The organism is Mycetocola tolaasinivorans, from assembly GCF_003667565.1.
Lineage (GTDB): Bacteria > Actinomycetota > Actinomycetes > Actinomycetales > Microbacteriaceae > Mycetocola > Mycetocola tolaasinivorans.
The window spans coordinates 342,230-399,900 of sequence record NZ_RCUX01000001.1 but is presented as its reverse complement, the minus strand read 5'-3'; the positions used below and the strand labels follow the sequence as shown (position 1 = coordinate 399,900).

Here is a 57,671-nt window from a genome sequence, read left to right as displayed (position 1 = left end):
TGTTCATCGCCCTCCACCTCGTGTTCCTGATTGTGCACAAGCACACTCAGTACCCTGGCCCGGGCCGCACCGAGCAGAACGTTGTCGGCTTCCCGATCCTCCCCGTTTACGCAGCGAAGGCCGGTGGATTCTTCTTCATCGTCTTCGGTGTGATCATGGCTACCGCGACGTTCTTCCAGATCAACCCGATCTGGAACTACGGACCGTATGACCCCTCGCCCGTGTCCGCGGGTACCCAGCCTGACTGGTACATCGGTTTCGCCGACGGTATGCTCCGTCTGGCCCCGCCGCACCTCGAGTTTGTCTGGCTGGATCGCACCTGGAGCTTCGGTATCCTGCTCCCGGTCATCATCCTGGGTCTGTTCATCGTCACCGTTCTGATCTACCCCTTCATTGAGGCGTGGGTCACCGGAGACAAGCGTGAGCACCACCTGCTGGACCGTCCGCGTAACGCCCCGACCCGTACCGCTATCGGTGCAGCCGGTGTGACCTTCTACGCCGTGATGTGGGCAGCAGCAAGCTCGGACCTCATCGCCACCCACTTCCGGGTGACCATGGAGGGTGTGATTCACACCCTGCAGGCCCTCCTCTTCCTCGGCCCGGTTATCGCGTACTTCGTCACGAAGCGCATCTGCCTCGGCCTGCAGAAGAAGGACCGCGAGATCGCGCTGCACGGATACGAGACCGGACGTATTGTCCGCCTCCCCGGTGGCGAGTACATCGAGGTTCACGAGCAGGTTTCGGACTACGAGCGTTGGGAACTGGTCAGCTACAAGGACCAGGCACCGATCATGCTCCGCCCGAACGCCCAGGGTAAGATCACCGGATCGATGCGCCTGCGCGCCGCGATGTCCCGCTGGTTCTTCGAGGACCGGATCGCTCCGGTCACGCAGACCGAGCTGGACAAGTCGCACGGAGACGACCACCACTAGGTCTCTCCCGCCGTCACACACGAGTGCCGGATCCTCTATTGAGGATCCGGCACTCGTCGTTTAACCGGGGGTGTGCGCTACCGTTCGGAACTGAGGTATTCACCGCGTCCGAGCGCGATGCGCGCGGTAAGCAGCGCGAGGAGAGCCCAGCCCAGCATGAGTGCCACTCCCCCAGCGTTCGGGGTGCGCATGGCCTCCACGAGGTAGCTGAGCGGGTTAGCGGCGGCGATCGACCCCCACCCCAGCGCAGGAAGCGCCTGGACGGCGATCTGCGGGCCAAACAGCAGCGCAGCGAGCCCCGAGTACCAAAATGGCCTGTGCGGCGTACAGGAGCACGCCAAACACCACCGTGCTGCCTAGGAAGGCCCTCACGCTGGTTCCCTGGAGCATGGCCAGCGCGAGCACGCCCCACTTTCGATCATTCGCGACGTCGGACATTGCCATGGTCCCCGCCCGAAACGTGAGTATCGCGAGTACCCCGACGAGCAGGAACAGCGGATAGTTCAGCCCGCTACGGGACAGCACGGCACCGGGCTCCCGCTGAGAAACCCGAGGTACACCAGGGGCTCGATGAAGCGCCCAATATGGTTGGCGCGCCAGTTCCACTGCGAGGCCAGGTGAATCCCCACGAGCACCCAGAGCCGCCTCATGCGGAGGCCCCGGCGAGGGTCTGGTATATCTCCCAGAGATCCGCGGCGCCGGGCAACCGGGCACGAAACACGTCGATGGGTTCATCGCACAGCACCCCTCCCCCACCGAGGGCGAGCACCCGGGTGCAGTGATCGGCAAACCTCGCTGTTTCGTGGGTGCTAATGAGCGAGGCACCGCCGGCGGCCGCGTGGCGGGCGAGCTCGGTGAAAACCACACCGATCCCCTCCGGATCAAGCTCCGTGGTGGGCTCGTCTAGCAGCATCAGCCGCGGGGATCCCACCATGGCACCCGCAATCTGCGTGCGGCGAAGCTGGCCTCCCGACTGGGTCTCGGCGGTGCGGTCGAGAAACACGGTCAGGCCGAGAATGGATGCCACGCGCTGGATCTCGGCTTCACGCTCCGCTCTGTGAGCTGGCGCACGCAGCCGGTAACCCAGGAGCACGTTCCGCCGAACCGTGTGCAACCAGTCGATAATCTCCCGCTGCGGGCACCAGGTCAGCTTGCCCGAGCCCACGGGAGTCGCAACGCGGCCCGAGGAGGGGTGGCCGAGACCGGCCAGGAGATCAAACAGCGTGGACTTACCCGCACCATTGTGCCCGATGACCGCGATCACCTCGCCCGGAAACGCACGGAACGTCAGTGGGGCGAGTGCGGGTCTCGGCTGGGAACCGGCTCCGGGCCCGGAAGTCGAGGACAACCCGGACCAATCACGACACACAAAAACGGGCACCGCGAACGGTGCCCGGAAACGACAAAGCGGGCCCGTCTCCCCGAGGGGAAACGGACCCGCCTGTTACAGCTGAACCTTAGTGTGCGAAACGACCGCGGTAGTACTCGTAGACCCAGCCCACGAGCGACACCACGACGAGCGGAACACCGAACCACGAGAGCCAGAAGTTGCCCTCCTGGCCGACGGCCAGACCGATGATGACCACCGAGGCGCCACCAACCAGTGCGAAGGGCCACCAGCTCCACGGGGAGAAGTGTCCAAGCTCGGGGTCAGCGTCGTCGATGTTCGCGGCGACGTTGTCCTCGGGGAGTTCCCCACCCTGCTTGCGGTACACCAGACGCAGGTAGAACGCGATGAAACCGGAGAGGATCGCCGACAGCACGAGTGCCACGGTACCCACCCACTCGACGCGGCCGTGAGCCTCGTCGACGATGTTCCAGAACGTGTAGACACCCGAGAGAACGAGGCAGAAGACGGCCAGGATCCAGAGGATCGAGATGTTTGACTTCATGGGTTACTTCGCCTCTCCTGCTCCGACGGCCTCGACAACCGGCACGACGGCCGGAGTGTCCTGACCGGTGTATTCGGCAGCCTCGGGGTGGTTCAGGTCGAATGCGGGACGCTCGGAGCGAATACGCGGGATCGACGTGAAGTTGTGACGCGGCGGCGGGCACGAGGTGGCCCACTCCAGCGATCCACCGTAACCCCAGGGGTCGTTCACGGTGACCTTCGGAGCCTTGCGCGCGGTGATGTACACGTTCAGGAAGAACGGAATCAGCGACAGCGCGAGGATGAAGGAGCCGATTGTGGAGAGCTGGTTCATCCAGGTGATGTTGTCGGCCGGCGAGTAGGTGTAGTACCGACGCGCGAAACCGAGAACACCGATCCAGTGCTGGATGAGGAAGGTGGTGTGGAAGCCGATGAACAGCAGCCAGAAGTGCCAGTAACCGAGCTTCTCGTTGAGCATCTTGCCGGTCCACTTCGGCCACCAGAAGTAGAATCCGGCGAACATAGCGAACACGACGGTACCGAAGACCACGTAGTGGAAGTGAGCAACCACGAAGTAGGTGTCCGACACGTGGAAGTCAAGCGGCGGCGATGCCAGGATCACACCGGTCAGACCACCGAACACGAAGGTGATGAGGAAGCCGAGCGACCAGATCATCGGGTTCTCGAAGGTGACCGAACCGCGCCACATGGTACCCACCCAGTTGAAGATCTTCACACCGGTCGGCACGGCGATGAGCATCGTCATCAGCGCGAAGAACGGAAGGAGGACCGAACCGGTCACGTACATGTGGTGGGCCCACACGGTCACCGACAGGGCGGCGATCGCGATGGTTGCGTAAACCAGGGTCTTGTAACCGAAGATCGGCTTGCGGCTGAACACCGGGAAGATCTCGGAAACGATACCGAAGAACGGCAGGGCGATGATGTACACCTCGGGGTGACCGAAGAACCAGAACATGTGCTGCCACAGCATCACGCCGCCGTTTTCGGCGTCGAAGATATGGGCACCAAAAATTCTGTCGGCCGCCAGGGCGAACAGGGCTGCGGCGAGGACCGGGAAGGCCATCAGCACGAGCAGCGAGGTCACCAGGGTGTTCCAGGTGAAGATGGGCATACGCCACATCGTCATACCCGGGGCACGCATCGTGATGATGGTGGTGATGAAGTTCACGGCACCGAGGATGGTACCGAAACCGGACATCGCGAGTCCGAGGACCCAGAGGTTAGATCCGATACCCGGTGAGAATGTCTGACTCGACAGTGGCGCATACGCGAACCAACCGAACGAGGCGGCACCCTGCGGGGTGAGGAATCCACCCACGGCGATGAAGCTACCGAAGACGTAGAGCCACAGAGCGAAGGCGTTCAGACGCGGGAAGGCCACGTCGGGAGCGCCGATCTGGAGCGGCATCAGGGCGTTTGCGAAACCCGAGAACAGCGGGGTTGCAAACATCAGCAGCATGATCGTGCCGTGCATGGTGAACAGCTGGTTGTACTGTTCCTTGGTCTCGATGATGGTGAGACCCGGCTCGAAGAGCTGTGCACGGATCAGCAGCGCCATAACGCCACCGATGCAGAAGAAGAGGAAGGACGAGATCAGGTACATGTACCCGATCGTCTTGTGGTCGGTGGAGGTGATCCACTTGACCAGAATGTTTCCCTTGCTCTCAACCTTGGAGCGGTTCAGGACACTCGCCTGACCGGCGGGAATGTTCAGTGGGCTGGACATCGTTTAGTGACCCTCTCCCTCGGAACGCTCCGACGGCGCGATAATGCCGGGGAGGTTCTGGTTGCGGTTGAAGTTGCTACCGAAGTCGCCCACGTTGCCCGCTGCCTTGAGCGAGGCGAGGTGTGCGTCGTACTCCGCCTGGGAGACAACCTTGACGTTGAAGAGCATCATCGAGTGATCCTGGCCACACAGCTCGGCACACTTACCCACAAACTCGCCTTCGCGCTGCGGGACGAACGACATGTAGTTGGTCTTACCCGGGAACATGTCCTTCTTGTAGAGGAAGTCGACAACCCAGAAGGAGTGGATGACATCGCGCGACTCGAGCGCGATCTTCACCGTCTTGCCTACCGGGAGGTAAAGCTCCGGAATGGTGGTGGGGTCGAGCTCGCCGGGCTTGCCGCCCTCGAGCTGACGCGCCTGTACGCCTGCGGTCCAGACGTCCTGCCCATCAACGGACTTGGGGTATACAAAGTCCCACGACCACTGCTTGGCGAACACCTCGATCTCGACGTCGGGGTGTTCGTACTGAGTTTCGATCGCAGCCTGATCGCGAGCGGTGAAGGCAAAGAAGCCCACCACCAGGATCAGCGGAATAACCGTGTACAGGATCTCAATGGGCATGTTGTACCGCATCTGTACGGGCAGGCCGGTCTGGCCCTTCCGACGACGGTAGGCAACGATAGCCCAGATGATCAGGCCCCACGTCAGAATACCGACGCAAAGCAGTACAATCCACGAGTTAGTCCAGAGGGCTGCAACCCTCTCGGTGTGGTTGGTAACGGGGGTCTCACCCTCGTTATTGAAGCCGGGGAGATAGCCGTGAAGCTCGGCCTGGGTACAACCGGCAAGCACCACGACAAGCGTGAGCGCTGCTGGCAGTGAAGCCCAGCGGAGTCTACGTTTCGAGCGCACCTGGGACCTTTCGCAAAGACACTATTGGTTCAGCGTCCAGTGTATCCCGAATGTGGGGCACGTTCGGGACCATTCGGGCCCAAAGCTCTACATAGGTACCGTCATTTTCCCAATAAAGACTGAAAAAACGCCGAATGGGGCCCAAATTGGGCCCCATCCGGTCGGAGTGTCGAAGTTATCTCGAATTATGCGAACGAGTCTCCACACGCGCAGCTGCTGCCCGCGTTGGGGTTGTCGATCGTGAAGCCCTGCTTCTGGATGGTGTCCTCAAAATCGATGGTGGCACCATCGAGGTAGGGAACGCTCATGCCATCAACGATGACCTCAACACCATCGAAATCGACGGTGACGTCGCCATCGAGGAATCGCTCGTCAAAGTACAGCTGGTAGATCAGACCCGAGCAGCCGCCGGGCTGGACGGCCACGCGCAGGCGGAGGTCATCGCGACCCTCCTGGTTCAGGAGGCTACGCACCTTATCCGCGGCGGTGTCGGTCAGGGCGACACCGTGTGCCGGTGCCTCGGTGAGGGTGGTTGCGTCGCTCATGCTTCTCCTTCGTGACGGGTTCCGTGCCACGCACGGTCTTCAACCAGGATAACCACGTTCGTCACGCGATGATTCCCGGAGGGTGAATAAATTATGCGCCGTGTCGGTTCAGGCGCGCAAGCAGCAGCGCCTCCGTCAGCGTCGCACGGTGGAAGACGCCGAGGTGCAGAGACTCGTTCGGGCTGTGCGCCCGCGAGTGCGGGTCCTCCACACCGGTGATCAGGATCGCCGCCGCGGGGAACTCGCGCACGAGATCGGCCACGAACGGAATCGATCCGCCGATGCCGAGCTCGACCGGCGCAACCTCCCAGGCATCGGCCATAGCCTGCTTCGCGGTGGCGACGATCGGATGCGTGGTGTCCACGAGGAACGGGCTGCCGGTGTCGGCGTCATCGATGCTCAGCTGGGCACCAAACGGAGCGTTTGCGTGCAGGTGCGTGGTGATCGCCTCGAGGGCCGCCTGCGGGTCCTGTCCCGGGGCGATACGTACGCTGACGCGCACGGTCACGGCCGGCACCAGGGTGTTCGAGGCGTTCTTCATGCTCGGCGCGTCGATACCGGTCACCGTGATCGCGGGCTTGTCCCAGATGCGCGACAGGATGGTGCCGTCGCCGATCGGCGACACGCCCTCGCTCAGGCCGGTCTCCAGACGCAGCTGCGCCTCGTCGTAGGCGGGGGTCTCGGCCTCGCGCACCAGCAGACCCGGTACGGCCACGGAGCCCGCGTCGTCCCACAGGGTGTTGAGCAGGCGGAAGGTCGCGAGCATCGCGTCGGGCACAGCGCCACCGAACATGCCCGAGTGCGAGGCGTGATCGAGGGTGCGCACGGTGAGGCGCAGGGTCACGTTACCGCGCAGGCCCACGGTGAGGGCCGGGGTCTCGGTGTCCCAGTTGGCGGAGTCGGCCACGATGATGGCGTCACCGGCGAGCTCGGTGCGGTGCTGGGCGAGGAAGTTCGCAAACGAACGCGATCCGAACTCCTCCTCCCCCTCAATGAAGAGGGTGATGCCGAGGTCAAAGTCGTCACCGGCGGCGGCGCGCAGCGCACGGATCGCACCGATGTGAGACATCACGCCGGCCTTGTCATCGGCCGAACCACGACCGTACAGGCGGTCGCCCACCACGGTGGGCTCATAGACCGGGGTGTTCCACTCGGCGTCGTCCCCGGGCGGCTGCACGTCGTGGTGGGCGTAGAGCACAACGGTGGGTGCGCCGTTGCGTGCGGCACGGGTGGCCAGCACGGCGGGCTGGCCGAGCTCCTCGGAACCCTCGATCGGCGCGCGCGAGATGGTGACGGAGTCAAAGACCCCGGTCCCCTCGGCCAGCGCGGCGATGGCTTCGGCGCTCGCGCGCACGTGATCATGGTCAAAACCATCCCACGCAACGCTCGGAATCCGCACCAGATCGCCGAGGTCGGACAGGGTGGCGGGCAGCTGATCGCGCACGCGGTCCCGGAGGGCAATCTCGATTGGTTCGTGCAGGTTTTGCGGGGTGGTGTGGTTCGAGGCGTTCATACGGGTAATCTTAGAGCGTATAGCCAACCCAAGGATCAATAGTGACTAAGCAGACAGACGGCACGCCGGCACAGCCGGACATCGAAACACCCGAACAGACCGCAGCGCGCCTGAACGCGCCCGCCGGTAAGGGGCGGCCCACGCCCACCCGCAAGGAGCGCGAGGCGCAGAACAAGCGTCCGCTCGTTCCCAACGACCGCAAGGAAGCGGCCAAGAACGCCCGCGCCCAGATGTCCGTTGAGCGCGAGAAGGCCCGCATTGGCCTCGCCAACGGTGAGGAGCGCTACCTGCCCATTCGCGACCGCGGCCCGCAGAAGAAGTTCGTTCGCGACTTCGTGGACGCCCGCTTCAGCGCCGGCGAGTGGCTGATGCCGCTGCTGCTGCTCGTGGTCATCGCCTCCTTCGTGCAGGACCCGACCGTGGCCGGCTACTCGCTGCTCGTGGTCTGGGGCCTGCTGATCATTGCGATTCTCGACTGCGTATTCCTCGGTATTCGCCTGCGCCGCAAGCTCACCGCGAAGTATGGCCACGCCGAGAAGGGCGTGCGCTGGTACGCCGCAATGCGCGCGCTGCAGATGCGCTTCCTGCGCCTGCCGAAGCCGCAGGTGCGTCGCCGCCAGTACCCGGAGTAAACGCTCCCCCGGTTTCATCAAAAATACCCGCCGAGATTTCTCTCGGCGGGTATTTTGTTGCGGCCACGGCCGCGCGGGAAAGCCTAGACCCGACGGGCGGCGCGGATCCCCGCGAGGCCGCGGTTCAGCTCGCGCCCCCACAGCGGCCCGCGGTAGATAAAGGCCGAGTAGCCCTGCACGAGGGTGGCCCCGGCCTCGAGGCGCTCGTTGAGCTCCTCGGCGGTCTCCACTCCCCCGGCCGAGATCACGCACAGCTCGGCGGGCACCGCGGCGCGGATGAGGCGCAGCACCTCGAGCGAGCGCGCCTTCAGCGGCGCCCCGGAGAGCCCGCCGGCCCCCATCGCCTCAACCTTCGCGGCCGGGGTCTCTAGGCCCTCACGCGAGATCGTGGTGTTGGTGGCGATGATGCCGTCGAGCCCGGTGGAGACCACCAGCTCGGCTATCTTCGCCACGGCGTCATCCTCGAGGTCCGGTGCAATCTTGAGCAGCAGCGGGGTGCGGCCGGCCGCCGCCTTGACCGCTACCAACAGCGGTTCGAGGCGATCCAGTTCCTGCAGGCCGCGCAGGCCGGGCGTGTTCGGGGAGCTCACGTTGATCACGAGGTAGTCGGCCACCGGGGCGAGGAGCTGGGCGCTCGCGAGGTAGTCCTCGATCGCGTTGTCGACGTCCACAACCCGGCTCTTGCCGATGTTGATGCCGATCACCGGGAGCTGCTTACCGCTCGCCCGCAGCACGCGAATGCGCTCGGCCGCGGCCTCGGCACCGTGGTTGTTAAATCCCATCCGGTTGATCAGCGCGCGATCGCTCGGCAGCCGATACAGCCGCGGCTGCGGGTTTCCAGGCTGCGCGTGAGCGGTCAGCGTACCCACCTCGATGTGGCCGAAGCCCAGCACGCCGAGCCCCTCCACCATGGTGGCGTCCTTATCGAAGCCCGCCGCGATACCGAACGGCGTCGGGAAGGTGATGCCGAGGGTGCGCACCGAGAGGTCGGCACCGCCATCGGTGAACTTCCGGGCGGCGCGGCCGAGCCCCACCCGGGGAATGGCCCGGATCGCGGTGGCCGCGAGGTGGTGGGCCTGCTCGGGCGAGAAGCGGGTCAGGATGGTTTTGAACAGAAACGGATACATGCGGGGGTCCAAGCTGGGCGGGGGCGAGCGGATGTCGGTGGCCGGGCGGCGGCTAGGCGGTGCCGGCGCGCAGGGCGGCGATCGCGGTTTCGAAGTCCTCCAGGGAGTCAAAACCCTGGTAGACGCTCGCGAAGCGCAGGTAGGCAACCTCGTCGAGTTCGCGGAGGGGCTGCAGGATGGCCAACCCGATCTCGTTGGCGTCGATCTGGCTGGTACCGGTCTGGCGGATGGCCTCCTCCACGGTCTGAGCGAGCATCGCGAGATCCGGATCGGTGACCGGCCGCCCCTGGCAGGCCTTACGCACGCCAGAGACAACCTTTTCGCGGCTGAAGGGCTCCACCACGCCCGAACGCTTGATGACGTTCAGGCTCGCGGTCTCGGAGGTGCTGAACCGCCCCCCACACTTCGGGCACTGGCGACGGCGCCGAATGGAGAGGCCGTCATCGCTCGTACGGGAGTCGATCACCCGGGAATCAGGGTGGCGGCAGAAGGGACAGTGCATGGGGTACCAGACTACTTAGCGGACGGGGTGAAACGGATCGCGACGGCGTCGCCGTGCGCGGGCAGGGCCTCGGCATCGGAGAGCGCGCGAATGCCCGCGGCAACCTCCTCCAGGCCGGTGGGGCCGTACTCGATGATCTGCTGCGGACGCAGGAACGTGGCGGCACCCAGCCCGGCCGAGAAGCGGCTCTGACCGCCGGTGGGCAGCACGTGGTTCGACCCGGCGAGGTAGTCGCCGAGGCTCACCGGGGAGTGCTCCCCCACGAAGATAGCACCGGCGCTGGTGATGTCGGCCAGGACCTCGGCGTTGCTCGCGGTCTGGATCTCCAGGTGCTCGGGGCCGTAGGCGTTGCTGAACCGCGCGGCGGCGGCCAGGTCCGCAACCAGCACGATCGCCGACTGCGGGCCGCCGAGGGCCTGCACGACCCGGGCGGAGTGCGTGGTGGTCTGCGATTGGCGTTCGAGCTCGGCGCGCACGCGCTCGGCGAACTCGGCCGAGTCGGTCACGAGCAGCGAGGCCGCGGCCTCATCGTGCTCGGCCTGGCTGATGAGGTCGGCGGCCACGTAGGTGGGGTTGGCGTGCTCATCGGCGATCACGAGAATCTCGGTGGTGCCGGCTTCAGAGTCGATACCAACCTGCCCCTTGACCAGGCGCTTGGCCGCCGCGACGTAGATGTTTCCCGGACCGGTCACGATGTCTACCGGCTCGAGGCCGATCTCCGGAATGCCGTAGGCGAGGGCACCAATCGCGCTCGCACCGCCGATGGCGTAAACCTCGGTGACGCCGAGCAGGCCGGCCGCTCCCAGAACGACCGGGTGCACGCTGCCGCCAAAGTCACGCTGCGCGGGCGAGGCCAGGGCGAGCGAGCCCACACCGGCCACCTGCGCGGGAATCACGTTCATAATCACGCTGGAGGGGTACACGGCCTTGCCGCCGGGCACGTAGAGGCCCACGCGGTCCACCGGCTGCCAGCGCTGCACAATCCGGGAGTCCGCCGTGAGCTCGGTTACCCGAGACTCGGGCACCTGAGCGGCGGAGGCGCGGCGCACGCGCTCAATCGCCACCTCGAGGGCCGCACGAACGGCGGGGTCGAGGGCCTCCACGGCCGCCTCGATGTCCTCGGCCGAAACGCGGACGCTCTCGGGCTCGCCACCATCGAAGCGGCGGGCATGCTCACGCAGGGCGGACTCGCCACCCGATCGCACCTCGTCGATGAGGTCCTTGGCCGCGGTCATCGCGACGGAGATGTCCACGGTGGGACGCGGCAGAAGGGCGGTGAGCTCGGCCGCACCGGGGCGGAGCTCGCGAAGATCAATCGTCTGAATCATGTCGACGCCCAGTTTAGCGCCTGCGCCCTTCCCCGGCCGCTCAACGAGCCGGGGAAGGGCGCGATTCCGCTGCACAGACGTCCAACTGCCTCGCCGACGCCGCGGAGTGCCCGGGGTTGCTACCCGCGGGTGAGGTTGCTCAGGTCGTACAGGATGCCGATCCGGCCATCATCCGCGCGCAGCACCAGCGAGTGTCCGCGATCCTCGACCGCGAGTACCCAGGCGGTCGGACCCATCTCGAAGAGCACGGCGGAACCATCCGGTGCGTAAACCGGGCGCGGGCTGAAGCTGTACACCCAGTACGGTGCCACGTGGGTCGGCGCGGGCGCTGCCGCGGCCGGAGCATACCCGGCGGGGTATGCGGTGCCCTCGGCGGGATGTGGGCCCCAGGCACCCTGCGGGCGCGGGCGTCGGGCGATCGGAATCACCGGACGAGCCGTGGGATCCGCGGGCACCTCCCCGCGCTCGGCAAACTCGGTGCGGTACAGCGGCAGGTAGGGCGCGAACGTGCTCGAGAACAGCATGAGCAGCGAGAACATCGCCGCGAATGGTAGCGTCCAGGTCAGCTGGCCCGGGGCGGTGAGGAGCGCATAGGAACCGATGAAGACGATGTAGCTCACCGAGGCGATCACCGCGGTGATCGACGCAAATTGATCCACCGAGAGCGTGCCCACCCGCCAGTTGATGCGCGGGACCAGCCGGCGCAGGAGCACGAGCAGCAGCGCGACCAGCGGAAGGATGCCCACCGCGATCGGCATCGGGACAAACTGCAGGTCCCAGAGCGTATAGCTCACCCGCACCTGGCGAATGGAAATCACCGGGGCAAACGAGAGCAGCACCACCGCGGCGCTGGTGATCAGGAACATCAGCTCTCGCAGCGTGAAGATCCCCACGGTGGGGATCCTGCGCACCGCAGAGGTACTCCCCGTGAAGACCCGGGGTTCCTCCCCGACGCTCGACGCGGGTTCACCCTGGGTCTGCGGGTGTTCCGCCGGGCTCCGCGGAGCCTCGGCGCTCACCGCGGGTGACGCCTCCGCGGCGCGCTCGAGGCGCTCCCACACGCCGGTCTCCGCCGAGTCCTGGGGCTGCGGCTGCGCGGGGTTCTCTGGTGTACTCATCGGTTCCTCTCGTGAACACGCATGATGCTGGGGGATTTCACTTTAGCCGAGGCAGTTGGGGCCGAGCAGAGATTTCAGCTCACCGAAGAGATCCGGGCTCACGCGCACCGGATAGTTCGGCACCTCGAAGACGCGGGCCACATCTCCGCGGGCGAGGCGAATGCGCAGCTCCCCCTCACCGCGGTGCCGTTCCAGCACCTCTCGGAGCTGCGTGATCACCGGCACCGTGGCGCGGGCATCGGGCATCGAGAGGTACAGCGGTGCCGAGGCGTCATCCTGCTCAAACTCGGGGGCAATCAGGCTGTAGGCGTGCAGGTTCATGCCGTCGTCGCGCATCGAGACGCGGCCGCGCACCACCACGATCGAGTCGGCGGTGAGCAGCGGACCAAACTCCTGGTAGCCCTTGCCCATGAACATCACGGTGATCTCACCGCTGAAGTCTTCAACCGTGATCATGCCGTACTGGTTGCCCGACTGCTTGGCCACGCGGTGCTGCACGCTCGTGACGAGGCCCGCGATGGTCACGGTATCGCCGTCCTGGGTGGACTCGGAGCCCATCAGGTCGAGGATCGTGGTCGTCGCGTGCTTCGCGAGCTGTAGCTCGAGCCCGGCCAGCGGGTGATCGGACACGTAGAGCCCGAGCATTTCGCGCTCAAACGCGAGCTTGTCGCGCTTCGCCCACTCGGGCCGATCGGGCACCTCGGAGTTGACCTCGTCGAGGTCAAAGATGCCGGCGAAGAGATCAACCTGGCCCTTCGCCTCGTTTCGCTTGAGCGACACCGCGGCCTCAACCGCGTCCTCGTGGATCTCGACGAGCGCGCGGCGGGTGTTACCCAGGGAGTCAAACGCCCCGGCCTTGACCAACGACTCCACGGTGCGCTTATTGGCGGCGTGAATCGGCACCTTCGCGAGGTAGTCGTGGAACGTCGTGTAGCGGCCCTTTTCCTCACGCGCCGCGCGAATGCCCTCCACCACGTTGTGCCCCACGTTACGGATCGCGCCGAGCCCGAAGCGAATGTCTTCGCCGACGGCGGCAAAGAATCCGATCGACTCGTTGACATCCGGCGGCAACACCTTGATACCCATCCGGCGACACTCGTTGAGGTAGATCGCGAGCTTGTCCTTGGAGTCGCCCACCGAGGTGAGGAGCGCCGCCATGTACTCGGCCGGGTAGTGGGCCTTCAGATAGGCGGTCCAGTAGGACACCAGACCGTACGCGGCGGTGTGTGCCTTGTTGAAGGCGTAGTCGGCGAACGACTCCAGCACCTTCCAGAGGGCGTCCATCGCCTCCTGCGAATAGCCGTTGCTCGCCATTCCCGCGAAGAAGTCGGCCTGCTGCTTATCCAGCTCGGACTTCTTCTTCTTACCCATCGCGCGGCGCAGCACGTCGGCCTGCCCAAGGCTAAAGCCTGCGAGCTTCTGGGCGGCACTCATCACCTGCTCCTGATACACGATCAGGCCGTAGGTTCCACCGAGGATCTCCTCGAGCGGTGCCTCGAGCTCCGGGTGAATCGGGGTGATCGCCTGCTGCTTGTTTTTACGCAGCGCGTAGTTTGTGTGAGAGTTCACACCCATGGGGCCCGGGCGATACAGCGCGAGCACCGCGGAAATGTCTTCGAAGTTGTCGGGCTTCATGAGGCGCAGCAGCGAGCGCATCGGGCCACCATCGAGCTGGAACACGCCCAGGGTGTCTCCGCGCGCCAGCAGCTCATAGGAGCCCACATCGCTGAGGTCGAGGTCTTCCAGGATCAGGGTTTCGCCACGGTTGGATCTGATGTTGTCGAGGGCGTCATCGATGATGGTGAGGTTTCGCAGCCCCAGGAAGTCCATCTTGATGAGGCCGAGGCTCTCGCAGGCCGGGTAGTCGAACTGGGTGACGATCTGGCCATCCTGCTCGCGCTTCATGATCGGGATGATGTCGATCAGCGGATCGGAGGACATGATCACACCGGCCGCGTGCACACCCCACTGGCGCTTCATGTTTTCCAGGCCCAGGGCGGTCTCGAAGACCTGCTTGGCCTCGGGGTCGGTCTCGACGACCGTGCGGACGTCCACGGCCTCCTTGTAGCGCGGGTGATCCTTATCGAAGATTCCGGTCAGCGGGATGTCCTTACCCATGATTGCCGGGGGCATCGCCTTGGTGAGCTTCTCGCCCATACCGAACGGGAAACCCAGCACGCGCGAGGAGTCCTTCAGCGCCTGCTTGGCCTTGATCGTGCCGTAGGTGACGATCTGGGCCACGCGCTCATCGCCGTACTTTGCGGTCACATACTGGATGACCTCCCCACGGCGACGGTCATCGAAGTCGACGTCGAAGTCGGGCATGGACACACGCTCGGGGTTCAGGAACCGCTCGAAGATGAGGCCGTGCTGGATCGGGTCGAGGTCGGTGATCTTCATCACGTAGGCGACCATCGAACCGGCACCCGAACCACGACCCGGGCCCACCCGGATGCCGTTCTTCTTCGACCAGTTGATGAAGTCGGCCACGACGAGGAAGTAGCCCGGGAAGCCCATCTGAATGATGACGCCCACCTCGTAGTTTGCGCGCTCACGCACATCGGCCGGGATACCGTTCGGGTACCGCTCGTGCAGACCCTTCTCGGTCTCCTTGATGAACCAGCTGTCCTCGGTCTCGCCCGCGGGCACCGGGAAGCGCGGCATGTAGTTGGCCTTGGTGTTGAACTCAACGTTGCAGCGCTCGGCGATGGCGAGGGTATTGTCGCAGGCCTCCTCATAGTCGCGGAAGAGGTGGCGCATCTCCTCGGCCGACTTGAGGTAGAACTCATCGGCGTCGAACTTGAAGCGGTTGGGGTCATCCAGGGTCGAGCCAGACTGCACGCACAGCAGAGCCGCGTGGGACTTGGCATCGTGGGCATGGGTGTAGTGCAGGTCGTTGGTGGCGACCAGCGGAATGCTGAGGTCCTTCGCGATCTTCAGCAGGTCACCCATGACCTGCTTCTCGATGCCGAGGCCGTGATCCATCAGCTCGCAGAAGAAATTTTCCTTGCCGAAGATGTCCTGGAACTCGGCGGCGGCCTTGATCGCCTCGTCGTACTGGCCGAGGCGCAGCCGGGTCTGGACCTCACCGGACGGGCACCCCGTGGTCGCGATCAGGCCCTTGCCGTAGGTCTGCAGCAGCTCGCGGTCCATGCGGGGCTTGAAGTAGTACCCCTCGATCGAGGCCAGCGAGTTCAGCCGGAACAGGTTGTGCATGCCCTCGGTGGTCTCCGACAGCAGCGTCATGTGGGTGTAAGAACCCGAACCCGAGACATCGTCTCGCGAACCGTCGCCCCAGCGCACCCGGGTGCGGTCGGTGCGGTGCGTGCGCGGGGTGAGGTACGCCTCGGTGCCGATGATCGGTTTGATTCCGGCATCGGTCGCGGTGCGCCAGAAGTCGAAGGCACCAAACACGTTTCCGTGGTCGGTCACGGCGACGGCGGGCATCCCCGATTCCTTGGCGGCTTCGATCAGCGGTTTGACCCGCGCTGCGCCGTCGAGCATCGAGTACTCACTGTGTACGTGCAGGTGCACAAACTGCTTATCCGAAGGGGTCAAAACTGCTCCGCTACTTCTCACGAGGATGAACCTCTAGGATACCCCGCCGGGCCCCGACGGGCACACGCAAAAACACCCCGCGAGCGGTCGCGGGGTGTTTTTGAGGGGTGATTCTCGGGGGAAACTAATCGTTTCTCAGGATCTCCAGGGCGTGTTCGAGATCGGCCGGATACGGTGCCTCAAACGAGACCCACTCACCGGTACCCGGGTGGGTGAACGCGAGCTTGTGCGCGTGCAGCCACTGCCGGGTCAGGCCCAGGCGCTCCGCCAACTGGGCGTCGCCGCCGTACAGCGGATCGCCCACGCAGGGGTGACGCTGCGCGGCCATGTGTACGCGAATCTGGTGCGTGCGGCCGGTCTCGAGGTGGATCTCGAGCAGGGCACCACGCAGGAACGCCTCGAGCGTTTCATAGTGGGTGATCGAGTGCTTGCCCTCGGTGGTGATCGCGAATTTCCAGTCGTGACGCGGGTGGCGTCCGATCGGAGCATCGATCGTGCCGGCGAGGGGATCCGGGTGGCCCTGAACCACCGCGTGATAGATCTTCTCCACCTCGCGGTCGTGGAACTGGCGCTTGAGCTCGGTATACGCGCGCTCGGACTTCGCCACGACCATGAGGCCGCTGGTACCCACGTCCAGCCGGTGCACGATGCCCGCCCGCTCGGCGGCGCCGGAGGTCGAGACCGTGTAGCCGGCACCCGCGAGGGCACCCAGCACGGTCGGGCCGCTCCACCCCTGCGAGGGATGCGCGGCCACGCCGGTGGGCTTGGCGATCACGATGATGTCCTCGTCGTCATAGACGACGTCGAGATCCTCGACCACCACGGGGATGATCGTGGGCTCGGCCTTCGGGGTCCAGGAGACCTCGAGCCAGTCCCCCGCCGACAGGCGGTCGGACTTCCCGAGGACGCGGCCACCGAGGCTCACGCCGCCGGCATCCGCCACCTCGGCTGCGAAGGTGCGGGAAAAACCGAGCAGCTTCGCGAGGCCGGCGTCCACCCGGGTTCCCTCGAGACCATCGGGAACGGGAAGGCTACGGCTTTGCATGGGGTTCCTCCTCGGAAACCGAAGGATCGGTGCTCTCGGCCACCGGGGCTCCGGCGGCCTTTCGGGCGGCGGCCTCCTCGGCATCCGCCTCGGCCAGCGTGGCGTCAATGGCTGCCCCCAGGGCGGCGCCATCACGCTCGGCGGCCTCCTGACGGCGACGCTCGGCACGACTCGGTGCGCGGGTGCCATCGAGGTTCACGCCCATGAACGAGAGGATCAGGAACAGACCCATCGCCGAGCAGATCAGGATGTCCGCAACGTTGTAAATCGCGGGCAGCATCCACGGGGTAAAGATGAAGTCGACCACGTGGCCGAGGCCGAACGAGGGCTCCCGGAACAGGCGATCGGTGAGGTTACCGAGCACGCCGCCGAGGAGCAGACCGATCATCACGGCCCAGGCTCGGGAGCGAATCTTGCCCCGGCGAGCAAACACGATGATCGCGACAACCACGGCGGAGGCCAGAATTGAGAAAATCCAGGTGCTACCGCTCGCAAGCGAGAACGCGGCACCCGGGTTTTTCACAAAGTGGAAAATGAGAAAGTCGCCAATAATCGGTACCGAGGTGCCCTCGGTCAGGTTATTGGTGACCAAATATTTGCTCGCCTGATCAGCGAGCAGTCCCGCTGCGGCGATAATCGCCAACAGCGGGACTGCCCACCGACCACTACGAGTCGAAGATTCCTGCGACAAGAACTTACTTCGAGCTGCCGGTGCCCGACTGCTCGTCGAGCTCCTTCAGCTGACCCTCGATGTAACCGCGCAGCTGCTTGCGGTAGTCACGCTCGAAGGTACGCAGCTCATCGATCTTGTTCTCGAGAACGCTCTTCTGCTTGTCGAGAATTTCGACCTGTGCGCGCTGCTTGGCTTCGGTCTCGGCGATCAGGCGAGCGGCGGTGGCGTGACCCTCGGCGATGAGCTCATCGCGCTTGTCGGTACCCTCCTTGACGTGCTCGTCGTGCAGACGACGGGCGAGCTGCAGCAGGCTCGAGGAGCTCTCTGCATCGTCGCCGGCCGGAGCGGCCGCGGCAGGAACCGCGGAAACCGGTGCGGGAACGGCGGCAACGGGTGCAGCTGCGACCGGAGCGACGGCTACCGGTGCGGCGGCCGGAGCCGGCTGACCGCTTTCGGCGGCCTTCAGGCGCTCGGTGAGCTCCTGGTTTTCCTGCACCAGACGACGCAGCTCGACCACTACCTCGTCGAGGAAGTCATCTACCTCGTCCTGGTCGTAGCCCTCGCGGAACTTCGTCTGCTGGAACTGCTTGTTGACTACATCTTCCGGAGTTAGCGCCATGGCTTTCCACCCTTACTTGTAACGACAGATTGCGGATCCGATGCCCACGAGGGTTCGTGGGATCAAAAACAATTGTGGTGACTTCGCCCCAAGACGAAAGTCGTGACACTTCACCCTACCGTGAAGCGCCTAAAGACGGAGGAAGTTGTTCACGAGTGTCATCGCAATGAGGACACAGAACATGGTGATGCTCCACCCGAAATCGAGCATAGCGCCACCGATTCGCACCGGAGGTAGGATCCGGCGGAAGAACCTGATCGGAGGATCGGTCAGCGTGAATACCAGTTCGGCCGCCACGAGAAGCGCCCGTTGCGGACGCCACCCGGGACGGATGGAGCGGTAGAGCTCCAACGCAAATCGAGCCCAGAGGATAATGAAGTACAGCAGGAGCAGGTTGCCAAGGACAAACCTGAGGACGCCGATGGCAAGTTCCACGACTACTGCTGAGCGAAGAAGGTGTTCTCGGCGTCCGCGGCATCGGCCGCGTCACCCAGAATTGCAACGTGCTGCGGCGAAAGCAGGAACACCTTGCTGGTGACCCGCTCGATCTTTCCGCCGAGACCCTGCGACAGACCGCTCGCGAAGTCGATCAGACGACGTGCGTCGCCATCACTCATCTGCGAGAGGTTGATGATGACCGGAACACCCTCGCGGAAGGTTTCGGCAATCACCTGTGCATCCTTGTACTGCTTGGGGTGCACGGTTAGGATCTCGTTCAGCTCGTTCGGAGCCGACTGGCGGGTCACGGCGGGGCGACGCAGCGGGGTTACCGCCGCACGCACGGGTGCCTGGACCGGAGCTACCGGCGACTCGGTGGGAGCACTGGCGACCGCGGGCTCGGCAGACTGAGCCTGCGCCTGGGCCTTCTGCTGAGCCTCCTGATACTCGAGGTCATCATCAGCCAGTCCCAAATAGACCATGGTCTTCTTGAGCGGGTTGGACATTGGTACCTCCGATTTCGCGCGGTTCTTAGATAAAGGTTAACGTGGTTACCGGCGATTACCGGTAATTGCAGATCCAATTCGAAGGTGTGTCGCACCCTCGGCGATGGCGTCGGCAAAGTCGTGTGACATTCCAGCGGAGATAAACCGCGCCGCGGGATCGAGCGTACGCACCGAGTCCGAGAGTTCGCGCAATTTCGCGAACGCCGCGCGCGCCTCTCCCTCCAGTGGAGCAACCGCCATGACGCCCTGCAGGGTGAGCGCAGGAGCCGCCAGCACACGCTCGGCAAGCGCCAGCACGTCGCTCGGCTGCACGCCGCCGCGGGCGGGATCCTCGGTCAGATTGACCTGGATAAACGCGGGCAGTGGCGGCGCGTCGGGAAGCTCGGGATCCGGCTGCGCGAGGGCGTCCACCACGCTCGCACGATCCAGCGAGTGCACGGAAAGGGCGTAGCGCCGCACCTGTCGGGCCTTCTTCGACTGCAACTGGCCAATGAAGTGCCAGCGCAGTCCCTCAAGGTCCGAGGTCTCCTCGGCCTTGTCCCGGGCCTCCTGATGGCGATTCTCCCCCACGTCACGAACCCCCAGCGCGTAGAGGTCGCGGACCAGATCGGCGGGGTGGAACTTCGTCACCACGATGGTGGTGAGTTCGGCGGGATCGCGGCCCGCATCACGCGCGGCCGAGGTGATCCGCTCGGTCATCTCGGCCAGCGCCTGCGCACGGGACGGGTCCGACAGAATTGGGGTGGAAGCCGCAGCGGCGGCGAGGGGGTTTCCCTCGCCGCCGGCGGGCACACTGAGTGACACCTGAGCTACTACTTCAGGAAGTCGGGGATGTCCAGCTCGCCCGAGTCCGCGAATGCGGGGTCTGCGGTGGCGGGCGGGGTGTCGAGGTTTTCGGCGGTGACGTTCCAGCCGGCGGCGGGCTCATCCACGATCATCTCGGTGGCGGCCACGGCCTCGGTCGAGGTCAGGACACCGCCCGCGGCGATCTTGGCATCCTTGAGCGCCTCAACGCTCTTGGCCGGCGGCTCGCCGCCATCAAAGCCCGCGGCGATGACGGTGACGCGCACCTCGTCGCCCAGGCTGTCGTCGATGACGGTACCGAAGATGATGTTGGCCTCGGGGTGCACGGCCTCCTGGACCAGACGCGCGGCGTCGTTGATCTCGAAGATACCGAGGTTTGAGCCACCCTGGATCGACAGCAGCACGCCGTGTGCGCCCTCGATGGATGCCTCCAGCAGCGGCGAGGCCACGGCCAGCTCGGCGGCCTTGATCGCGCGGTCAGCACCGCGCGAGGAACCGATACCCATAAGCGCGGAACCCGCGCCCTGCATGACCGACTTGACGTCGGCGAAGTCGAGGTTGATCAGACCGGGGGTCGTGATCAGGTCGGTGATGCCCTGGACACCGGCCAGGAGCACCTGGTCGGCGGTCGCGAAGGCCTCCACCATGGAGATGCCGCGGTCGCTGATCTCGAGCAGGCGGTCGTTCGGCACCACGATGAGGGTGTCGACTTCTTCCTTGAGCTTGGCAACGCCGAGCTCGGCCTGAGCCTGGCGGCGGCGACCCTCAAACCCGAAGGGCTTGGTCACGACACCGATGGTCAGTGCGCCGATCGACTTGGCGATGCGGGCAACAACGGGGGCGCCACCGGTTCCGGTGCCACCGCCCTCACCCGCGGTCACGAAGACCATATCGGCACCGGCGAGGGCGTTTTCGATTTCCTCCGCGTGATCCTCGGCTGCGCGGCGACCCACCTCGGGGTCGGCACCGGCACCCAGGCCGCGAGTGAGCTCGCGGCCCACGTCCAGCTTGACGTCGGCATCGCTCATCAGCAGTGCCTGTGCGTCGGTGTTGATGGCGATGAATTCCACGCCGCGGAGGCCAAGCTCGATCATGCGGTTCACGGCGTTTACGCCGCCACCGCCGATACCGACGACCTTGATCTCGGCGAGGTAGTTCTGGTTTGCTGTCACGTCGACCTCCGGTGAGAACTCTCAACCTTTACTTTAGGTTTAAAGTTATGCTCAGTATGCATTTCCTTTCCCTGACGGTATGCCCCGAACGGGGTCTCACGCCGCCGACACGCCCGCGTGTCCAGACATTCCGAGGAAAGAAGTGAATCCGGACCCTGATCAGGGTCCAAAACAGGGAAAAACTAGCCCACGACTCCGATTTCGGCCGAGGTCACGTTGATGCGTTTGGCTTCGGGTTGGGCCTTCATCAGCGCCTCGAGCAGCTTTGCCTTGATCACGCCGTCGGCCGCATCGCCCCAGAGCACCGTGGTCTCGGAGTCGGTCAGGCCGAACGTCACGTCGTCTCGAGTGGTCGCACCGATGCTCGACACCCTGGCCCGAAGCTCCTCGGGCATCGAGCGCAGCACCGCGGCGGCCGCCCGGAAGGCATCCATCGAGGCGGTGCGATCGGCGGTAATTTCGGGATAGCCCGCGGGCCGCTCCCCCGTGCGATCGATCACGACGCCCGCGGCATCCACCAGCTCATACCCCGCATTCGTCGCCACGACCCCCACCGGGGTGCGCTCGACGATGCGCACGATCAGGGTGCTGGGCGGGCTCGACTCGACCCGATACGACTCGATCAGGGGAAACTCAGTGAGTACGGCCTTGATCGCGCTCTGATCCACCAGCGGGAACGGTGTGCCAAGCTGGCTCGCGAGCTCGTGTTCGAGGGCCGAGCCGCTGAGGCGGTCGGTCCCGCGCACATCAATCTTGCGCACCGAGAGAATCGGCGTGTAGCTCAGCAATGTCGCGATCAGGGCGACACCCACGACGGAGCCCACCGCAATCAGCCACGCGCGGCGACGCCGCCGGGTGCGCACGGTGAAGCGGCGCACCTCCTGCCTCTCAAAGCGCTTACGCTCGCGCTTGGCCTCCCGGGCCACCCGGGCGGCGTTCTCAGGGTCGGGCTGCGCCGAAAAGGCCGCCTCGGATACGGCGGGGCCTACGGTTGCAGAATCGGCGGCGGAACCGGCGGCCGAACCCGTGACGGCGGAACGCGATGACGTCGAGGGTCCGGACGCTGCCGCGCTCCTCGACCGGGTGCCGATCTCCTCGGTCGCGGCGAGATCCGCCGAGAGGTCCTCGGTGGTCGTTTCGCCGGGGGCTGAGGTGGTCGAGCCAGCCTGGCGCGCACGCGCCACGGCCTGGGCAATCCAGTCCGAGGCGGTCGTTCCACCCCCGGTGTCGGCGTTCACTGCCGCGGGGGTCGTGTCGGCTTCCCGAGGAGTCTCGGGTTCCCGCTGCTCCTCGGGTTCGGCGGGCTTCGCGGCCGGCCGGGTCAGCCGCGGCACCGCCGGTGTCTCCGTCGCGTCCTCTGCGGGGCGGCGCGGCGAACCGCCCGCACCGTCCTCGGGACGGCGCGGGGTGGGGACGCCGGAGGGCCGCTTCATCGCTCGGTAGCGCCCGAGTTCAGAGCGTCCAACACCTGCGGGATGATCTTGTAGACGTCACCACAGCCCAGGGTGACCACGAAGTCCCCGGGGCGGGCCACGGTAGCCACGTAGTCCGCGGCGGCCTGCCAGTCGGCCTCGTAGTGCACGCGGGTCTTGTCCGCCCAGCGCTCGGAGACGATCTCACCGGTCACCCCGGGGATCGGGTCCTCACGGGCCGCACAGATGTCGAGCACGACCGTGTGGTCGGCAACGCGCTCAAGAACCTCGGCGAACTCGCCCGCCAGCGCCATGGTGCGGCTAAACAGGTGCGGCTGCTGGATCGCGATGATCCGGCCCTCACCCACCACGTCGCGCGCGGCGGTCAGGGCGGCATCCACCTCGGTCGGGTGGTGTGCGTAGTCATCGTAGACGCTCACACCGGCGGCCACGCCGTGCAGGTCGAAGCGGCGCTGGGTGCCACCAAACTCGGCCACCGCGGCCAGCGAGGCGGCGGGGTCGAAGCCCAGGCCGATCAGCACGGTGACGGCACCCGCGGCGTTCAGCGCGTTGTGGTGGCCGGGAACACGCAGGCTCGCGTGGTGATCGGTTCCGTCGTAGGTGAGGGTGAACGAGACGTTGCCCTCGGTCACGATGTTGTGCACGCGAACGGTGGCGTTCTCGGCCTCGCCGAAGCTCAGCACGCGGGTGTTATCGCCGAGCAGGGCGGTGATGCGCAGAGCACCGGGGTCATCCGAGGAGATGGCCACGAACTCGCGCGTCTTCGAGGCAAACTCAACAAACGCCTGGTCGAAGGCCTCGAGGCTGCCGTAGTGGTCCAGGTGATCGGTGTCGACATTGGTGATCAGTGCCACCGCGGTGTCGTACAGCAGGAACGAGCCGTCGGACTCATCGGCCTCGAGCACAAACAGCTCGCCGGTGCCGCCGTCGCTCGAGACACCAAAGGGCTCGATCACGCCGCCGTTAACAAAGCTCGGGCTCTCCTGGAGGCCGAGCAGACCGGTCACGAGCATGCCCGTCGAGGTGGTCTTGCCGTGCGCACCGGCGACGGCGACGAGGCGCTTACCCCGGGTCAGGCCGGCGAGGGCCTGCGAGCGGTGCAGCACCGGAATACCGTTATCGATCGCGTAGCGGTACTCGGGGTTCTCGGGCCACAGGGCGCTGGTCACGACCAGGGTGTCGGCGCCCACAGCGTTGGCCGCATCGTGCCCCACCGAGGTGGTGGCACCGAGCTCGCGCAGGCTCGCGAGCTTCGGCGAATCCTCGCGGTCCGATCCCGAAACCTCGAATCCGGCCTGCAGATACATGCGGGCAATACCGCTCATACCCGAGCCGCCAATGCCCACAAAGTGGAGTCGTCCCAGGTTTTCGGGAATCTCAACCGAGAAGTCCGGCTTGATCACGTGTATTTCCTCCTTCGCGGGCGAACCGCGCAAAAAAATGTGTGGGTGCGGGGGTTAGCCCGCGGCGAGGGCGCCGTCGATCACGGCGAGCAGACGTTCGGTGCCGTCGAGGCTACCCATCAGACGAGACTGTACCGCCATATCCTGAACGCGCGTTTTGTCTTGCAGCAGCGGGATCAGGGTTTCGCGCACCCACTCCGGGGTAAAGGCGGCGTCGTCCACGAGCAGGGCACCGCCGGCGCGCACGGCATCGGCCGCGTTGAAGCGCTGCTCACCGTTACCCACCGGGTACGGAATGTAGGCGGCGGGTACGCCGAGGGCCGACATCTCACTCACGGTCGCGGCACCGGCGCGGGACACCGCGAAGTCCGCCACGGCGAGGGCGAGGTCCATCCGGTCGCAGTACTCGATCACGCGGTAGCCCGGGGCACCGGTGTCGCGCAGATCGGAGCGGCCACCCACGATGTGCAGGATCTGATAGCCCGCGGCCACGATCTCCTGCTGTGAGCTCGCGATGGTCTGGTTGAGTTTGCGGGCACCGGTGGAGCCACCGGTCACCAGGAGCGTGCGCGAGGCGGGATCCAGGCCGAAGAGCGCATAGCCCTCGGCGCGAGCGGTGTCACGCTCCAGGGTCACGATCTCGTGACGGAGCGGCATACCCACGTAGCTGCCACCACGCAGGCGGGTGCCGTGGAAGGCCACGCCGATGTGGTCGGTGTAGCGGGCACCCATCTTGTTGGCAAGACCCGGCTTGGCGTTTGCCTCGTGGATCACGAGCGGGGTCTTGGTGTTCTTGGCCGCACGATAGGCCGGGGCCGACGCGTAGCCGCCATAACCGACCACCACGTCGATCTGGCGCTCACGGATGATGCGGGCCACATCGGCTACCGCACGGCGATACTTTGCCGGGAAACGCAGCGCCGCGCCGTTCAGACGGCGCGGGAAGGGCAGACGCTCGATGGTGAGGAGCTCGTATCCGCGAGCGGGAACGAGGCGGGCCTCGAGGCCCTCCTTGGTACCAAGAACGTAGATTTTCGCCTGGGGATCCCGCGCGCGCAGGGCGTCGGCGGTGGCGAGCAGCGGGTTCACGTGCCCGGCGGTGCCACCTCCGGCAAGCAGGTAGTTGGTCATGGGTTACTCCGTTTTCTGGACGGAGACGACGGGCGTCTCTCGAATACTGTTTTGCGACTGCCCCCGGGCGAAGGATAGCACCACACCGATAGCGGCGAGTGAGGTGATCAGCGCGGTGCCACCCTGGGAGAGTAGCGGAAGTGGCACACCGAGCACCGGCAGCAGGCGCAGCACGACGGCGACGTTGACGAGGGCCTGACCGATAATCCAAACCATGATCGCGCCGGTGGTGATGCGCACCATCGGCTCGCTGGCCTGACGGATGACGCGGATGAAGCAGATCGCGAGCAGGGCAAACAGCGCGAGCACCACGATGGCGCCGATCAGGCCGAGCTCCTCCCCCACGATCGCAAAGATGTAGTCGTTGGAGGCCGCGGGCAGCCAGGAGAACTTCTCCCGGGAGTTTCCGAGACCGAGACCGAACACCCCGCCGTTGGCGAGAGCCCAGGTGCCGTGTAGGGGCTGCCAGCACAGACCGTTGTAGTCGGCGCAGCCCTCCTCAAGGAAGGAGCCGATGCGGTCCTTACGGTTGGAGCTGGTCATCACAAAGAAGATCACGCCCACGGCAGCCAGCGCGATGGGCACAAACAGATAGCGAAGCTTGACGTTGGCGAAGAACAGTCCACCAAACACCAGCACGGCCATGATCATCACGGTACCGAGGTCGTGGCCCAGCTGAACGAGGCCCAGGGCCACGATTGACACCGGTACCACCGGGATCACCACGTGACGCCAGTTATCCAGCAGGGTGTACTTTCGGCCGAGCACCACACCCAGCCAGATACACAGTGCGAGCTTCACGGCCTCCGAGGGCTGAGCCGTAAAGACACCGAGACTGATCCAGTTCCGGTTACCACCGTCCTCGATACCGAGCGGGGTGAACACCAGCAGCTGCAGCAGCATCGTGGCGATCAGCAGCGGCCAGGCCCACTTCTTCCAGAAGTCGAGGCTGAAGCGGCTGATGATCAGCATCAGCGGAATACCCACCACGGCGAACGTGGCCTGCTTCCAGAAGCCGCCGAAGAACCCCTTGTCGTCGAGCCAGGAGTCGACGCTCGAGGCCGACAGCACCATGACCAGGCCGATCAGCACCAGGAAGATCGTGGTGCCGAGCAGGAGGTAGTAGTTCGAGGACTCGGGCGCAAACAGCTTGCCCACGCTGACGCGGGCGGTGGTGTTAGCCTTCGACGTGCTCGCTGGGGAGTCCATTCGCCGGTCCTCCCCACTGATCGCGGACCGCGGTTGCAAAACGCTGCCCACGATCGGAATAACTCACAAACTGATCCATCGATGCCGCGGCGGGTGCCAGCAGGACGGTGTCGCCCTCGGTGGCAAACCCCGCGGCCAGTTCGACCGCGTGCGTCATCACATCACCAGTTTCCGTCGCGGTGACCTCAACCACCGCGACCTCGGGCGCGTGTCGCGCGAACGCGTCCCGCAACTCGCCGCGTTCGGCACCGATCAGCACCACTCCGCGCAGTCGCGGAGCGAACTCCACGATCAGGTCATCGAGGTGTGCACCCTTGAGGAGCCCGCCCACGATCCAGACCACCGAGGGGAACGCGCCGAGCGAGGCCCGGGCGGCGTGTGCGTTGGTGGCCTTGGAGTCATCCACCCAGTGGATGCCGCCGGCGGTGAGTACGCTCTCGACGCGGTGGGCGTCGGCGCGGAAGTTGGCCAGCGCCTCGGCGATCGACTCGGGGGTGATCCCCACCGAGCGCGCGAGGGCGCTGGCGGCCAGAATATCCTCGACGATGTGCGGGGCACCGAGGCCACGCTCGGCGAGGTCGGCAACGGTCGCGAGTTCGAGGGCCGAGTGGTGGCGGTCCTCGTGGAACGCGCGATCCACGAGGATCCCCTCCACGACACCCACGTCGCTCGGTCCGGGTACGCCGAGGTCAAAACCGATGGCGCGGGCACCGTCGCGGACATCCGCGGCGCGCACCATCTCCTCGGTCACGACGTCGGCCTTGTTGTACACGCAGGCGTTGCTGACGTTTTCGTAGACGAAACCCTTGGCGGCGATGTAGCCGGCGAGGCCACCGTGCCAGTCGAGGTGATCATCGGCGATGTTCAGGCACACCGAGGAGATCGGCGAGATCGGCGAGGAGCCGGTCTGAACGGCCAGGTAGTGCAGCTGGAAGCTCGAGAGCTCCACCACGAAGAAATCAAAGCCGCCCGGATCGCGCACCGCGTCGAGCACCGGCACACCGATGTTGCCGCAGGGGGCCACCCGCAGGCCCTGAGCTGCGATCATCGAGGCGGTGAGCTGCGTGGTCGTGGTCTTGCCGTTGGTGCCGGTCACGAGGATCCACTCGGCCGGGGTACCCGACTTATCGCGCACGCGCCAGGCGAGCTCGATGTCTCCCCAGACCGGAACGGCGTTCTCGGCTGCCCAGCGAACGAGCGGGTGATCCGGGCGGAAGCCCGGGGAAACCACCAGCACGTCGGCGTTGTGGGCCGTCAGCGCCTCGGGCACCACGCTCAGGTCACCGGTGTGCAGGCTCGCGCCAATCACCGGGACCAGGCGGGCGAGGTCGCCCTCGGCCGACTCGGCCAGAACCAGCACCTCGGCACCCAGCTCGGTCAGGGTATCGGCGACCGAAAAACCGGTCTTTCCGAGACCAAGAACGGCAACCCGAAGCCCCTTCCAGTCCGCGTACCAGCTGTTCAGGGAATCAAGCGATGAAGTCATACGTTCTTTCTTGGCCTAGCGGTAGAACCACTCGAGGTAAAACAGTCCAACACCGGCGGCGCAGAGCAGCCCGGCGATGATCCAGAAGCGAACCACCACGGTCACTTCGGCCCAACCCTTGAGCTCGAAGTGATGGTGGATCGGTGACATGAGGAAGATGCGCTTCCCATGGGTGATCTTGAAGTATGCGCGCTGAATGATGACCGAACCGGCCTCGATCACGTAGAGGCCACCGATCAGGATCAGCAGCAGCTCGGTGTGGGTCAGGATGGCCAGGGCCACCACCGCGCCACCGAGGGCGAGCGAACCGGTGTCGCCGAGGAAGATGTCGGCGGGCGAGGTGTTCCACCAGAGGAAGCCGATCAGGGCTCCGGCAATGGCGGCGGCGACGATCGCGAGATCCAGCGGGTCACGCACGCTGTAGCACTTGTGCGCCACCTCCTGGGTCAGGGCCGGGTTGAAGCAGGACTGGTTGAACTGCCAGAAGCCGATGATGACGTAGGAGCCGAGGGCGAGAATCGTGGCACCGGTGGCCAGGCCATCCAGGCCATCGGTGAGGTTGACACCGTTGGAGGTTCCCACCACGAGGAACGAGGTCCAGATCAGGTACAGCGCATAGCCCACGAAGGGGCCGGCGAAGATGAGGTCGAAGTTCAGATCCCGGGTGAAGGAGATCGCGGTACTCGCGGGCGTCAGGCCGTTGGAGTTTGCGAAGTTGATGGCCATGATGCCAAACGCCACCGCCACGACCAGCTGGCCGGCGATCTTCGACCACCCACCGAGCCCGAGGCTCTGCTGCTTGCGCACCTTGAGGAAGTCGTCGGTGAAACCGACCAGACCGAGGCCCACCATCATGAACAGCACGAGCATGCCCGAAACCGTGACGGAGTCGCCGGAAATCAGCTTGGCAACAAAGTAACCAAAGAGCGTTCCGAGGATGATGACGATGCCACCCATGGTGGCGGTGCCGCGCTTGGAGTGGTGCGACTGGGGCCCATCGCTGCGGATGAACTGGCCCCACTGAAGCTTATGGAACAGCTTGACAAACACCGGCGTCAGGGCCAGTGAGAAGACCGTGGAGAGAACAACGGCCAAGAGCAGAGCTAGCACGTGAAAAATTCTCCCAGTCGGTCGCCGAGTAGTCGCAGGCCCGCCGAGTTGGAGGACTTGACCAACACCGTGTCTCCGGGCCGGATCGCGGTGGACAGATACTCGAACGCCGCATCTGCCTCCTCACAATATACCGACTCGCCATCCCACGAGCCCTCATTGATCGCCGTGATGTGCAGGCGCCGAGCCTCGGCACCCACCACCACGAGCTGGGAAATGTTCAGACGCACCAGCTGCAGGGCGATGCGGTCGTACTCGTCTCCGGCGAGCTCACCGAGCTCGGTCATGACCCCGAGAACCGCCACGGTGCGCCGATCACGCGGGGTGATCTGGGCCAGGGTGCGGATCGCGGCGGCCATCGAATCGGGGCTCGCGTTGTACGCGTCGTTGATGATCGTGACGTCGTCACGGCCGCCAAGGACCTCCATCCGCCAGCGTTCGGCCCGCTCGAGCGTGCCGAGTGCGGCAATCGCGTCCGCGGTCGCAATCCCGAGCGCGTCGGCGGCGCTGAGCGCGGCCAGCGCGTTGTACACGTGGTGCTCCCCCAGGATGCGCAGGTGCACGGGGTGTTCGGCCCCGGCCGCGTCCACGAGGGTGAAGTCGGTGCCGGTGCGGGTGCTGCGCACATCGGCGGCGCGGAACGTGGCGTTGTCGCCATCCACCGCGAAGGTGCGGACGGCCGCGCGGGTCAGCTCGGCCATGCCGATCACGCGGTAGTCATCGGCGTTCAGGATCGCGACGTCATTCTCGGTGAGCGGGGTCACCATCTCGCTCTTCGCGAGTACAGTGCGCTCGACCCCGCCGAACTCGCCGGCGTGGGCCAGGCCCACCTTGAGCACGATGCCGATATCGGGCTTCGCGATCGACACGAGGCGCGCGATGTCACCCACGTGGCTCGCACCCATCTCGATGATGAGGAAGCGGGTGTCAAACGTGGTGCGCAGGATGGTGAGCGGTGCCCCGACGTGGTTGTTGAACGAGGCGCGGGGGGCAACGGTTTCGGCCTGGGCCGACAGAATTGCCGCGAGCATGTTCTTCGTCGTGGTTTTCCCGTTCGAGCCGGTGATTCCGATGACGCGGAGGTTTCCCTCGGCGCGCACCCGGGCTACCACGGCGCGGGCGAGGTCGGCGATGGCGACCACAACATCCGGCACAACGATCTGTGCGATGTCCTCCTCAACGGTGTGCTCGACGAGCGCCAGAACCGCACCGGCAGCGCGCGCGATGCCCACGAAGTTGTGTCCGTCGGTGTGTTCACCGGGCTTGGCGACGAAGATGTCGCCCGGGGTGATCTGCCGCGAATCGGTGTCCACGAGCCCCGAGACCGTGTCGGTCGCGGAGAGCGTGGTGGGTGTGCTGTGGAGTTCACCCCCGAGTATTTCGGTGATCTCGGTGAGGGTCAAAACAATCATGGTGTTTTACTGTCTTTCGTGCACACGGCCCTGGGTGATGACCGTGTTGAGGATGTCCCACACCCCCGTTTGCCTCGGGGTATGGGCGGCGCGTTTACTAGTAGGTGCCCTTCCAACCGGGTGCCTGGGTGGTCGACGGCGCAATGCCGTACTTCTTGATGACCTGGGCGACAATCTCCTTGAAAACCGGTGCGGCGGCTGCCGACGAACGGAAGGTGAGCGGGGACTTGAGGTGTACCGTAACCACGTACTGCGGGTCTTCAACCGGGAACATTCCCGCCATGGAAGCGACGAACGTGGTCTGCAGCTGGCCATCAACGAACTGCTCACCGGTACCGGACTTCGCCGCAACCCGGTAACCCGGGATGTGCAGCTGGTCGGCAAGGAATCCGTCGGTAACCACGGTCTCCATCATACCGATCGTTTCTTTGGCGGCGCTCGCGGAGAGAATCCGCTCCCCCTCGGACGGTGCGGGGGTGTCGGTGACGGTGCCGTCGGGGTAGGAGCAGCCCTCGACGAGCTCGAGTGGCTTCATCACGCCGTCGTTTGCGATTCCCTGGTAAACCTGGGCCATCTGCACGGCGGTGGTGGAGAGTCCCTGACCGAACATGGTCACGTACTTCGTCTGGTTGTCCCACTTGTCTACCGGGTGCAGCACACCCGAGGACTGTCCGGGGAATTTGATGTCGGTGGACTGGCCGATACCGAACTTCTTGAGGTACTCATAACGCTGATCATCGGGCATCTTCTCGCCGAGAATGCTCAGACCGGTGTTGGAAGACTGCTGCAGCACGCCGCTCATCGTCAGGCGCTCATCCTCGTGCGGAAGGGCGTCCTTGATGCTCGCACCGTTTTTCGGGTGATACCGATACGGGGCCACGACCTGGGTGTTGTGGTCGGCCAGGCCGGCATCGACGAGCATTGCGGCCGTCAGCGGCTTGAAGATCGAACCGGGCTCGAAGGGCACCTGGAAAGCGCGCGAGCCGCGGAACTCAGCCGGGGTGCCGTCAACATTGCCGGGGTCGACGCTCGGGGCCTCGGCGATGGCGCGAATCTTTCCGGTCTTGACCTCGGTGACCATCGCGATGCCGTACTCGGCCTTGGTATCGGCCACCTGGGAGGCCACCAGCTGCTGCAGGGTCCAGTTGAGGTCCTTGTCGAGGGTCAGCTTGAGCGTGCCGCCGGGCTTCGCATCGGTCACCGTTTCGGTGGTGCCGGGCAGCGGAACGCGGTCCTTTGACTGCTGGAACTGCTGCAGGCCGTTGGTGCCCTGCAGGCACTGCTGCGCACTCAGTTCCATGCCGGCCTGGCCCTCGTTATCCGAACCGACGAAGCCCACGATGTTTCCGGCGACCGCGCCGTTGGGATACACCCGGCCGAAGGTCTGGCGAATGTACAGCCACGGAATGTTCATCGCACGAATCTTCGCGAACTGCTCGTAGCCCACCTTCTCGGCCAGCAGTGCATAGGCGGCATCCTTGTTCTTGGCGAGGGCATCATCGATCTTTGCCTGCAGCGTGGCGGGATCAACACCCAGCACACCGGCCATGTCGGAGAGCGCCTCGGCTACCGGAACCTCGATGGTCTTCTTACCCTCACGACGCTTGATGGGCTTGACGTCCTTGGGCGAGGTGGTGATCTCGAACTGCGCGATACTCGAGGCGAGCACGGCACCGTTGGTATCAACGATGTCGCCGCGCGGGGCATAGATCGTGCTCGACCCGCCCATCTTTTCGAGCGAGTCGGCGACCAGGCTCTCGGCCCGGACCACCTGAATATCCACGAGCCTCGCGACGAAGCCGGCCAGGATCAGGGCCACAACTACCAGCACCGCAACGAGGCGACGCCGGGTGGACATTGCCGAAGTGGTCATGCAAACACCTGGAACATATTCTCCTCAGTTGCGTCCTCCGAGCGGAGGGCGAGGAAGGTGACACGGCGTCACCGCGGGGTTTCCCCCGCGGTGACGGGGTACGGGCGGGCCCGTCCGACAGCCTGGGCTATCGCCTGAAACTCAGTACTAGTGGGTCTTCGGAGCGGGAAGTCCCGCGTCCAACGATACGATGCCGGGGGTCACGGGAGCGTTTGCCGCGCCCGAGTTGATCACAACCTCGCCGCCGGTGGTGGCGATGGCCGCACCCTGCAGCATGCGGTTCTGCACGACGCTGGAGGGCGCCTGCTTGACCGAGCCGGGCTGGCCGGCAACCGCCGGGGTACCGAGGACCTCGCCGGTCTTGAGCGAGATGTAGGCCGGTGCGCCACCAAAGGTCATCCCCAGTGCCTCGGCGTTGGCGGCGATGTACTGCGGGGAGGAGATCGCGGCCAGGTCGGTGCCGATGGCCTGGCTCTGCCAGCCGAGTTCGCGGTGATCACGCTGAAGCGAGTTCAGCTCATAGGCGCCCTGGCTGAGACCAACGCTCAACAGGATCTGGGTGAGCACGATCGCACCGATGGCTCCCAGCGCGACAAACGCGTAGAGCAGCTTGGGCTTGGCGGCGGCCCGGGTCCCCGGGGCAACGACGCGAAGCGGACGTTCCCGCCCCCGCGACGGTGCCTCGGCCGGTGCGGCGGTGAGATCCCACGCGAAATCGTTGCGTGCCAGGTTTTCACTCATGATCAGCCCTCACGTACTCGTTCGGCCGCGCGAAGCCGGACGGGCTTTGCGCGGGGGTTTTCTTCGATTTCATCGTCCGAGGCGAGCTCGGCACCACGCACGAGGAGCCGGAACTTTGCCGCGTGCTCGGGCAGTTCCATCGGCAGGCCGGCCGGCGCGGTAGACGCCGTGGCCTTCGCGAACAGGCGCTTGATGATGCGGTCTTCGAGGGACTGATACGACAGCACCACGATGCGGCCGCCCACGTTCAGCGCATCCAGTGCGGCGGGGATCGCCGCGGCCAGAACACTCAGCTCGGTGTTGACCTCGATTCGCAGTGCCTGGAACACCCGCTTGGCGGGGTGCCCGTTGCGCGAGACCGCGGCCGGGGTGGCGTCCTGCAGGATTTGCACGAGCTGTCCGGAGCGGGTGATCGGGGCCTCGTTACGCGCGGCGATGATCGCCCGGGCGTAGCGGCCGGCGAGCTTTTCCTCACCGAAGTCTTCGAAGATGCGGCGCAGGTCGCCCTCGCGGTAGGTCGCGAGGATGATCTCGGCCGTGAGCTCGCTCGTGCCGTCCATCCGCATGTCCAGCGGGGCGTCCTGAGCGTAGGAGAATCCTCGTTCGGCACGGTCCAGCTGGAGGGAGGAGACGCCGAGGTCAAACAGGATGGCGTCCACCCCGTCGACGCCGACGGTCTCCAGCGCGCCCTCGATGCCGTCATAGACGGTGTGCACGAGGTGGGCACGGTCGGCTACCGCGGCGAGGCGGGTGCCGGCAATCTCGAGGGCCTGCGGGTCTCGGTCGAGCCCGATCAGGTTGAGACCGGGGTAGCGCGTCAGCATTGCGAGCGAGTGGCCGCCCATACCGAGGGTCGCGTCGATTGCCCAGGCCCCGGGCTGTGCCAGCGCGGGGTCGAGGAGCTCGAGGCAGCGCTCGAGGAGAACGGGAGTGTGAATCTTGTCGAGTTCCATAGTTTTTCTTCCGGTGCCCGGAGGGCGTGTCCCTGGGTCCTGATCCCCATCCGCTCGGTTCCGCCGCCAGGGAAGGGGCGTCGGTACGTGGATGAACGGCGGGGGGTCGGGGTGCAGGGACTAGAACAGTCCCGGAATCACCTCCTCGGCGGTGTCGGCGAACGCCGCTTCCTGCTCGGCCAGATAGGCCTCCCAGGCTTCGGTGTCCCAGATTTCGGCGCGGCTTCCCGCGCCGATGACGGTAAGCTCACGGCTCAGCCCGGCGTAGTTACGCAGGGCTGAGGGAACCGTGATGCGGTTCTGCTTGTCCGGAGTCTCGGCGCTTGCCCCCGAAAGGAACACGCGCAGATAGTCGCGGGCCTGCTTACTGGTTACCGGGGCCTGCCGGATCTTCGTGTGCATGTCCTCGAACTCTCGAGTACTGAACACGTAGATGCAGCGTTCCTGGCCGCGGGTCATTACCACCCCACCGGCGAGCTCCTCGCGGAACTTTGCCGGCAGGATCAGGCGGCCTTTTTCGTCCAGTTTTGGGGCATAGGTACCAAGAAACATGTGCCTAGCTCCTTCCCCCGATCGGACGACCACCACCGCTTGCCCCCACTTTACTCCACCCTCTACCACTTTCCTAGGAACTAAACCTAATTTCTCCGCTTAACGCGCCGGAAGCCCAGTAAATACGGGACCTGTGAAAGTGGAGGGAAATGGAGCGTTAAATCCGCTCCGCGCGTCAGAACCTCGTTTTACCCCCGAAAAATGGCACAAAAAACCCTCCTAGACGCGCGGTGGAGGAAGATGGAGGGCGTCGGGGGTGGATGTGGAGGGGCTCGGGGAGCGATGTGGGGGGGCACCGTCTTTCCCGCCGTCCACGCATCCAATTCGCGCGCGAGTATCCTCCCCGTTCCCCGATTGTGCAACCCCCTTATGCCCGGGCTTGCCCCGACCTAGGGTGAGGCCTACATCACCCGGTCCGATCACCGATGCGAATCATGTGAACGGCCGCCGCGCTGTCGCCCAGGGAGGCGAGCCCTCGGTGTCGCACTCCCCCACAGAAAGAACGTGCATGAACACTCCACTCACCGCCACCCTTGGCATCACCGACTCCGAAGTCCTGAACGCCCTGCCCTCCCCGGGTGACATCGCCGGTGCTCTCGCCCTGGCTCAGGATCTCGGAACCCGGCGAGCGTATCCCGGGGACGGAACCACCGGCGAGCAGTGGGGTCTTCTCGCCGCCATCGCGGCGCATGACCTCGGTATCGTGCGCGCCATCGAACCGCATCTGGATGCCGTCGCCATCCTCACGCAGGCGAACATCGATCCCCTCCCCGGTGCCTGGGGTGTGTTCGCCTCCGAGGGTGGATCAGACCCCGTCCGAGCCACCCGCGTGGGCGAGGGGTGGGCCCTCACCGGCACCAAGCGCTGGTGCTCCCTCGCCGCACGGTTGGATCATGCGCTGGTCACCGCGCAGACGCAGAGCGGAAACCCACGGCTCTTTGCCCTGGATCTGCGCGCCCCCGGCGTGACCATCCTCGATCCAAAGTGGGCAGCCCTCGGCCTGCGCGAGATTCCCAGCGGTCCCGTGCGCTGCGCCTCCGTACCCGCGGCCGGCGTGGGCGCGAGCGGGTGGTATTCGGCCCGCCCCGGCTTTGCCTGGGGAGGCGTCGGGGTTGCCGCCTGCTGGTTTGGGGGCGCGGTGGCCATCGCCCGGAGCGTTCGTGAGGCCGCGGCACGCGCACATAACCCGCACACTCTGGCCCACCTGGGGGCAATGGACACCCTCCTCCACGCCTGCCGGCTCGCCCTCAACGATGCGGCACGCCAGGCGGATAACCAGGAACCGGGCGGCAAGCTCACGGCCTGGCGGGTGCGTGGCCTGGTCGCCCGCGCCTGTGAGGACATCATCCACCGGGCCGGCCACTCCCTGGGCCCGGGCCCGCTCGCCCATGATGCCGAACACGCAAAGCGCGTATCCGACCTCTCCCTCTACATCCGACAGCATCACGGCGAGGCCGACGACGCCGCCCAGGGTGAGGCCGTCGCCGGGTTTGGGAGCACCCCGTGGTGATCTTTGATGCGGCACTCGCCGGAACCACGGTGGGTGAATGGACCGAAGATGACCGCTTCCATAACCGACCCACGCTCTCCCTCGACACCGTCAGCGAGCTGGTGGTGATCGCCGCCCACCCCGATGATGAAACCCTCGGCGCGGGCGGCCTGATCGCACAGTGTGAAGCCCTGGGGCTGCCAATCACGGTCATCTGTGTGACGGACGGTGCTGCCTCACATGCCGGAGATCCCACCCTGCCCTCCACCCGGGCCGCGGAGCTCGAGAGGGCCGTGTTTGAGCTCTCCCCACGCGCGAGTATCGAGCGTCTCGGGTTTCCCGATGGCGGCACGCGGGAACGATACTCTGCCCTGCGGGCGGAACTCGATGAGCGTATTCACCGGCTCCCCCGCAGCGCCCTCATCGCTGCCCCCTGGGCGGGCGATGGACACCGGGATCACCGCGTGGTTGGTGAGCTGATGCGCGACCTTGCGGGCGAGCGGGTCCTGCTGGAGTATCCGGTCTGGATGTGGCACTGGGCATCACCTGAGCACCCAGACACCCCGTGGCCCCGGATGAAAACCCTCCATATCGACGTGGTCAGTAAGATCCGCGCGCAGAATCACTATCGGTCTCAGCTCGGCGGCGACTCCCCCATTCTTCTCCCCGAATTCCTCGAACACTTTCGCCACGCACAGGAGTTCTATGTGGTGAGCGAGCGCCCACTGCGCTCCTCACATTTCGACGCGCTCTACGCGCGCTCGGACGATCCCTGGCACTTTCGCACCCGCTGGTATGAAAAGCGTAAGCGTGATCTCACCGTCGCGAGCCTACCCCGGGAAGGCTTTGAACACGCCCTGGAAATAGGCTGCTCGCTGGGTCTCCTGACCGGGATGCTCGCCGAGCGCTGCGATCACCTCGTTGCGGTGGACGTTTCCGCGGTGGCCGTCGCCCAGGCACGAGCCCACGTCGGATCGGATGCCCGTATCGAACGGCTCGATGTCCTGACCGATTTCCCCACGGGCAGCTACGACCTCATCGTCCTCTCCGAGGTGGGCTACTACTGGGATTCCGAGAGCCTCGACCGGGTCCTCGCAAACATTCGCTCATCGCTCGCCCCGAACGGCGTTCTCCTGGCCTGCCACTGGCGCCACCCCGTCGCCGCCTATCCCCTCACCGGTGACGGCGTGCACGATGCCGTCGCCGCCATGGGGCTGACACGACTATCCACACATTCGGAGGAGGATTTTCTCCTCGAGATCTTTTCCCTCGATCCCCGTTCCGTAGCTCGCATCGAAGGACTCTCATGATCACACACGTCGTTGTCACCATTCCCGCGCGCGATGAGGCTGCCAGAATCGACACCTGCCTCCGATCCGTCATCGTCTCGGCCGTGCGCTGTACGCTGCCGGTGACAATCATGTTGGTAGCCGATACCTGCCTGGACAACACGGCAGAGCGGGCCCGGCGGTATCCCCCGGTCAGCGTCCTCGAGGTGATCGGGACCAACGTGGGTGCGGCTCGGCGCGCGGGCATCGCCCACGCACTCGCCGCCCTCCCGGCACCATCCGAAACGGTGTGGCTCGCAAACACCGATGCCGACAGCGTGGTGCCGGCGAACTGGCTCGCCTCCCAGGTGGCTCTCGCCGATCACGGTGCGGATCTCATCATCGGCACCGTCCGCCCCCACCCATCCGAATATCCGCGAGCCGCTCAGCGCCAGTGGCGACTGGATCACGTGCGGGGAGAACCGAACGGCAGCATTCATGGCGCAAACCTGGGCGTGCGTGCTTCGGCCTATCTCGCCGTGGGCGGATTCACCCCGATTTCCGAGCATGAGGACGTTGATCTCGTACGCCGCCTGTCCGGTTACACCACGGTAGCCAGTGATGCCGGGGAGGTCACCACCTCGGCCCGGCTGGTCGGGCGCACGCCCGGCGGCTACGCGGGTTATCTCGCGGCACAGGCTCGAACGCCGGCGCAGGCCCCGCTCATCGGCGTGGGCGCCGATGAACCGGCGCGCTAAATCGCGGTGGTGAGCCTCAGCCCGTCGCTTCCGTTCGCGCCGGTCGACAGCGCTTCAAAGATGGACCGGTCCAGCGGGAAGTGCTCCTCACGCTCGAACACAAAGTGCAGGGGGATTGAGGGGTAGAGCCAAATGCTGTGGCTTTGCTGCCCCTCGGTTTCCGTCCAGGTCAGCATGAAGCCCTCCCCTCGACGCAGTTTCCCCACGATCACGGCCTTGAGGTGGCTCAGCAACCGGTCGTCAAAGGGAAATTCCTGCCCGCTGGATCCGTAGTGCAGGGTGCCCATGGCTACGCCCGATCTACGTTCTGACGGACGCGCTCGAGCACCCGAGCGGCGTCCTTCTCGGCGATGGGCTCCATGCCGTGGCCGGAGTTTGCAATCTCCCCCAGCGCATCCACCCACTCGCGGTTGAGGTGCGGGGGTTTACCTCCCGCGAATTGGAACTGCAGCCCCACGGATGGAGAGATCCAGAGGCTCACTCGGCCGCCGCCCTCGCTTTGGCGAAGTACCCAGTTGAGGTAAAAGCTCTCCTGCCGGCGCAGCTTTATTCCGATCGCGGCTTTGAGGTGCTCAAGCACCCGATCGTCAAAGTCGAATCTTGCCCCCGGACCATACACGAGTGTTCCCATTTGTTCATCCTGCCCCATCGGATAACTTCTGTCGCCCAAACGGAAAAATACTTTTGGTATACCGCACAAAAACGGGCGGGCCACCCCGAAGGATGGCCCGCCCGTAGACGATCTTGGGGAGAGGTGGGACTACTTGTCGCCACCGTCTCGACGCTCCCAGCGCTCGCCCATGCGATCCATGAACGAGGTGGACTGCGCGTTACCACCGGGCTGTGCGGCACCGGAGGTCTTGGAGGGCTGGGTGAAGAACTCACCCGGACGCGGCTCTTTTTCGGGTGCCGGCTTTTTGGACGGTGTAATCGCCACCAGAACCCCACCGAGCATCGCGACGAAACCGACGATGCCGATGATGGGTTGATGAAGGATTACCGCGACGATCAGCCCGGCAATACCCACGATTGCGAGCAGCGCGCCCAGCGCGATGCTGCGATAGCTCGGACGGCCACGCTTGTCTCCCGCGGTCGACACAAAATCTGCATCGTGACCGTAGAGACTACGCTCCATCTCGTCAAGAAGACGCTGCTCCTGCTCGGATAGCGGCATTCCGATCGCCTCCTCCATATTTTCTTGCGCACTTGCGCCCTCTCCACTCTAGCCGCCCAGGGAAAGCTAAGCTAGACGCGTGAACGAAACCGAGCACCTCCGTGACCAGCTCCAGCTCCGCATCGATCAGTTTCTGATCGAGCATGAAACCATTTTGGCGCGGATTGCCCCCGATCTTGCTACGTTCTCGACGTACTCCCAGTCTTTCCTTCGCGGCGGAAAGCGCTTCCGCGCGATCTTCGCGTACTGGGGCTGGCACGGGGTGCGTCAGACACTCCCGGGCGTGGCTCAGGATGACGCCAAGGCGCTGCACACCATCCTCGGTGTGGGAGCGGCCCTCGAGATCTTCCACGCGGCCGCCCTCGCGCACGATGACATTCTGGACAACTCCGATACCCGACGCGGTGAACCCGCGATCCACCGCCGCTTCGAGAAGCTCTCAGCCGACGCAGGCTGGCGCGGCGATCACGCCGCCTTCGGCGTGGGCTCGGCGATCCTGTTTGGCGACATGCTGCTGAGCTGGAGCGATGAGCTGATGTACACGACCCTCGCGGGCCTGCCCGAATCCGCGGCCGCCCCCGCACGGGCCGAGTACCAGCAGATGCGCACCGACGTGACCGCCGGGCAGTATCTCGACGTGCTTGAGGAGAGCGCGTGGTTCGGGCACTCCGACGAGGAGCTGATCGAGCGCGCACGGACGATTCTCACCTATAAGTCGGCGAAGTACAGCGTTGAGGTCCCGCTCGCGCTCGGTGCGAGCACCGCCGGCGCGACCCCCGCCCAGATCGAGGCGCTGCGCGAATACGGTCTCGCGGTCGGTACCGCGTTCCAGCTGCGGGACGACATCCTCGGTGTCTTCGGCGATGCCCGGGTCACCGGCAAGCCGAGCGGTGATGACCTGCGCGAGGGCAAGCGCACCCTGCTGGTTGCGCTGACCCGGCGCGAACTCCCCGAGCACGAGCGCCCCGCCTTCGACGCCCAGATTGGTAACCCCGACCTCGGTGAGGACGAAATTCTCGCGCTGCAGAAGCTCATGCACGATACCGGTGCCGTGGCGGAGACCGAGCGAATCATTGCCGAATCGGTGGCTGCCGGACGCGCCGCGCTGGCGGATTCCACCCTCGGTGCGGATGCCCGCGCGGCACTCGACGCACTCGCCGTGCACATGAGCGCCCGCAGCGCCTAGCCCACCCGCTGGCCGACGGGCCCGCCGCAACGTAAAACGCGCCGCTCCCCGAGGGGGACGGCGCGTTTTGCGTGGGTGCCGGTAAAACCGGCGCGTTACCTAGGCCAGGGCCTGAGTAATCCGGCGCACCTCGGTCTTGCGACCGGAGATCAGGGCGTCGATGGGTGCGGTGCCGAGGGTTTCCTCCTCGGTCAGCAGCCACTCCATGGCCTCATCGGTGCTGAAGCCGGCGTCTTCCAGAAGGAACAGGGTTCCGCGCAGGTGAACCAGGGGCTCACCAGCACGCAGGAAGTCCTTCGGGACGCTCAGTACGCCGCTGCGCTTGATCGCAAGCAGGTGCTTGTCTTCGATCAGGCGGCGGATCCGGCTCGGGGTCAGGTCAAGAATCTCTACCAGCTCGGGCATTGCGAGCCACTCACGCTGTGCATATACATCGGTCACGCGACAAGTCTTACACGCAGAGCCCCCGCGAGCCCACTTTGCGCGCGACACGCGGGCATTTTTCTTGTCAGCCGGCAGCGGACGGACCTTCGAACACGCCAAAACGTCATCCCCCGGGGTGATTTCCTGTGTGACACCTTCGGGCCGGGGTGTTGCGCGCCGCCCGAACGCGGCCCGCACCGTAAACTTGCATCGTGACGTCTAGCCCTCATTCCGATCCCCTGATCGGTCGTCTTATCGATGACCGCTACCAGGTGCGCTCGCGCATTGCTCGTGGCGGCATGGCAACCGTGTACCTCGCAACCGATCTGCGACTCGAACGCCGGGTCGCTCTGAAGGTTATGCACGGTCATTTGTCCGACGACACAAACTTTAAGAACCGCTTCATCCAGGAGGCCCGCTCGGCCGCCCGCCTCGCCGACCCCAACGTGGTGAGCGTGTTCGACCAGGGCCAGGATGCCGATATGGCGTACCTCGTGATGGAGTACCTGCCCGGCATCACGCTGCGCGATCTCCTGCGCGATCACGGCCGCCTCACCGCCCGCCAGGTGATCGACATCATGGATGCCGTCACCAGCGGCCTCGCCGCCGCGCATCGCAGCGGCATCGTGCACCGGGATCTCAAGCCCGAAAACGTGCTGCTTGCCGATGATGGTCGAATCAAGATCGGTGACTTTGGGCTCGCCCGGGCCGTGACGGCGCAGACCGGCAGCGGCCAGGCACTCCTTGGCACCATCGCCTATCTCTCCCCCGAACTCGTGACCCGTGGCGAGGCCGATGCCCGCAGCGACATCTATGCGCTCGGCATCATGATGTACGAGATGCTCACCGGTGAACAGCCTTATCAGGGCGAGCAGCCGATGCAGATCGCCTACCAGCACGCCAACGAATCGGTGCCGCGCCCGAGCGCGAAGGTGCCGCAGGTACCCGCCGACCTCGACGATCTCGTGCTGTGGTGCACCGAGCGTGAGCCCGAGGAGCGCCCGTCCGGCGCCGGTGAACTCCTGGAGCGCCTGCGCGAGGTGGAGCGTCAGCTCGGTCTCACCCAGCAGTCGACCCCGGCACCGGCACCGGTCACCACCACCGTGTTTCCCGCGCTACTGGGCAACACCGACGGCGCCGACGTGACCCGCGTGCTCACCTCGCCGAGCGTGCGTACCGGGCCCATCGATCCCCACGACCAGACCTCCGCACTGAGTGTGCGCAGTAACCGCCGCGCCAAGCTGGGCTGGTGGGCGCTGCTCCTGGTCGTGATTCTGGGTGTGGGATCGGGCACCGCCGGCTGGTACTTCGGGTTTGGTCCCGGCGGCATGATCGAGGTTCCAAGCGTCGTGGGTAAGCCCTCGGCCGAGGCATTCGAAACGCTGAAGGCTCAGGAGATTAAATCGACCCGGGCCGAGGAGTACTCACTCACGGTCCCGACCGATACCGTCATCTCGACCGACCCGGTTGGAGCCACGCGCATCGATAAGGATCGCGTTGTCACCGTCACTGTCTCGCTGGGTCTGAAGACGGTCTCGCTCGGCAGCCTGGCCGGTAAGCCGGTCGAGGAGGTGCGGGCGCTTCTCGCGGAAAACAACCTCACCGAGGGCACCGCGAGCAAGCGCTACTCCTCCCAGGTCGCCGCGGGAAACCTTCTGCAGGTCACCGCGGGCGATGCCGACATCACCGAAACCGGCGAGACCCAGTGGGGTCAAACCCTCAACTTCGTGGTCTCCGCGGGTCCGATTCCGCCGGTCAACGGCCTGACCGAGGACGCCGCGCGCAGCGCACTGACCGGCGTGGGTCTCGTTGTCGCCGGCACCAGCAAGACGGAGTTCAGCGACACCGTTGCCGCCGGGAACGTGCTCGGTGTGGTGGAGCTACACGGTGACAACGTACCCGAGGTGGGCGCCACCGTGACCCTGATCATCTCCAAGGGCCCCGACCTCGTCGAGGTACCGGATGTCTCCGGGAAGCCCGTCAAGGCGGCAAAGGCCACCCTCGAGGGCGCCGGGTTCACCGTCACTGTGAAGTCGGGTATCCCCACCGCGGTGGCAGACCTCCTCGGCGATGCCTTCACCGTGACCAGCACCAACCCCGCCGGTGGCGCGCAGGTCAAGCGCGGCGCGGCCGTCACGATCCAGGCGAACTTCTAAGCGCCTCCCACCGCCCCGCGCTGTCATACAGTGGCCGCAAGCGGTGCAGGACGGGAACCCGGCTGACACCACTGTGCCACTGACCCGCCTCGACGTCGATCGTGCGCAGCAGCCGCGTCGCGGTGCGGTGATACGTTCGGAGATCCTCATGCGTGATCGGGGTGCCCTGGCGGCCGTGCGCCGAGGATCGATGGGCCGCGCGCTGCGAAGCCCTGCGGAGGGCGCTCTGAGAGGTGGATACCCCCTGCCGAGGGTTCAGGATCCGTTGGAGTGGATTCGCCGGCGCCCGGATCCACTCCTCGGAGCCACCACGCTCAGGGTGCAGTCGATGTAGGTGCTAAAGCGCGGCTCGGAGGCGTGTAGACGAAGAAGTTTTGCGGCTTCTGCTTGCGCGATAAATTTCATACGATGTAAGCTACCGACAGAAACAAGGACAAGATCCCTTGTGCTACAAAGAACGTAACCCCCGCTCTCCTCGAGAGTGGGGGTCGTTTTCTTTATCGGGCCACACCCCGTACACACTGCACGACGAAACGGGGAAGGCCTGCGCTCCCGAGGGGAACGCAGGCCTTCAGCTGAGGCGGGTACTAGGCGTTGCGTGCGGCCAGTTCCTCGGCAACCAGGAACGCGAGCTCCAGGGACTGCTTGTGGTTCAGGCGCGGGTCGCACAGCGACTCGTAGCGGGTCGCGAGGTCTGCCTCGTCGATGTGCTCGGCACCACCGAGGCACTCGGTGACGTCGTCTCCGGTGAGTTCCACGTGGATACCCCCGGGGAACGTGCCCACCTGACGGTGTGCCTCGAAGAAGCCCTTGACCTCGTCAACCACATCGTCGAAACGACGGGTCTTGTAGCCGTTGGGGGTCGAGAAACCGTTGCCGTGCATCGGGTCGGTGACCCACAGCGGGGTGGCGTCGGAGTCCTTGATGGCCTCCAGCAGCGGGGGCAGCGCGTCGCGGATCTTGCCCGCGCCCATCCGGGTGATGAAGGTCAGGCGGCCGGGCTCACGGTTGGGGTCGAGCTTGTCCACGAGGCGCAGCATGTCATCCGTGCTGGTGGTGGGCCCAAGCTTCACACCGATCGGGTTGCGGACGCGCGACAGGAAGTCGACGTGTGCGCCATCGATCTCGCGGGTGCGCTCACCGATCCAGATGAAGTGCGAGGACGTGTTGTACGGGGTACCGGTGCGCGAATCGATCCGCGTCATCGGGCGCTCGTAATCCATCAGCAGACCCTCGTGGCCGGTGTAGAACTCCACACCGCGCAGCGAGTCAAAGTCGGCACCGGCGGACTCCATGAACCGGATCGCCCGGTCGATGTCCTTCGCCAGCTTCTCGTAGCGTGCGTTTGCCGGGTTCGCGGCAAAGCCCTGGTTCCAGCGGTGCACCTCACGCAGGTCGGCGAAGCCCCCCTGGGTGAAGGCACGCACGAGGTTGAGCGTGGACGCGGCCGTGTGGTAGCCCTGCACGAGACGCTCGGGGTTTGCGGTGCGCGACTCCGGGGTGAAGTCGTAGCCGTTGACGATGTCGCCGCGGTAGGCGGGCAGCGTCACGCCATCGCGGGTCTCGTCGTCGCTCGAACGGGGCTTGGCGAACTGGCCGGCCATACGGCCCATCTTGACCACGGGCATCGAGGCACCGTAGGTCAGGACAACGGCCATCTGCAGCAGCGTGCGGACGCGGTCGCGGATCTGGTCGGCAGTCGCACCGGCGAAGGTCTCGGCGCAGTCACCGCCCTGAAGCAGGAAAGCCTTTCCGCTCGCGGCGGCGGCCAGGCGATCACGCAGCACGTCTACCTCACCGGCAAACACCAGCGGCGGCAGGGTCGAAATGGTGGCCGAGGCGCGGGCGACGGCCTCCTTGTCCGGCCAGTTTGGCTGCTGCTTGATCGGAAGCTCGCGCCAATAGTCCAGCCCGGCAATCACAGCGTCATCTGCTTGCACAACCGGCTCTAATGGATTTCCCACGGCACTTCCTAAATCTGTTGTCTACGGTCTTTCCTGGCCGACCAATTGGGGGCCAGCGATACCCAGCCTAGCGGGTGTTAGGGGGTCTTGTTTTTCATGGTCGTTGCATAAACGTCCACGTATTCCTGCTTACTCAATCGCTGCATCTCGCTCATCAATTCATCCGTTACCGACCGCAACACAAACCGGTCGTTGGACATTCCCTCGAAGCGGCTGAAGTCGAGCGGCTCCCCGATGATGATGCCGAGGCGACGCGGCCGCGGGATCACGGTACCGATGGGCTGTGCCTTCTCGGTATCGATCATGGCCACCGGAATCACGGGTACCCCGGACTCCAGGACCATTCGGGCAACACCGGTGCGGCCACGATACATTCGGCCGTCCGGACTGCGGGTTCCCTCCGGGTAAATGCCCAGGAGGTCTCCCCCGCCGAGCACACGCAGGCCGGTGTTCAGTGCGGCCTCGGAGGCCTTACCGCCCGAGCGGTCGATCGGCAGCTGCCCGGTCGAGAGCATGAAGTGCTTGATCAGCCACCCCTTGAGCCCCCGTCCGGTGAAGTAGTCGCTCTTGGCGAGGAAGGTCACCCGGCGGCGCAGATACAGCGGCAGGAAGATCGAGTCGACCACCGAGAGGTGGTTGCTCGCGAGGATCGCGGCACCGTGAGTGGGCACGTTTTCGGCCCCCACGACCCAGACCCGAAACAGGGGCTTGAGTAGCGGGGCAATGATGAAGAGCTTCATGAACCGATAAAACATGGGGACCTTTTCTCGGATGCCGGATTGTTCGAGCATAGCGTGTGGACCTCAAAACAGACGTGCGCCCGGGAGCCAAAGCCCCCGGGCGCACATCGTCAGACGGTACGCGCTAGGCGGGGGTACCCTCGGCATATCGGCGAGCGATGTCCGCTGCGCCGACGACGCCGGCGTCGTTGACGAGCTCGGCGATGACGAAGGTGGCCTCGGGGTGATAGCCGTGGGCCGGGTGGTGCGCGCGATATGCCTCGCGGATCGGACCGAGCAGGTCTTCTCCGGCCTGGGCGACGCCGCCGCCAATGACGAACAGCTGCGGGTCCAGCACGGCACCCAGCGATGCGGCCGCGGTACCGATGTAGGTGCCGAGGATGCGCAGGGCCTCGAGGGCACCCGCGTCCTTGGCCTCGAGCAGGCCGGCGATCAGCGTGCCGTTCAGGCCGCCGTTTTCGGCGCGAACACGGGCCAGCTCGGCTCCAATGCCCTCGGCCTGGGTGTCCGCGATGTCCTCGCAGTAGCGCTGCAGTGCACGACCCGAACCGTAGGGCTCGAAGCAGCCCTTGACGCCGCAACCGCACTCGATGCCGTCCGGAATCAGGCGAATATGGCCGAGCTCGCCGCCCACACCAAACCCGCCGCGCAGCAGGCGGTCATTGAGGACAACCGCGCCACCGACACCGGTGCCGATGGTCAGCATGACCATGTCACTGGTGAGTGCGCCAGCACCGTGTACAAATTCCGCCCAGCCGGCGGCGTTGGCATCGTTTTCGATGATCGTGGGCACGTTGATGCGCGCCTGCAGCTTGTCCCGGAAGGGTTCGTTACGCCACGCGAGGTTCGGTGCGTAGTAGATTTCGGACTGCGCGGCATCGATAAAGCCCGCGGCGGCAACGCCCACGGCGCCCACCTCGAACTCGGTACGCAGGTCTTCAACCATTGCGACAACGGCGTCCTCAATGCTCTTCACGTCCGACGCGTCAGTGGGCACGCGACGGGCGGCAAGAATCTTGCCCTGCTCATCAACGACCGCACCCGCGATCTTCGTGCCACCAATGTCGATACCGACTGCATACATACTGCGCAGAACCTTTCCTCGGGTGTGTCTGGGTATTAACGCCCGGGTCGAGTTTAGTGCCCCTCGAGCCGCGCTTCATGACCACGCCGCGATTCGGCAAAACGTTCATGATTATGGCCGGGTCTCGGAAAGCCTTCTCCCGAACCCCTGTTTTGAGAACTAAGCTTGGGTGTACCCGATTCCAACAGGTACCAAAGGAGATACCGTGGCTCAGATCGAGATACCCGCCGTCGTCCCCGCAGATCCGGAAGCCAACACCTCAGATTTGCTGGTTGAACGAGTAAGACTCACCCCAGACCGTGCGCTCTTCGCCGTTCCCCGCGGTGAAAACGAGTGGGTGGACATAAGCGCCGCCGAATTCATGGACCGTGTAACGGCCCTCGCCAAGGGCCTCGTTGCCGCCGGGATCGAACCCGGCCAGAAGATCGGCCTGCTCGCCAAGACCCGCTATGAGTGGACCCTGATCGACTTTGCGACCTGGTTCGCGGGGGCCATCCTGGTTCCGATTTACGAGACCAGCTCCCCCAGCCAGATCCAGTGGATCCTCAGCGATTCGGGTGCCACCGCACTGATCCTCGAGAGCCCGGAACACTTCGCGAAGTTCGACGAGGTTCACCCGGACCTCCCCGAAATTGGCCCGGTCTGGCAGATGCACCTGGGCGCGCTGGAGAAGCTCATCGTGGCCGGTGCCGAGGTGCCGGATGAGGAGATCGAGCGTCGCCGTAACCTCGCCCGCGGTGAAGACATCGCAACCCTGATCTACACCTCCGGCTCCACCGGCCGCCCCAAGGGCTGCATCATCACCCACTCGAACTTCGTTGAGCTCTCGCGCAACGCCGCCGTCGGCCTCGCCGACGTCGTCAACACCCCCGGGGCCTCGACGCTGTTGTTCATCACCACGGCTCACGTGTTCGCGCGCTTCATCTCGATCCTGACCGTGCACTCGGGTGTCAAGACCGGCCACCAGCCGGACACGACGAAGCTCGTGGAGTCGCTCGGCTCGTTCCACCCGACCTTCCTCCTGGCCGTCCCGCGCGTGTTCGAGAAGGTTTACAACTCGGCCGAGCAGAAGGCCGAGGCCGGCGGAAAGGGCAAGATCTTCCGTAAGGCCGCCGATACCGCCGTCGAGTACTCGAAGGCACTCGAGGCCGGCAAGATTCCGTTTGGCCTGAAGGTGCGCTTCGCTCTCTTCGACCGTCTGGTGTTCAGCAAGCTGCGCGCGGCCATGGGTGGCCGAATCGAATACGCCGTCTCCGGATCGGCACCGCTCGGCCCGCGCCTCGGCCACTTCTTCCACGCACTCGGCATCACGATCCTCGAGGGCTACGGCCTCACCGAGACCACCGCCCCCGCGACCGTCAACCGCACCGACAGCGCCCGAATCGGCACCGTCGGCATCCCGCTGCCGGGTAACGCGATTCGCATCGCAGAGGACGGCGAGGTCGAGGTACAGGGCGTGTGCGTCTTCGGCGGCTACTGGAAGAATCCCGAGGCCACCGCGGACACCTTCAACGAGGGCTGGTTCCGTACCGGTGACCTCGGCACCCTCGATGCGGACGGCTACCTGCGCATCACCGGTCGCAAGAAGGAGATCATCGTGACCGCCGGCGGAAAGAACGTCGCCCCGGCCGCTCTCGAAGATCCCATCCGCGCAAACCCGCTGGTCAGCCAGGTCGTTGTTGTGGGCGATCAGCGCCCCTTCATCTCGGCCCTGGTCACGCTCGACCGCGACATGCTCCCGACCTGGCTCGGCAACAACGGGCAGGATGCCAGCATGGACATCGCCCAGGCCGCGACCAACCCGGCCGTACTGGCCGAGGTGCAGCGCGCGGTGGATGCCGCCAACACGCAGGTCTCGCGGGCGGAGTCGATCCGCAAGTTCGTGATCCTCGGTACCGAGTTCACCGAGGACGGCGGCCACCTGACCCCGAAGATGAGCATCAAGCGCGGCGAAATCCTGCACGACTTCGCCGGCGTTATCGACGGAATCTACGCGAAGACCCCGACCCAGAGCGTCTCGCTGCCGTAGCGGAACGCACAAAAAAACCGTGGCCAACCCGAATCGGGTTGGCCACGGTTTTTTGGTTTTCGCGGCTAGAACCAGGAGCTCTCGCGGACCTCACGCATCGCCGTGCGACGGTTTTCCTTGCTCAGGCGGTCGAGGTAGAGCATCCCGTTGAGGTGATCGGTCTCGTGCTGGAGCGCCTGCGCAAGCAGCCCCTCACCGGAGATCGTGATCGGGTTGCCGTCGAGGTCAATACCGGTCACCGTGGCACGCTCATAGCGCGGGGTGGGGAACCAGAGGTCGGGCACCGAGAGGCAGCCCTCCCCCACCTCGACCAACTCGCCGGCCAGTTCCACGATCTCGGGATTGATCACGTACCCGATCACGCCGTCCACGTTGTAGCTAAACGCACGCAGGTTGACGCCGATCTGGCACGCGGCAACGCCCGCCCGACCCGGCAGCTTCACCGAATCGACGAGGTCACGAATGAGTCCGCGGGCGCGCTCGTCAATGTCGACGATCGGGTCGGAGACGGTCTTGAGGACGGGATCACCGAAGATTCGGATCTCGCGTTCACTCAACGCCCGTTCTCCCGTCCTGCCGGCAGGCCCTCAACCACGGCCGCGGCGAGCTTGCGCGCGGCCAGACGGGTCTCGGGCAGCAGGTTAGCGAACGAGATCGCCGAGCCGGCGGCCAGCTGCGGGTCGTAGGGCAGGTGCACCAGGGCACGCACACGGGAGGCGAAGTGGCGATCGATCTCCTCGATCTTCACCAGGCGGCTGTTCGGCGTCGTGGCATTCACCACGACGATGGCATTGCGCACGAGCTCCTCGTGGCCGTTGACCTCGAGCCAGCTGAGGGTCTCCGAGGCGAGCTTTGCGTCATCGACGCTCCCGCCGGTGACCACGATGATCGAGTCCGCACGGCCCAGGGTGGCCTTCATCACCGAGTGCACGATGCCGGTGCCGCAGTCGGTCAGGATGAGCGAGTAGTACTGCGCCGCGAGGTCGGCAACGGCGGTGTAGTCCTCCTCGTTGAAGGCCTCGGACAGGTGCGGGTCGGTGTCGGATGCCAGAACGTCGAGGCGGGTTTCGTCGCGCGCTACGCGGTCCGAGAACTCGTTGTAACCCACGATGGCATCGGCATCACGCACGACGTCACGCACGGTGTAGCGGCTCTGGTGGGCGATGCGCTCGGCCAGGGTACCGCGGTCCGGGTTGGCGTCGATCGCGATCACACGGTCACTCCGCGAGTCGGCGAGGGCCATACCCAGCAGGGCGGTGACGGTGGTCTTGCCCACGCCGCCCTTACGGGTCAGTACCGGCACGAAGCGCGCCTCGCCCCCCAGGGTGCGACCAATCTTGGAGTCAAGGTCCTTGCGCTCACGCACGGCCTTGGCATCACCGACATTGATCAGGTGGCCGGATGCGTTGTACAGCAGCGACTGCCAGAAGCCCTCGGGGGCGCGGCGGGTCGACGGACGCGACTCGAGCAGGCGGTCGGCGGTGAGCAGCGATGCGGCCTCGGGGCCGGCGACCTTACCCTGCTGCTGAATGCCGCCCGGGCGGGCGGCGGAGACCACAGCGGAGGACACCGGGACGGGGATCTCCCCGGTCGGGCGTACCACGCTCTGTACACCGGTGGTGGTGATTCCTGCAGCGCTCTTCTTCTCGGCGGTGGTCGGGGCTGACTTTTCGGTCATTTCCTGGCTTTCGTCGTTGGGGTCCGCGGATTCCGCGGACGGGTTATCGACCGTATCGGCGGAGCCGCGGTCGGTCACGTATTCGGGGTCCGAGGAGGACTCTACGTCGGCGGACTCGTCGGTGCGCGGGGCGGCACCGGTTTCGGAGTCGGTCGTGTCGGAGTCGGTCGTGTCGGCGTCGGTCGATTCGGCGTCGATATCCGAGGCCTCGGTCGCGTCCTCGTCCTCGTCCGCGTCCTCAACGATGTCGGCGTCCTCGATGTCCTCTTCGGCCGCCACTTCCGCGGCTAAACGGGCGGCCTCGGCTGCACGTTCTTCCTCGGCCACACGAGCTTCCTCAGCCACGCGGGCTTCCTCGGCAGCACGTTCTTCCTCGGCCACGCGGGCTTCCTCGGCCACACGTTCGGCCTCGCGGAGAGCCTCTTCTGCCACGCGAGCTTCCTCAGCAAGACGCTCAGCCTCGGCCACACGTTCAGCCTCGGCGGCGCGAGCCGCGTCGAGGGTCTGCTGCTTCTGCTCCGCGATACGGGCGGCCTTCGCCTCCTTGGCGAGGCGCTTCTGCTCGAGCTTTGCCTCTCGGGCCAGCCGCTTTTCCTCGGCCACACGCGCCTGTTCGGCCTCGCGGGCCTGCTTCTTCTCCTCGGCGAGGCGGGCGGCCTCGGCGACGCGGGCCTCCTCGGCCAGGCGCGCTTCCTCCGCCAGACGTTCGGCCTCGGCGAGACGGGCCTCCTCGGCGATGCGAGCCTGCTCGGCCTCTTCGGCCAGGCGGGCCTCCTCGGCCACACGCTCGGCCTCGGCGATGCGAGCCTCCTCGGCCAGGCGTTCAGCCTCGGCTTCCGCAGCGATCCGCTGCTCCTCGGCGAGGCGTTCAGCCTCAGCCGCCGCACGCTCCTCGGCGGCGATACGCTCGGCCTCGGCCTGCTCGGCACGGGCTCGTTCGGCTTCCGCGGTCGCGCGCTCCTCCTCGGCCACGCGCTCGGCCTCCGCTTCCGCGGCAATTCGCTCCTCTTCGGCCACACGCTCAGCCTCAGCCTCAGCGGCAATTCGCTCGTCTTCGGCCACGCGCTCGGCCTCAGCCTGCGCAGCCGCGCGCTCCTCTTCGGCAATGCGCTCAGCTTCGGCCTGGGCGGCCGCGCGCTCCTCCTCGGCCACGCGCTCGGCCTCGGCCTCGTCGGCCAGGCGCTGTTCTTCGGCGAGGCGGTCGGCCTCGATCTGCTCGGCGAGGGCGATCTCCGCGGCGGCTTCGGCCGCGTGCAGGTCATCCACCGAGAGCGGGCTCGGGCGCTCCGCAGAGTCGGCGTCGAAGTCGCCGTCTCCGCTCACGAGGTCGTCCTCGAGGACGTCCTCATCAAAATCATCCTCGTCGGCGTACTGCGCGAGCGCCGCGCCGACGGGGATCGAAACCGTAGCCGGTGCCGCAACGCTGAGCGTTACGGCACCGGGATCGAGTTCATCGATCGGGGGTACGTCAATTTCGTGCTCGTCCATGGCAGCGCCATTATCGGCCTGTGGTGCCATTGTCCTTCGCCTCCAGCTCTGGGAGCACGAACCGGGTGGCTCGTGCCTAAGCGCTCGCGCTGATCACTACGATCAGGTCGCCGGCTTCCACCTGCTGGGTACCGGTAATTGCGAGACGCTCAATTTTGCCAGAAATCGATGCCGTGATTGCGGCTTCCATCTTCATCGCTTCAATCGAGGCAACCGGGGTGCCGGCGTCCACAACATCACCAATCTGACCCTTAAGAGTAACAACTCCGGAGAACGGCGCCGCAACGTGGGCGGGGTTGTTCGGATCTGCCTTCTCTGCGGCGACGGTTTCCACGGTGATCGACCGGTCCCGAATGAAGACCGGACGCAGCTGACCGTTGAGGATCGTCATGACCGTCCGCACACCCTTGGGGTCGGGTGCACCGATGGCCTCCAGGCCCGCGTACAGACGCACACCCTTCGAGAACTCAACGATGTGCTCCTCGCCGGCCTCCAGGCCGTAGAGGTAGTCCAGGGTCGCCAGGATCGACAGATCACCGTACTGCTCGCGGCTGCGCTCGTAGCTCGCGGTCGGGGCCGGGAACAGCAGGCGGTTCAGCGTGGAGCGACGCTCCTCGGAGGTACCGTCCAGCAGGGCGGCGTCCTCGGCCGAGACCTCGGCGATCGAGATGTCCACGTGACGACCGGCCAGCACCTTGGTGCGGAAGGGCTCGGGCCAGCCACCGGGCAGGTCGCCCAGTTCGCCGGCCATGAAGCCAACCACGGAGTCCGGGATGTCGTACTTCTCGGGGTTCTGCTCGAAGTCCGCCGGATCGGCCTTGACCGCCGCGAGGTGCAGCGCCAGGTCGCCCACAACCTTGGAAGACGGGGTGACCTTGGGCACGCGCCCCAGGATGCGGTTCGCCTCGGCGTAGAGGTCCTCGATCAGCTCGAAGTCGTCGGCGAGGCCGAGCGCGATGGCCTGCTGACGCAGGTTCGAGAGCTGACCACCCGGGATCTCGTGGCGGTACACGCGGCCGGTCGGGCCCGGCAGGCCGGATTCGAACGGCTTGTACACGTGGCGCACTGCTTCCCAGTAGGGCTCAAGGTCGCTGACCGCGGCCAGCGAGATGCCGGCGTCACGCTCGGTGTGGGCGAGCGCGGCTACGAGGGCCGAGATCGACGGCTGACTGGTGGTGCCCGACATCGGGGCGCTGGCCACGTCGACCGCGTCCGCACCGGCCTGAGAGGCCGCCAGGAGGGTCGCCAGCTGGCCGCCAGCGGTGTCGTGGGTGTGGACCACTACCGGCACATCAAAACGCTCACGCAGGGCGCTCACGAGCTTCGTGGCCGCCGCGGGGCGCAGCAGGCCCGCCATGTCCTTGATCGCGAGCTGGTGGGCACCGGCGTCGACGATCTGCTGGGCCAGGTTCAGGTAGTAATCGAGGGTGTAGAGATCCTCGTTGGGGTCCAGCAGGTCGCCGGTGTAGCACAGGGCAACCTGGGCCACGGCGGTCTTGGTCGCCAGGACCGCGTCGATCGCGGGACGCATCTGCTCGACGTCGTTCAGGGCGTCGAAGATGCGGAAGATGTCCACACCGCTCTCGGCAGCCTCACGCACGAAGGCGTCGGTGACCGAGGTGGGGTACGGCGTGTAACCCACGGTGTTGCGGCCGCGCAGCAGCATCTGGATCGCGACGTTCGGCAGGGCCTCGCGCAGCTTGACCAGACGCTCCCAGGGGTCTTCCCCGAGGAAGCGCAGCGCGACGTCGTAGGTCGCGCCACCCCAGGCCTCAACCGAGACCAGCTGCGGGGTCATCCGCGCCACGTAGGGTGCAACCGCGACCAGGTCACGGGTACGCACGCGGGTCGCGAGCAGCGACTGGTGAGCGTCGCGGAAGGTGGTGTCGGTCACGCCCAGGGCGGTCTGCGCGCGCAGCTCGGCCGAGAACTGAACCGGGCCCACCTCGAGCAGACGCTGACGCGAGCCGGCGGGTGCCGGGATGGTCAGGTCCAGCGCGGGCAGCTTCTCGGCCGGGTCGATGGTCGAGGGGCGAGGACCGTAGGGCTTGTTGACGGTGACGTCGGCGAGCCAGTTCAGGATCTTCGTTCCGCGGTCCTTCGACACGCGACCGGCCAGCAGCTGGGGGCGCTCGTCGATGAAGGAGGTGCTCAGGTCGCCGACCTCGAAGGACGGGTCATCCAGCACGGCCTGCAGGAACGGGATGTTCGTGGAGACACCGCGAATGCGGAACTCGGCGAGGGCGCGACGGGCGCGGATGACCGCGGCACCGAAGTCGCGGCCACGGCAGGTGAGCTTCGCGAGCATCGAGTCGAAGTGGGGGCTGATCTGCGCACCCGGGTTGATGGTTCCACCGTCGAGGCGGATACCGCCACCACCCGGGGAGCGGTAGGTGGTGATCTTGCCGGTGTCGGGACGGAAGCCCTGGGTGGGGTCCTCGGTGGTGATGCGGCACTGCAGGGCGGCACCGCGGATGACCAGGGTGTCCTGGTCGAGGCCGAGGTCGCTCAGGGTCTCTCCCGAGGCAATCCGCATCTGCGACTGCACGAGGTCCACGTCGGTGATTTCCTCGGTGACGGTGTGCTCAACCTGAATACGCGGGTTCATCTCGATGAACACGTGCTGGCCCGCGCGCGCCCCGGCGGTGTCCACCAGGAACTCCACGGTGCCGGCGTTGGCGTAGTTGATCGACTTGGCGAACGCCACGGCATCGCGGTAGAGGGCCTGACGCAGCTCCTCGGTGATGTTCGGGGCCGGTGCGATCTCGACAACCTTCTGGTTGCGGCGCTGCACCGAGCAGTCGCGCTCGAACAGGTGCATCACGTTGCCCTGCTCATCGGCGAGAATCTGAACCTCGATGTGACGCGGGCGCAGCACGGCCTGCTCGAGGAACATCGTCGGGTCACCAAACGCGCTGTCGGCCTCGTGCATGGCCTCCTCGAGCGCGGGACGCAGCTCGGCGAGGGTCTCGACGCGGCGCATACCGCGTCCACCACCACCGGCGACGGCCTTGGCGAAGAGCGGGAAGCCCACACCCTCGGCTCCGGCGAGGAGCTCCTCGATGTCGCGCGAGGCGGGGGTGGAAACCAGGACCGGAACGCCCGCCGCGATGGCGTGCTCCTTCGCGGTCACCTTGTTACCGGCCATCTCCAGCACGTTGTTGGCCGGACCGATGAACTTGATACCGTGAGCGGCGGCCTGGGCGGCGAGCTCGGGGTTCTCCGAGAGGAAGCCGTATCCGGGGTAAATGGCGTCCGCGCCACTCTCCAGTGCCACGCGAATAATTTCGGACACATCCAGGTAGGCGCGTACGGGGTGGCCCTTTTCGCCAATCTGGTACGCCTCATCGGCCTTGAGTCGGTGCATCGAGTTGCGGTCTTCGTAGGGGAATACGGCGACCGTCTGGGCACCCAACTCATACGCGGCGCGGAAGGCGCGGATCGCGATCTCTCCGCGGTTCGCCACGAGAATCTTCTGGAACATGTAACCCTTTCTGGCAGCGGGGCCTACCTGATCTTTCAGGCGAGTCTTAGGTGTTGACAGCTTAGTGAAGGTAATATCTATTTTCGTGCATGTACTTAGCGTTTCTAGCCTCAAGGGCGGCGTCGGGAAAACTACGGTTAGTCTCGGCCTCGCCTCCGCCGCCTTCGCTAAGGGCGTCCGGACACTGGTGGTTGATCTCGACCCCCAGTCCGACGTCTCAACGGGGATGGACATCGCGGTGGCCGGTCGACTCAATGTAGCGGATGTTTTGGCGTCCCCCAAAGAGAAGACCGTTCGCCAGGCGATCGCGCCCTCAGGTTGGACAAAAACCCACCCCGGAACCCTTGACGTGTTGATCGGCAGCCCGTCTGCCATCAACTTCGACGGCCCCCACCCCTCGATCCGAGACATCTGGAAGCTTGAGGAGGCCCTGGCCTACGTCGAGGATGACTACGACCTCGTGATCATCGACTGCGCCCCCTCGCTGAACGCGCTCACCCGCACGGCCTGGGCCGCGAGTGACCGCGTCTGCGTGGTGACCGAGCCCGGGCTGTTCTCCGTGGCCGCGGCCGACCGCGCGCTGCGCGCGATCGAGGAGATCCGTCGCGGTCTGAGCCCGCGCCTGCAGCCGCTCGGCATCATCGTCAACCGCGTGCGTTCGCAGTCGATGGAGCACCAGTTCCGCATCAAGGAGCTGCGCGACATGTTCGGCCCGCTGGTGCTCAGCCCGCAGCTGCCCGAGCGCACCTCGCTGCAGCAGGCCCAGGGTGCTGCGAAACCGCTCCACATCTGGCCCGGCGACTCCGCCCAGGAGATGGCAAAGCACTTCGATCAGCTGCTGGAGCGCGTGCTGCGCACCGGCCGCGTGGGCGAATACGCCGACCCGGCGCAGCCCTCGAACAGCCGCGCCGCGGCCATTCAGGCCGACTAAACCACCCTCACTCGATCGCGGGTCCGGGCCATCTGGCCCGGACCCGCGATCTGTTTTTCTGCGTCCGGGCACCCGGCTTCCACCGCGACACGCCGGGAAGCCCCCGCAGCCAGAAAACTCACGGAATCCCCCTTTCGGGGGCGCTGGCACGCGATTTAGGCTCATTTTCGCAAAAACGTGCATCGCTGTCGCGGCCCACGACACGCCGATACCTCGGGCCACAAACCACCCGAGAAAGACCGTCCGCTCGCCCGCTGACAAACAAATATCGCCCACACGGGGTGGGCGATACGGAGCGGCGGGAATCGCCGGCTTGAGGTGGTTCGACGAGCCTAGGACACCGAACGCTTGCGGCGACGCAGCGCGAGTTCATCCGAGGGCTCGTGCTCCTGGCGGTCGAACTCCACCAGGGTGGACTCCACCTCGCGCAGAACCTTGCCCACCGCGATGCCAAACACGCCCTGGCCGCGGCTCACGAGGTCAATAACCTCGTCGTTCGAGGTGCAGAGGTACACCGAGGCACCGTCGCTCATCAGGGTGGTCTGGGCCAGGTCGTGAACACCGGCCTCGCGCAGCTGCTCGACGGCGGTGCGGATCTGCTGCAGCGAAATACCCGTGTCGAGCAGACGCTTCACGAGCTTCAAAACCAGGATGTCACGGAAGCCATAGAGGCGCTGGGTACCGGAACCGGCAGCGCCGCGCACGGTGGGCTCTACCAGTGCCGTGCGGGCCCAGTAGTCAAGCTGACGATAGGTGATCCCGGCCGCGCGTGCGGCGACCGTTCCACGGTAACCGGCGTTCGCGTCGAGCTCCGGAAGACCATCGGTAAACAGCGGGTCAAGGTCGTAGCGCGGGCCAGTGCCCGAACCCGGTTCGTTCATGTGCCCGCTCCCTTCTGCTGACGTTGGCGGGTGACATAACCCACGCTACCGGCAGGCGCGGCCAACTCGGCTTAGGCCCCCCGTTAAGGTGCGGCGTGTCGGAGACAATCGGCTAATCCGTGATCGTTCCGTAATTATTTTGACAGCCCGAGGGTACCGGATCGCCATACTCGGGACCAGTCTAACGCCGGAGCCGCGCTACGAAAAGGGCTGATCAGTACGGCCGACGTGCGGCTAGGGCTGGAGCCGGTCCAGGGCGGCGCGCAGCAGAACCGCGCGCACCCGATCAAATCCCTCGGCGATTTCGCCCGCCTGTTCGGCCGCCTGGGCCCTGCTCGCCGTGTCCGGACGCGCGGCCAAAGAGGACACGGCGCGCTCGATCAGACCCACCTCGCGCTCGATCTGGGCGTGGAAACCGCGCAGGTGCCGCGGCTCAATTCCGCGCTGATGCAGCTGCATGAGCGTGGTCAGCATGGTCGCGGCACCGTCCGGATAGCCTTCGCCGGCGGGGATGAGGCCCGCACTCACGGCCTCGGTCAACAGCGCCGGCGATGCGCCGGTACTGCGCAGGAGCTCCTCACGGGTGAG

General features: G+C 65.6%; 51 protein-coding genes (2 of these 51 running past the window's edge). 9 read left to right on the top strand and 42 right to left on the bottom strand.

Going from position 1 to position 57,671, the window contains the following annotated elements; genetic code table 11:
* Nucleotides 1–932, top strand: partial view of a cytochrome bc1 complex cytochrome b subunit gene (gene qcrB, locus D9V32_RS01820; RefSeq protein ID WP_121647178.1) — the 3' portion only. Its footprint begins 688 nt before the window's first position; 932 of the gene's 1,620 nt are visible here — the last part of the coding sequence; the start codon falls outside the window, past its left edge; its stop codon occupies nucleotides 930–932.
* Between the two features lie 77 nt (nucleotides 933–1,009).
* Here the strand turns inward: qcrB and D9V32_RS15990 are convergent, their stop codons facing one another.
* From D9V32_RS15990 to D9V32_RS01785, 7 genes are all read right to left on the bottom strand, one after another.
* Nucleotides 1,010–1,273, bottom strand: coding sequence for a hypothetical protein (locus D9V32_RS15990; protein ID WP_147440364.1), 264 nt, complete (start codon nucleotides 1,271–1,273; stop codon nucleotides 1,010–1,012).
* A gap of 305 nt (nucleotides 1,274–1,578) precedes the next feature.
* Entirely contained in the window at nucleotides 1,579–2,280 is a 702-nt protein-coding gene (locus tag D9V32_RS01810; protein WP_183086125.1) for an ATP-binding cassette domain-containing protein, read from the bottom strand.
* Nucleotides 2,281–2,389: 109 nt separating this feature from the next.
* Nucleotides 2,390–2,824, bottom strand: a complete 435-nt coding sequence (locus tag D9V32_RS01805) for a cytochrome c oxidase subunit 4 (RefSeq protein ID WP_121647175.1) — start codon at nucleotides 2,822–2,824, stop codon at nucleotides 2,390–2,392.
* Between the two features lie 3 nt (nucleotides 2,825–2,827).
* Complete coding sequence (ctaD, locus tag D9V32_RS01800; protein WP_121647174.1) at nucleotides 2,828–4,552, bottom strand: aa3-type cytochrome oxidase subunit I; 1,725 nt, start codon at nucleotides 4,550–4,552, stop codon at nucleotides 2,828–2,830.
* A gap of 3 nt (nucleotides 4,553–4,555) precedes the next feature.
* Entirely contained in the window at nucleotides 4,556–5,467 is a 912-nt protein-coding gene (gene ctaC / locus D9V32_RS01795; protein WP_121647173.1) for an aa3-type cytochrome oxidase subunit II, read from the bottom strand.
* Between the two features lie 185 nt (nucleotides 5,468–5,652).
* Nucleotides 5,653–6,012, bottom strand: coding sequence for an iron-sulfur cluster insertion protein ErpA (gene erpA / locus D9V32_RS01790; protein WP_030143341.1), 360 nt, complete (start codon nucleotides 6,010–6,012; stop codon nucleotides 5,653–5,655).
* 91 nt (nucleotides 6,013–6,103) lie between these two features.
* Nucleotides 6,104–7,525 (bottom strand): dipeptidase, encoded by a 1,422-nt coding sequence (locus tag D9V32_RS01785; protein ID WP_121647172.1) that lies wholly within the window; start codon nucleotides 7,523–7,525, stop codon nucleotides 6,104–6,106.
* A 41-nt stretch (nucleotides 7,526–7,566) separates the two neighbouring features.
* Here D9V32_RS01785 and D9V32_RS01780 point away from each other — a divergent pair, with 41 nt between their 5' ends.
* Nucleotides 7,567–8,157, top strand: coding sequence for a DUF3043 domain-containing protein (locus tag D9V32_RS01780; RefSeq protein ID WP_245981921.1), 591 nt, complete (start codon nucleotides 7,567–7,569; stop codon nucleotides 8,155–8,157).
* An 83-nt stretch (nucleotides 8,158–8,240) separates the two neighbouring features.
* Here D9V32_RS01780 and D9V32_RS01775 read toward each other — a convergent pair whose 3' ends face one another.
* From D9V32_RS01775 to mraZ, 23 genes are all read right to left on the bottom strand, one after another.
* Complete coding sequence (locus D9V32_RS01775; protein ID WP_121647170.1) at nucleotides 8,241–9,284, bottom strand: quinone-dependent dihydroorotate dehydrogenase; 1,044 nt, start codon at nucleotides 9,282–9,284, stop codon at nucleotides 8,241–8,243.
* 52 nt (nucleotides 9,285–9,336) lie between these two features.
* Entirely contained in the window at nucleotides 9,337–9,786 is a 450-nt protein-coding gene (gene nrdR, locus D9V32_RS01770) for a transcriptional regulator NrdR (RefSeq protein ID WP_121647169.1), read from the bottom strand.
* 11 nt (nucleotides 9,787–9,797) lie between these two features.
* A complete protein-coding gene (gene hisD, locus D9V32_RS01765; protein WP_121647168.1) occupies nucleotides 9,798–11,114 on the bottom strand; it encodes a histidinol dehydrogenase in 1,317 nt (438 codons plus the stop codon).
* 119 nt (nucleotides 11,115–11,233) lie between these two features.
* Nucleotides 11,234–12,232, bottom strand: coding sequence for a hypothetical protein (locus D9V32_RS01760; protein ID WP_121647167.1), 999 nt, complete (start codon nucleotides 12,230–12,232; stop codon nucleotides 11,234–11,236).
* A 42-nt stretch (nucleotides 12,233–12,274) separates the two neighbouring features.
* Nucleotides 12,275–15,790 carry a DNA polymerase III subunit alpha gene (dnaE, locus tag D9V32_RS01755; RefSeq protein ID WP_121647166.1) on the bottom strand — a complete coding sequence of 1,172 codons (3,516 nt, stop codon included), beginning with the start codon at nucleotides 15,788–15,790 and terminating at the stop codon, nucleotides 12,275–12,277.
* A 124-nt stretch (nucleotides 15,791–15,914) separates the two neighbouring features.
* Nucleotides 15,915–16,835, bottom strand: a complete 921-nt coding sequence (locus D9V32_RS01750) for an RluA family pseudouridine synthase (protein WP_121647165.1) — start codon at nucleotides 16,833–16,835, stop codon at nucleotides 15,915–15,917.
* Nucleotides 16,822–17,478, bottom strand: coding sequence for a signal peptidase II (lspA, locus tag D9V32_RS01745; protein ID WP_121647164.1), 657 nt, complete (start codon nucleotides 17,476–17,478; stop codon nucleotides 16,822–16,824). The genes D9V32_RS01750 and lspA overlap by 14 nt, the downstream gene beginning before the upstream one ends.
* A 52-nt stretch (nucleotides 17,479–17,530) precedes the next feature.
* The gene (locus D9V32_RS01740; protein WP_121647163.1) at nucleotides 17,531–18,127 is read right to left on the bottom strand and encodes a DivIVA domain-containing protein; all 597 of its coding nucleotides are present in this window, start codon (nucleotides 18,125–18,127) and stop codon (nucleotides 17,531–17,533) included.
* Nucleotides 18,128–18,256: 129 nt separating this feature from the next.
* Entirely contained in the window at nucleotides 18,257–18,562 is a 306-nt protein-coding gene (locus D9V32_RS01735; RefSeq protein WP_121647162.1) for a YggT family protein, read from the bottom strand.
* A 2-nt stretch (nucleotides 18,563–18,564) separates the two neighbouring features.
* Nucleotides 18,565–19,071: a cell division protein SepF gene (locus tag D9V32_RS01730; protein WP_121647161.1), complete on the bottom strand. Its 507-nt coding sequence runs from the start codon at nucleotides 19,069–19,071 to the stop codon at nucleotides 18,565–18,567.
* Nucleotides 19,072–19,116: 45 nt separating this feature from the next.
* Nucleotides 19,117–19,779: a YggS family pyridoxal phosphate-dependent enzyme gene (locus tag D9V32_RS01725; protein WP_281272118.1), complete on the bottom strand. Its 663-nt coding sequence runs from the start codon at nucleotides 19,777–19,779 to the stop codon at nucleotides 19,117–19,119.
* A gap of 104 nt (nucleotides 19,780–19,883) precedes the next feature.
* Complete coding sequence (gene ftsZ / locus D9V32_RS01720) at nucleotides 19,884–21,047, bottom strand: cell division protein FtsZ (protein ID WP_121647160.1); 1,164 nt, start codon at nucleotides 21,045–21,047, stop codon at nucleotides 19,884–19,886.
* Nucleotides 21,048–21,229: 182 nt separating this feature from the next.
* Nucleotides 21,230–22,480: a cell division protein FtsQ/DivIB gene (locus D9V32_RS01715; RefSeq protein ID WP_121647159.1), complete on the bottom strand. Its 1,251-nt coding sequence runs from the start codon at nucleotides 22,478–22,480 to the stop codon at nucleotides 21,230–21,232.
* The gene (gene murC, locus D9V32_RS01710) at nucleotides 22,477–23,883 is read right to left on the bottom strand and encodes a UDP-N-acetylmuramate--L-alanine ligase (protein WP_121647158.1); all 1,407 of its coding nucleotides are present in this window, start codon (nucleotides 23,881–23,883) and stop codon (nucleotides 22,477–22,479) included. Before murC ends, D9V32_RS01715 begins: the two co-directional genes overlap by 4 nt.
* Nucleotides 23,884–23,937: 54 nt before the next feature.
* Nucleotides 23,938–25,014, bottom strand: a complete 1,077-nt coding sequence (locus D9V32_RS01705; RefSeq protein ID WP_121647157.1) for a UDP-N-acetylglucosamine--N-acetylmuramyl-(pentapeptide) pyrophosphoryl-undecaprenol N-acetylglucosamine transferase — start codon at nucleotides 25,012–25,014, stop codon at nucleotides 23,938–23,940.
* Nucleotides 25,015–25,017: 3 nt separating this feature from the next.
* Nucleotides 25,018–26,223: a putative lipid II flippase FtsW gene (gene ftsW / locus D9V32_RS01700; RefSeq protein ID WP_121647156.1), complete on the bottom strand. Its 1,206-nt coding sequence runs from the start codon at nucleotides 26,221–26,223 to the stop codon at nucleotides 25,018–25,020.
* Nucleotides 26,192–27,709 carry a UDP-N-acetylmuramoyl-L-alanine--D-glutamate ligase gene (gene murD, locus D9V32_RS01695; protein WP_121647155.1) on the bottom strand — a complete coding sequence of 506 codons (1,518 nt, stop codon included), beginning with the start codon at nucleotides 27,707–27,709 and terminating at the stop codon, nucleotides 26,192–26,194. The genes ftsW and murD overlap by 32 nt, the downstream gene beginning before the upstream one ends.
* Before the next feature lie 15 nt (nucleotides 27,710–27,724).
* Nucleotides 27,725–28,819, bottom strand: coding sequence for a phospho-N-acetylmuramoyl-pentapeptide-transferase (gene mraY / locus D9V32_RS01690; RefSeq protein WP_121647154.1), 1,095 nt, complete (start codon nucleotides 28,817–28,819; stop codon nucleotides 27,725–27,727).
* Complete coding sequence (locus tag D9V32_RS01685; protein ID WP_121647153.1) at nucleotides 28,813–30,231, bottom strand: UDP-N-acetylmuramoyl-tripeptide--D-alanyl-D-alanine ligase; 1,419 nt, start codon at nucleotides 30,229–30,231, stop codon at nucleotides 28,813–28,815. The genes mraY and D9V32_RS01685 overlap by 7 nt, the downstream gene beginning before the upstream one ends.
* Before the next feature lie 97 nt (nucleotides 30,232–30,328).
* Complete coding sequence (locus D9V32_RS01680) at nucleotides 30,329–32,104, bottom strand: peptidoglycan D,D-transpeptidase FtsI family protein (RefSeq protein WP_121647152.1); 1,776 nt, start codon at nucleotides 32,102–32,104, stop codon at nucleotides 30,329–30,331.
* A gap of 147 nt (nucleotides 32,105–32,251) precedes the next feature.
* On the bottom strand, nucleotides 32,252–32,845 hold the full coding sequence (ftsL, locus tag D9V32_RS01675; RefSeq protein ID WP_121647151.1) for a cell division protein FtsL: 594 nt from the start codon (nucleotides 32,843–32,845) through the stop codon (nucleotides 32,252–32,254).
* A gap of 2 nt (nucleotides 32,846–32,847) precedes the next feature.
* A complete protein-coding gene (rsmH, locus tag D9V32_RS01670; RefSeq protein WP_121647150.1) occupies nucleotides 32,848–33,798 on the bottom strand; it encodes a 16S rRNA (cytosine(1402)-N(4))-methyltransferase RsmH in 951 nt (316 codons plus the stop codon).
* A gap of 120 nt (nucleotides 33,799–33,918) precedes the next feature.
* Nucleotides 33,919–34,350, bottom strand: coding sequence for a division/cell wall cluster transcriptional repressor MraZ (mraZ, locus tag D9V32_RS01665; RefSeq protein ID WP_030143316.1), 432 nt, complete (start codon nucleotides 34,348–34,350; stop codon nucleotides 33,919–33,921).
* A 508-nt stretch (nucleotides 34,351–34,858) separates the two neighbouring features.
* On the opposite strand from mraZ, the gene D9V32_RS01660 reads away from it, so the two are divergent.
* Genes D9V32_RS01660 through D9V32_RS01650 form a run of 3 tightly spaced genes read left to right on the top strand, consistent with a single transcriptional unit; the run spans nucleotide 34,859 to nucleotide 37,865 of the window.
* Nucleotides 34,859–35,860: an acyl-CoA dehydrogenase family protein gene (locus D9V32_RS01660; protein WP_121647149.1), complete on the top strand. Its 1,002-nt coding sequence runs from the start codon at nucleotides 34,859–34,861 to the stop codon at nucleotides 35,858–35,860.
* The gene (locus D9V32_RS01655; RefSeq protein WP_121647148.1) at nucleotides 35,854–37,149 is read left to right on the top strand and encodes a bifunctional PIG-L family deacetylase/class I SAM-dependent methyltransferase; all 1,296 of its coding nucleotides are present in this window, start codon (nucleotides 35,854–35,856) and stop codon (nucleotides 37,147–37,149) included. Before D9V32_RS01660 ends, D9V32_RS01655 begins: the two co-directional genes overlap by 7 nt.
* Nucleotides 37,146–37,865, top strand: a complete 720-nt coding sequence (locus tag D9V32_RS01650; protein WP_121647147.1) for a glycosyltransferase family 2 protein — start codon at nucleotides 37,146–37,148, stop codon at nucleotides 37,863–37,865. Before D9V32_RS01655 ends, D9V32_RS01650 begins: the two co-directional genes overlap by 4 nt.
* Here D9V32_RS01650 and D9V32_RS01645 read toward each other — a convergent pair.
* From D9V32_RS01645 to D9V32_RS01635, 3 genes are all read right to left on the bottom strand, one after another.
* Nucleotides 37,862–38,152 (bottom strand): DUF7882 family protein, encoded by a 291-nt coding sequence (locus tag D9V32_RS01645; protein WP_121647146.1) that lies wholly within the window; start codon nucleotides 38,150–38,152, stop codon nucleotides 37,862–37,864. The two genes, D9V32_RS01650 and D9V32_RS01645, sit on opposite strands and share 4 nt — an antisense overlap.
* A gap of 2 nt (nucleotides 38,153–38,154) precedes the next feature.
* Entirely contained in the window at nucleotides 38,155–38,496 is a 342-nt protein-coding gene (locus D9V32_RS01640) for a DUF7882 family protein (protein WP_121647145.1), read from the bottom strand.
* A gap of 129 nt (nucleotides 38,497–38,625) precedes the next feature.
* Nucleotides 38,626–39,039 (bottom strand): DUF3040 domain-containing protein, encoded by a 414-nt coding sequence (locus D9V32_RS01635; protein ID WP_121647219.1) that lies wholly within the window; start codon nucleotides 39,037–39,039, stop codon nucleotides 38,626–38,628.
* A gap of 79 nt (nucleotides 39,040–39,118) precedes the next feature.
* Between D9V32_RS01635 and D9V32_RS01630 the strand changes: the two genes are divergently transcribed.
* Nucleotides 39,119–40,225 (top strand): polyprenyl synthetase family protein, encoded by a 1,107-nt coding sequence (locus D9V32_RS01630; protein ID WP_121647144.1) that lies wholly within the window; start codon nucleotides 39,119–39,121, stop codon nucleotides 40,223–40,225.
* 99 nt (nucleotides 40,226–40,324) lie between these two features.
* Here the strand turns inward: D9V32_RS01630 and D9V32_RS01625 are convergent, their stop codons facing one another.
* Nucleotides 40,325–40,666: an Rv2175c family DNA-binding protein gene (locus D9V32_RS01625; protein ID WP_245981919.1), complete on the bottom strand. Its 342-nt coding sequence runs from the start codon at nucleotides 40,664–40,666 to the stop codon at nucleotides 40,325–40,327.
* Between the two features lie 194 nt (nucleotides 40,667–40,860).
* Between D9V32_RS01625 and pknB the strand changes: the two genes are divergently transcribed.
* Complete coding sequence (gene pknB / locus D9V32_RS01620; protein WP_121647143.1) at nucleotides 40,861–42,804, top strand: Stk1 family PASTA domain-containing Ser/Thr kinase; 1,944 nt, start codon at nucleotides 40,861–40,863, stop codon at nucleotides 42,802–42,804.
* A gap of 587 nt (nucleotides 42,805–43,391) precedes the next feature.
* On the opposite strand, the gene D9V32_RS01615 is transcribed toward pknB, so the two are convergent.
* The 3 genes from D9V32_RS01615 to D9V32_RS01605 form a co-directional block, all read right to left on the bottom strand.
* The gene (locus D9V32_RS01615) at nucleotides 43,392–44,726 is read right to left on the bottom strand and encodes a class II 3-deoxy-7-phosphoheptulonate synthase (RefSeq protein ID WP_121647142.1); all 1,335 of its coding nucleotides are present in this window, start codon (nucleotides 44,724–44,726) and stop codon (nucleotides 43,392–43,394) included.
* A gap of 119 nt (nucleotides 44,727–44,845) precedes the next feature.
* Nucleotides 44,846–45,523, bottom strand: coding sequence for a lysophospholipid acyltransferase family protein (locus D9V32_RS01610; RefSeq protein ID WP_121647141.1), 678 nt, complete (start codon nucleotides 45,521–45,523; stop codon nucleotides 44,846–44,848).
* Nucleotides 45,524–45,632: 109 nt separating this feature from the next.
* Nucleotides 45,633–46,592 carry an ROK family glucokinase gene (locus D9V32_RS01605; RefSeq protein WP_121647140.1) on the bottom strand — a complete coding sequence of 320 codons (960 nt, stop codon included), beginning with the start codon at nucleotides 46,590–46,592 and terminating at the stop codon, nucleotides 45,633–45,635.
* 205 nt (nucleotides 46,593–46,797) lie between these two features.
* Here D9V32_RS01605 and D9V32_RS01600 point away from each other — a divergent pair, with 205 nt between their 5' ends.
* Nucleotides 46,798–48,621, top strand: a complete 1,824-nt coding sequence (locus D9V32_RS01600) for an AMP-dependent synthetase/ligase (RefSeq protein WP_121647139.1) — start codon at nucleotides 46,798–46,800, stop codon at nucleotides 48,619–48,621.
* Between the two features lie 65 nt (nucleotides 48,622–48,686).
* Here D9V32_RS01600 and def read toward each other — a convergent pair whose 3' ends face one another.
* From def to D9V32_RS01585, 3 genes are all read right to left on the bottom strand, one after another.
* On the bottom strand, nucleotides 48,687–49,178 hold the full coding sequence (gene def / locus D9V32_RS01595) for a peptide deformylase (protein ID WP_121647138.1): 492 nt from the start codon (nucleotides 49,176–49,178) through the stop codon (nucleotides 48,687–48,689).
* Nucleotides 49,175–51,787: a MinD/ParA family ATP-binding protein gene (locus tag D9V32_RS16355; protein ID WP_220700631.1), complete on the bottom strand. Its 2,613-nt coding sequence runs from the start codon at nucleotides 51,785–51,787 to the stop codon at nucleotides 49,175–49,177. Before D9V32_RS16355 ends, def begins: the two co-directional genes overlap by 4 nt.
* 76 nt (nucleotides 51,788–51,863) lie before the next feature.
* The gene (locus tag D9V32_RS01585; RefSeq protein WP_121647137.1) at nucleotides 51,864–55,271 is read right to left on the bottom strand and encodes a pyruvate carboxylase; all 3,408 of its coding nucleotides are present in this window, start codon (nucleotides 55,269–55,271) and stop codon (nucleotides 51,864–51,866) included.
* 85 nt (nucleotides 55,272–55,356) lie between these two features.
* Here D9V32_RS01585 and D9V32_RS01580 point away from each other — a divergent pair, with 85 nt between their 5' ends.
* The gene (locus D9V32_RS01580; RefSeq protein ID WP_121647136.1) at nucleotides 55,357–56,202 is read left to right on the top strand and encodes a ParA family protein; all 846 of its coding nucleotides are present in this window, start codon (nucleotides 55,357–55,359) and stop codon (nucleotides 56,200–56,202) included.
* A 332-nt stretch (nucleotides 56,203–56,534) separates the two neighbouring features.
* Here the strand turns inward: D9V32_RS01580 and D9V32_RS01575 are convergent, their stop codons facing one another.
* Entirely contained in the window at nucleotides 56,535–57,083 is a 549-nt protein-coding gene (locus D9V32_RS01575; protein ID WP_121647135.1) for a MerR family transcriptional regulator, read from the bottom strand.
* A 234-nt stretch (nucleotides 57,084–57,317) separates the two neighbouring features.
* A protein-coding gene (gene ftsR, locus D9V32_RS01570; RefSeq protein ID WP_121647216.1) for a transcriptional regulator FtsR crosses the window boundary here: on the bottom strand, nucleotides 57,318–57,671 show its 3' portion. The gene runs 348 nt beyond the window's last position; the window shows 354 of its 702 coding nt (coding positions 349–702); the start codon falls outside the window, past its right edge; it ends in the stop codon at nucleotides 57,318–57,320.

Coding starts and splice junctions, on each gene's coding strand:
- D9V32_RS01635 (WP_121647219.1), bottom strand. CDS start 39,039: ATGCCGCTATCCGAGCAGGAGCAGCGTCTTCTTGACGAGATGGAGCGT.
- hisD (WP_121647168.1), bottom strand. CDS start 11,114: ATGATTCAGACGATTGATCTTCGCGAGCTCCGCCCCGGTGCGGCCGAG.
- D9V32_RS01775 (WP_121647170.1), bottom strand. CDS start 9,284: ATGTATCCGTTTCTGTTCAAAACCATCCTGACCCGCTTCTCGCCCGAG.
- D9V32_RS01685 (WP_121647153.1), bottom strand. CDS start 30,231: ATGATTGTTTTGACCCTCACCGAGATCACCGAAATACTCGGGGGTGAA.
- D9V32_RS01680 (WP_121647152.1), bottom strand. CDS start 32,104: ATGACCACTTCGGCAATGTCCACCCGGCGTCGCCTCGTTGCGGTGCTG.
- D9V32_RS01650 (WP_121647147.1), top strand. CDS start 37,146: ATGATCACACACGTCGTTGTCACCATTCCCGCGCGCGATGAGGCTGCC.
- ftsW (WP_121647156.1), bottom strand. CDS start 26,223: ATGGACTCCCCAGCGAGCACGTCGAAGGCTAACACCACCGCCCGCGTC.
- D9V32_RS01640 (WP_121647145.1), bottom strand. CDS start 38,496: ATGGGAACACTCGTGTATGGTCCGGGGGCAAGATTCGACTTTGACGAT.
- nrdR (WP_121647169.1), bottom strand. CDS start 9,786: ATGCACTGTCCCTTCTGCCGCCACCCTGATTCCCGGGTGATCGACTCC.
- erpA (WP_030143341.1), bottom strand. CDS start 6,012: ATGAGCGACGCAACCACCCTCACCGAGGCACCGGCACACGGTGTCGCC.
- ftsL (WP_121647151.1), bottom strand. CDS start 32,845: ATGAGTGAAAACCTGGCACGCAACGATTTCGCGTGGGATCTCACCGCC.
- D9V32_RS01645 (WP_121647146.1), bottom strand. CDS start 38,152: ATGGGCACCCTGCACTACGGATCCAGCGGGCAGGAATTTCCCTTTGAC.
- D9V32_RS01575 (WP_121647135.1), bottom strand. CDS start 57,083: ATGAACGAACCGGGTTCGGGCACTGGCCCGCGCTACGACCTTGACCCG.
- D9V32_RS01660 (WP_121647149.1), top strand. CDS start 34,859: ATGAACACTCCACTCACCGCCACCCTTGGCATCACCGACTCCGAAGTC.
- D9V32_RS01750 (WP_121647165.1), bottom strand. CDS start 16,835: ATGCAAAGCCGTAGCCTTCCCGTTCCCGATGGTCTCGAGGGAACCCGG.
- ctaD (WP_121647174.1), bottom strand. CDS start 4,552: ATGTCCAGCCCACTGAACATTCCCGCCGGTCAGGCGAGTGTCCTGAAC.
- D9V32_RS01805 (WP_121647175.1), bottom strand. CDS start 2,824: ATGAAGTCAAACATCTCGATCCTCTGGATCCTGGCCGTCTTCTGCCTC.
- murD (WP_121647155.1), bottom strand. CDS start 27,709: ATGACTTCATCGCTTGATTCCCTGAACAGCTGGTACGCGGACTGGAAG.
- D9V32_RS01605 (WP_121647140.1), bottom strand. CDS start 46,592: ATGTATGCAGTCGGTATCGACATTGGTGGCACGAAGATCGCGGGTGCG.
- mraZ (WP_030143316.1), bottom strand. CDS start 34,350: ATGTTTCTTGGTACCTATGCCCCAAAACTGGACGAAAAAGGCCGCCTG.
- D9V32_RS01740 (WP_121647163.1), bottom strand. CDS start 18,127: ATGGCGCTAACTCCGGAAGATGTAGTCAACAAGCAGTTCCAGCAGACG.
- D9V32_RS01585 (WP_121647137.1), bottom strand. CDS start 55,271: ATGTTCCAGAAGATTCTCGTGGCGAACCGCGGAGAGATCGCGATCCGC.
- D9V32_RS01760 (WP_121647167.1), bottom strand. CDS start 12,232: ATGAGTACACCAGAGAACCCCGCGCAGCCGCAGCCCCAGGACTCGGCG.
- D9V32_RS01715 (WP_121647159.1), bottom strand. CDS start 22,480: ATGAAGCGGCCCTCCGGCGTCCCCACCCCGCGCCGTCCCGAGGACGGT.
- D9V32_RS01730 (WP_121647161.1), bottom strand. CDS start 19,071: ATGTCCAACCCGCTCAAGAAGACCATGGTCTATTTGGGACTGGCTGAT.
- rsmH (WP_121647150.1), bottom strand. CDS start 33,798: ATGGAACTCGACAAGATTCACACTCCCGTTCTCCTCGAGCGCTGCCTC.
- D9V32_RS01610 (WP_121647141.1), bottom strand. CDS start 45,523: ATGTTTTATCGGTTCATGAAGCTCTTCATCATTGCCCCGCTACTCAAG.
- D9V32_RS01785 (WP_121647172.1), bottom strand. CDS start 7,525: ATGAACGCCTCGAACCACACCACCCCGCAAAACCTGCACGAACCAATC.
- D9V32_RS01705 (WP_121647157.1), bottom strand. CDS start 25,014: ATGACCAACTACCTGCTTGCCGGAGGTGGCACCGCCGGGCACGTGAAC.
- D9V32_RS16355 (WP_220700631.1), bottom strand. CDS start 51,787: ATGGACGAGCACGAAATTGACGTACCCCCGATCGATGAACTCGATCCC.